Source organism: Sphingomonas floccifaciens, from assembly GCF_042681125.1.
Classification (GTDB): Bacteria; Pseudomonadota; Alphaproteobacteria; order Sphingomonadales; family Sphingomonadaceae; genus Sphingomonas; species Sphingomonas floccifaciens.
In genome coordinates, this window is sequence record NZ_JBHUFC010000001.1 from 130,389 (window position 1) to 186,377 (window position 55,989).

Here is a 55,989-nt window from a genome sequence, read left to right on the forward strand (position 1 = left end):
GCGTCGTTCAGGTCGTCCTGCATAGCCAGGCCCCACTGGCCCTGGCCCTTCACCGTGAATTGCGTGCCGTATCCGGACGATCCGCGATAATTGGGCTGGACGACGGCATAGCCGCGCTCGGCCAGAAATTGCGTCCACCAGTCCCATTCCTCGGCGTCGCGGGCGAACGGACCGCCGTGGGGCAGGACGATCAATGGCAGATTGTTCGACTTGCCCTTGGGCAGCGTCAGGATGGCGGCGATTTCCAGCCCGTCGCGCGCCTTGTAACGGATGGTGCGAATGGGGTTCAGGCGCGCGCTGCGGATCGCGGCGTTGCCATAAGCGAGCAGGCGCATGTCCTTGGTCGGCCGGTCGTAGAGATAGAAGGCGCCAGGCGAGTTGGTCGCGCCGACGTCCACGATCGCGCGAGAATGGTCGCGACTGTAGTTCAGGATCGCGACCCGGCCGTTCTTGACGAAGCCCTGCACCTCCGCCTGGAGCGCGACCATGTCGGGGTCGATCCATTCGGTGCGCGATGTGTCGTCGTCGTAGGTGATGCCGGTCAGCCCGTCGCGCGCATCGTTCAGCACATAGCCGCCGAGATCGAAGCCCTTGCTGCCGTAGAGCCGCTTGCCGAGTTCCAGCTTGGTCAGGTCATATTCGTACAGTCCGCCGAAACCGTCGGCATCGTCGGCCATTGCCAGCGCCTTGGTCGGATCGGCGAGGAAGCTGGCGGGCACGACATAATTGTCCTTGTGCGTGCGCGCCTTGACGATGGTCGTGAAATCCTGCCCCGCGTCGTGGCGGTACAGCACGCGACGCTGGCGGCCGTCGAGCGAACTGCCGATGCCCATGCGAACGACGCCCCGACCATCGGCCACCCAGGTCATCACCCCTTCGCGCGGGCCGACCACACGCTTCGTCTTGCCGGTCGATACATCGACTTCGTCGACCTGCGGCCAAAAATTCGGATCGTTGCTGTAGATTGACGTCTGATAGGCGATCAGCGCGCGTGGCGTGCCGTCGCGGGCGGTCCAGATGACGTCGTCGGCCGTCTGTGCCGCGTTGCGCGCGACCAGCGGCACGATCTTGCCGTCGCTCGCGCCAACACCGACCGCGCGGCGGATATACCATTCGCCCACGTTGGCGACCGGCACCTTGTCGCCGATTCCGACCACCAGCCAATCGTCGTTGACCCAGCGCCACCAGTTCAGGTCGCCCTTGCCCGTGCCGATCAGCCGCGGCGGCGTCTGGCCCTCGACTGACAAGATCGCGAAATACTGCTTCCCCTTGATCGCGACCTGCGCGGCGATGCGCTTGCCGTCCGGTGAGAGCTTGGGGCCGACAAGCGCGGGCAGCTCGGCGAAATGCTCGATCGGGCGGGGGCCGGTGGGTTTTGCGGGCGGCGTCTGGGCGGTCGAGCCGACGGTCAGGCTACCGGCCGCGATGGCCAGGACGAACAAAGACATGCGACGCATGGTGCAATCCCCCAAATGCACGATCACGTGGGAGGCTAACGGTCCCGTTGCGTCAGATCAACAGGTTACGACCGATCCGCACAGGAACGGCTGCGCACCAGATTCGTTATTCGAATCAGTGTGTTGATGGAGATCAGTGATGGCCGAACGCGAACTCATCCAGCCGCATGAGAAACGCTATCAGCGCCGCAACGACGACGGCACCTTCGGCAAGAGCGACGACCAGCATAAGTCGCTCAGCCAGGACGCGCGGCAGCATGCGAAGACCAAGAAGCCGCATAACCAGGGCGACCGCGGGGATTGATCGGTCGCTGCGGACGGTTCAGGCGACCGTCCCGCGGATCTGCCCCGTCCCACGGCCGACCCATTTATAGGTCGTCAGCCCCTCCAGCGCGACGGGACCGCGCGCATGGAGACGGCCGGTCGCGATGCCGATCTCCGCGCCCAGGCCGAACTCGCCACCATCGGCGAATTGCGTCGAGGCGTTCCACAGCACGATCGCCGAATCGACGCGGGCGAGGAAGTCTTCCGCGGTCGCCACATCGTCGGTGACGATAGCATCGGTGTGATGCGACCCGTGGGCGGCGATGAACGCGGCGGCGTCGTCCACTCCGTCGACCAGCGCGACCGAGGCGATGGCATCGAGATATTCGGTATCCCAATCGTCGGCGCTGGCGGCGGCATAGCCGAGCGTCGCGACATCGGCATCGCCGCGCACCTCGCACCCGGCGGCATCGAGCGCCGCGATCAGCGCGTCGCGGTGCGGCCAGCCGCGGTGGATCAGCAGCGTCTCCATCGCACCGCACACGCCGGTCCGGCGCAGCTTGGCGTCGATGACGATGCGGCGGGCCATGTCGTAATCGGCGGCGACGTCGACATAGACGTGATTGATCCCGTCGAGATGCGCGAGCACCGGCACCCTCGCCTCCGCCTGCACGCGGGCGACCAGCCCCTTGCCGCCGCGCGGGATGACCAGGTCGATCAGCCCTTCGGCCCGCAGCATCGCGCCGACCGCGGCACGGTCGGTGGTCGGAACCAGCTGGACCGCATCCTCGGGCATGCCGCCGGCGGTCAGCCCGGCGACAAGCGCGCTGTGGATCGCGGCGTTGCTCCTGGCCGCCTCCGACCCGCCGCGCAGGATCGCCGCATTGCCCGCCATCGCCGCCAGCGCGCCGGCATCGGCGGTGACGTTGGGCCGGCTTTCGTAGATGATGCCGATGATGCCGATCGGCACGCGCACCCGTGACAGGGCCAGGCCGTTGGGCCGGACGTCCTCGGATATGATCGTCCCGACCGGGTCGGCGAGGCCTGCGACCGCCGCAACGCCGTCCGCAATGGCCGCAACGCGGTCGGCATCGAGGCGCAACCGATCGAGCATCGCGCCGCTCAGCCCGCGTGCGAGGCCCGAAGCCATATCCTCCGCATTCGCAGCGACGATCGTCGCGCTCGCGTCGCGGATCGCGTCGGCCGCCTCGCGCAGCGCTGCCGATTTCGCCGCTGCCGGCATCGCGGCCAGCGTCGTGGCGGCCGCGCGCGCGCGCGTGCCCATCCGGGCGATCAGGGCTTCGGGCGGCAGGTCGGCGTCAATCATGGCGGCGGGCGGTAGCATGGCGCGCCGCAAGCTGGTAGCACCTGGGCTCATGGGGGAATTCGACGCAGCCGCAGACGTCGTGACCGGTGGCCTGATGAGCCGCGCGGTCGAGCCGACCGCCGGCGAACATCATGGGGTGGGGCATGGCGCGTGCGCCAATTGCGGCACGGCGCTGATCGGGTCGCACTGTCACGCCTGTGGCCAGGCCGCGCATGTCCATCGCACGCTGGGCGCGATCGGCCACGACCTGCTGCACGGCGTATTCCATTTCGAAGGCAAGATCTGGCACACGCTGCCGATGCTGGCGACGAAGCCGGGCGAGCTGACCCGGCGCTACATCGCCGGCGAGCGCGCGAAATTCGTCTCGCCGATCGCGCTGTTCCTGTTCTCCGTCTTCCTGATGTTCGCGATCGTCGCCAACTTGCCGGGCTGGCATTTCGGCGGCGACGAATGGCTGAAGCCGGGGCTGACCGGCGGCATGGCGCAGGCGCGCGAGAAGCTGGTCGAACAGCGTCGCGCGGCCGACAAGGCGGTCGTCACTTTGTCGAACGAGATCAAGGCCGAACGCGCCGATGCCGAGCCCGATGCGGCCAAGATCGCGAAGCTGCAGAAGCGGCTGGCCGAGACGATCGATAGCCGCGCCGGCCTGAAGCAGGCCGAAGCGATCCTGCCGGCAGCTACGCCCGGGGACGACGGTCTGCCGACGGTCAAGGCGGCGCCCGGATCGCCCGGCGGCAGCTGGGTTGAGCAGAAGTGGCAGCATGTGAAGGAAAATCCGAAGCTGACGCTCTACAAGATCAAGACGTCGGCCTATAAGTTCAGCTGGGCGCTGATCCCGCTTTCTCTGCCCTTCCTGTGGCTGTTGTTTCCTTTCCGCCGCGATGTCGGCCTGTACGATCACGCGATCTTTGCGACCTATTCGCTGACCTTCATGTCGCTGCTGGTCATCGTGCTGGCGGTATTGGGCGCGGTCGGCGTGCCGTCGTGGCTGATCGTGCTCGCTGCGATCGGGATTCCGCCGTTCCATATGTATCGCCAGTTGAAGGGCGCCTACGGCCTCGGTCGCCTCGGTGCGCTGTGGCGCCTGGCGTGGCTGTTGTTCTTCGTGACGATCGTGACGACGCTGTTCACGCTGTTGCTGCTGTATCTCGGCGCAGCCGATTGACCGGTCTCAGTCCTGCGCGATCCGGATCGCCGCGCCCGCCACGAACGGCGCGCCGGCGACCAGTAGCAGACTGACCGCCCCGAGCAGCTTCAGCGCGCTGCCTGCGCCGTCGGTCAGGTCGCCTGCGCCGAAGATGACGACAGGAATCGCGAGCGGCAGCATGACCAGCCCCGCGATCGCGCCGCCGCCGCGCAGGCCCGCGACCAGCGCGCCGGTTGCGACCGCCAGTGCGGCGAGGCCCGGCGTGCCGATCAACAGACCCAGTTCGATCCGCAGCAGCGTCTCGCCCGAAATTCCGAGCAGGCCGGCGGCGGCGACGCTGGCGAGCATCAGCGGTGGCGCAAAGCCCAGCCAATGCCCGGCAAGCTTGCCCGCGGCGACCAACGGCATCGGCACGCCGCGAACCGCGAGTTGATCCAGCGTCCCGCTGTCCAGATCGGGCGCGACCAGTCGCTCGACCGGCAGCAGCGCGGCAAGCAGCGCCGCGCTCCACACCACGCCTCCACCGACCCGCGCGAGCAGGGCCGTGTCGGGGCCGATCGCGAAGGGGAACAGGATCGCGACGAGCAGGAAGAAGCCGACCGGCAGCCACAGCCCGCCCGAACTCCACGCGCGGCGCACTTCCCGCCAGGCGATCGCGGCGACGATCACAGCGTCACCTCGACAGCGCCGTCCAGCCCGAGCGGCTGATGCGTCGCGACAATTACGATGCCGCCACCGGCGCGGTGCCGCGCGATCAGCTGTTCGAGCAGGCCGACCGAAGCTGCGTCCAGCCCGTTGGCGGGCTCGTCGAGCAGCCAGATGGGTGCACCGCCGGCGATCGTGCGGGCGATCTGGGCGCGGCGGCGTTGGCCGGTCGACAGCAAGCGTACCGGTATGTCGGCAAGGTCGGCGATGCCGACATCGGCCATCGCCGCTTCGATGGCATCGCGCCGTCCGTCGATCCGTGCCCACCAGCCGAGCGCCTCGCGCAGTGGACGCTCCGGATCGAGTCCTGCGGCTTCCGCCATCAGCGCGGCGTCGCCATCGCGGACGACGCTGCCGGCAGCGGGCGTCAGCAAGCCGGCGGCGATCCGCAGCAGGCTCGACTTGCCGGTGCCGTTGGGGCCGGTGACCAGTGCCCCAGCCCCCTCGTTCAGGTCCAGCGACAATCCCTCGAACAATATCCGTCCGCCGCGCATACAGGCGATGCGGTCGAGCGCCAGCCGGTTCACGCCGCGGCTTCGAGTGCGTGCATGTCCTCGTCGCTCAGACCGAAATGATGGCCGACCTCGTGCACGACGATATGATGGATCAGCACGCCCAGGTCGACGCCGGTCGCGACCCACTCGTCCAGGATCGCCCGGCGATAGAGGTGGATTCGGTCGGGCAGGGCAATGCCGTCGAACGCCGATTTCTCGCCCACCGGCCGGCCGTGGTACAGGCCGGTCAGGTCGTACGGATCCTCGATCCCTAGCGCGTCCAGCGTCTCGTCGTCGGCCCATTCCTCGACCAGCAGGACGACGTCGGCCAAATGCCCGGCGAACGGCGCGGGGATGCGCGCCAGGCTCGCACGCGCCATCACTTCCAGTTCATCCGCCCCCGGCGCGATCCGCTCTTGCCCGTTCATGGGCTCCGACATAGGCATGACGGCAAGCCGAGGGCAAGAACGAGGGACGGGATGATCGAGCAGTTGAGCGAAGCCGAACGCGCGGACGCGCTCGATGGTCTGCCCGAATGGGATTATGATGAGGGCCGCGATGCGATCGGCCGCAGCTTCTCGTTCAACAGCTTTTCGGAGGCCTTTGCCTTCATGACCCAGGTCGCGCTGCTGGCCGAAAAGGCCGATCATCATCCCGAATGGTCGAATGTCTACAACCGGGTCGACATCGTGCTGACCACCCATGACGCGGGCGGGCTGTCGACGCGGGATATCGAGCTGGCGGGGCAGATCGACGATCTGGTGGATTGAGGCGGCTCAGGCACGCGCTCACCCGCCGTCATCCCCGCGAAGGCGGGGATAAATTGATGGAGAGTGGGCGCCTCTTTCCCAATAGATCAGTCAGAATTTATCCCCGCCTTCGCGGGGATTACGGTCGTGGGGGGTGATCAGTCCACGAACCGCGCCGCGCGCTTCTGCATGTTTGCCATCACCGCTTCCATCTGGTTGGGCGAGCGGAGCAGGGCAGCCTGTTCGACGCTCTCCTCCATCAAGATGTCGGCGGCGTCGGCCTCGACCGCGTCGTTCGCCAGCCGCTTGATCGCGCGGATCGCGTGCGGGTTACGGCCGGCGATGGATCGGGCGAGGGCCGTCGCCTCGGCATGCGGATCGTCCGCGGTGCGCAGCGCAAAGCCCAGCGCTACGGCTTCCGCGCCCGAAAACTCGCGCGCAGTGTAGGCAAGTTCGCGCAAGGCATCGTCGCGCACGCGGCCGCGCCACAGCGCGAAGCCGGCCATGTCGGGAACGATGCCCCATTTGACCTCCATGACCGACAGCCGGGCGTCGGGATGGACCAGCATCATGTCCGCGCCACTGGCAACCTGCAGCCCGCCGCCGAACGCGATGCCGTGCACGGCCGCGATCACCGGCACGGCCAGCGTCCGCCAGCCCCAGGCGACCTGCTGGAAATCATTGGCCAGACCGTGGGTTCGCGCGGTCAGGTCGACGCCGTCGCCGGCCGACGCCATGCTCGCCATGTCCAGCCCGGCGCAGAAGGTCGCGCCTTCGCTCGACAGCACGACCGCCCGGACGCTCCGGTCCGCGCCGATGCGGTCGATCGCGTCGATCAGGCCGGCAAACATCGCCGGGTCGAGCGCGTTCATCTTGGCCGGGCGGTTCAGGCGGACGTCGGCGATGCCGGCGTCGATGGCGATGGTCACGCGGGCAGGCTCGGTCATGACCCCAAGCTACGATGCGGCGAGGATTTGTAAACGGTCGATAGCCGCGATACGGCCGATGCCATGCAGCCGATCCCGTTCGATCCATCGCGTTTCTTCGAACGCTTCACCTGGGAACATCATGGATCGACGCTGGGGATCGTCTATCATGCGCACGGCACCGACTGGACCGAGCTTGCGCTACCCTATGGCGAGCATCTGGTCGGCGATCCGGCATCGGGCGTCATCGCGTCCGGGCCGATCGTGACATTGCTCGATCAGGCGACAAGTTCGGCGGTATGGCTGAAGCGCGGCGGGTTCCTGCCGCATGCGACGCTCGATCTCAGGATCGATTATCTGCGGGCGGCGACGCCGGGCCGGACGGTCATCGGGCGCGGCGAATGCTATCGGCTGACCAAAAGCGTCGCCTTCGTCCGGGGCAGCGCGCATGACGGCGATCCCGACGACCCGCTGGCGCATGTCGCCGGCACGTTCATGGTGACGCGGATGACGGCGGGAGTCGGCGCATGACGCTGCCACCCTATGCCGAACTGCTGGGCATGGCGGTCGAGGCCGACGACGACGGCACGCGGCGGCTGATGATGCCCTACGCCGGCAGGGTCAGCGGGCGACCGGGCTTCCTGCACGGCGGCGCGATCGGCGGGCTGCTGGAGATGGCGGCGATCCTGCGCCTGCGCGACGCGCTGGGCGACTCGGCGGCGGTGGCGAAGCCGGTGACGCTGACCGTCGATTATATGCGTGGCGGGCGCGAGAAGCCGACCTATGCCGCCGGTATCGTCCGCCGGCTGGGGTCGCGGGTCGCCAATCTGGATGCGATCGCCTGGCAGGACGACCGCGCCCAGCCGATCGCGGCGGCGCGGGTGACGTTCCTGCTGCGGCGATAATCTCACCCCCGTTCGTCCTGAGCTTGTCGAAGGGCCTTTCTTCGGGCGGCGGGCCGGCGGCCCGGAAGAAAGGGTAGCGCTTCGACAGGCTCGGCACGAACGGGGAGGAGTGGGGCGTTACCTACTTCCCGAACGAACTCGTGCGATAGAGCAGGGTGATCGCGACGCGGCGGTTGCGGGGGTCGGACGGGTTCTTCTCGATCATCGGCTCGCGGTCGGCGACGCCTTCGATGCGGTAGAAGCGCGCCTCGGGGACGCCACCCATGGCGAGGCGGCGGCGGGTGGCTTCGGCGCGGCCTGACGACAGCGTCCAGTTGTTCATCGATCGCGGATCGCCGAAGGCCAGGCTGTCGGTATGGCCGCGGATCATGATCGGATTGGCCGTGCCCTTGATCGCGTCGGCGACCAGTCCGACCAGGGTCGATGCCTCGGGCACCAGCGCGGTCGTGCCGAGCGCGAACATCGAATAGTCGGCGTCGTCGATCAGGTCGATCCGCATGCCGTCGCGCGTCATGATGAAGCGGACGTGCTTGCCAAGCCTGGCGAGCTTGGAATCTGCGCGGATCTGTGCCTCGACACGGGCGCGCAACTTGGCGAAGTTCGCCTTGTCCTCGCTTGCGGCGGCCGTATTGCGCAGCGAACCCTTGTCGCCCGACCCTTCCTTGTTCCCGCCGCTCGCGCCGGCCGGGATCGTCAGCGCGCGCGTGCCGGTCTGTTGCGCCTTGTGCGGGTAATTGTCCTTGTCGGTGATCGACGATCCGCCGAACAGGCCGTTCGACCCGGCCGAATTGTCCTTCAGGTCGACCATCGTCGGCGTGAAATAATCGGCGATCGACTTGCGCTGTTTCTCTGTCGTCGCGCCGAGAATCCACAGCAGGAGGAAGAACGCCATCATCGCCGTCACGAAGTCGGCATAGGCGACCTTCCACGCGCCGCCATGATGACCGCCGTGTCCGTCGGCGATGATCTTCTTGACGATGACGATCTTGGGCGGCTGGTTGTTGCCGTGAGGAGCGCGAGCGGCGGCCACCGTTTATCTCCCGCGCAGGCCGTCGAAGACTTCGCCGAAGCCGGGCTGGTTGTGATGCGCGATGCCCGAGCGGGCGGCTTCGATGACCAGAGGCTGCGGGTGGCCGTGGAGCGAGGCGATGATGATCTGCTTCACGACGTGATAGATCGCCGAATCGGCGTCGATCACCTGCTGCAAGCGGTTGGCGAGCGGAGCGACGATCCCATAGGCGAGCAACACGCCGAGGAAGGTGCCGACCAGCGCCGAACCGATCATACCACCGAGGATCGACGGCGGCTTGTCGATCGAACCCATCGTCTTCACGACGCCGAGCACTGCCGCGACGATGCCCAGCGCGGGGAGCGCGTCGCCGAGCGACGTCAGCGTGCCCTGCGGGCCCTGCACCTCATGGTGGTGGGTCTTGATCGCGTTATCCATCACCTCCTCTACCGCATGCACGTCGAGCGTGCCTGACGAGACGACGACCAGGCGCAGCGTGTCGGCGATCAGGTTGACCAATGTGTGGTCGGCCAGCAGGCGGGGATATTCGGCGAAAACGCTGGAGGACTTGGGGTCCTCAACATGCGGCTCGAGCGCGATCGGACCGTCGACGCGCAGCATCTTCATCAGCTTGCTGACGAGGAAGATGGTGTCGAGATAGTCCTGCTTCTTGTACTTCGGACCCTTAAAGACCTTGGCCATGCCGCCGCCGATCGCCTTCAATTCCTTGCCCGAATTGCCGATGATCAACGCGCCCATCGCGGCGCCGCCGATGATGAGCATCTCGTGCGGGATCGCCTCCAGCACCGGGCCGAGGGCACCGCCGGTGATGACGAAGCCGCCGAACACCATCCCGAGCAGGACGACGAGGCCGATCGCAGGAAACATGGTCTAGGATAACCCCCATCTTGCCGCCGCCCTATTCAGGCGAGGCAGGTCGTTCATTCGATCCTGTCTGCCAGCGGGAAATGGGGATTTGGTTAACCCCGCAGGCCGTGGCGACCATGGACAAGAAAATACGGCGGATCAGCGCAGATAGTCGAACAGGTTGAGCGACGTGAGCTTGCTGAAACTCGCCTGCGTCGCCTGAAGCACCGTCATCGTCTTCTGCAATTCGGTGATGGTCGCGGTGACGTCGGTATCCTCGATCGCGGAGCGTGCCGCTTCGCGCGTCAGCCCCAGGTCCTCGAGCCGCGTCTGCTCCAGCTCCAGCCGCGCGCCGCGAGCGCCGATCGACGTGCGTGCGTTGGTGACCGAACTGAGCGCGGTCTGCACGTCGACGCTGGCGTCGCCCACGCTGGTATTCGCCTTCAGATTGTCCGACAGCGCCTTCACGATCGCGAACATGTCGCTGGTCGTGCCGTCCTTCTTGGTCAGCCCGCCGAAGACCTTCTCGCCGCTGGTCGTCGCGGCGATGGTGCGACCGTCGCCGATGGGGATTTCCCCCGCTTCGCCGCCGCCGTTGAAGACCACGGTCCCGTTGGCGGGCTTCGCGCCGGCCGGCGTGACGGTGTAAGGCGTCGCGGTGCTGTCGCCGCCGAACAGGGGGCTACCGCGCGAATCGGTCGTGTTGGCGACGCGCAGCAGATCGTCCAGGATGACGTCGAGCTCGGCGGCGAGCGCCTTCTTCTGATCAGCGCTGAGCGTCGCGCTGCCGGCGCTGACGGAGATTTCACGGACGCGCGTCAGCTGCGCCTCGATCGTGCCGAGCGCGGTCGACGATGCATCGAGCAGCGAGGTCGCGAGGTCGATGTTGCCAAGTTCGGCATTCGAGTCCGCGCCAGCGCGCTTCAAGGCGGTCAGCGCGCGATATCCCGATGCGTCGTCGGACGGCGTCTGGATACGCTTCGTCGTCGACAGCTGCGTGTTGAGCAGGTCGGCCTTGGCACTGAGCGTGCCCATCCGGTCGCGGAGGCGATCGAATTGCAGGGACGTGGCGACGCGGGTGACGGACATAGGGCTGGGCCTCAGCGGATGTCGATGATGGTCTGCAGGATGTCGCGCGCGACCTGGATCACGCGGCTCGACGCCTGATAGGCCTGTTGAAAGCGGATGAGGTTCACGGCCTCTTCGTCCAGATCCACGCCGACGACGCCGTCGCGTGCGGCGAGTGCCGTGCTGTGGATCGCTCCCTGTGCCGTCGCGACGGTCTTGCGCGTCACGAGCAGGGCGGCGTTCGACGTCGTCATGTCGTCGAAATCATTTTCCCACCCCGCCGACACGCGCAGTGCGGTCAGGCGTGTCATGTTGCCGTTGCCGCGCGGACCCTCGGACGCGCCATAGGCGGCCGCGATGCCGGACGGATCGGTAAGCTTGACCGAGATTTCGGTCGCGGGCGCGCCGGTGGCGACCTCGAACATCGCCGTACCTGGCGTTCCGGCCAGCGTCTTGCCGCCCGCCTGCCAGTCATTCATCTCCTTGACGAAGCTCTTGGCGATCTTGTCGAGGTCCTCGCGCGCACCGGCGATTCGCAGCGCGCCGTCCGACAGTCCGGCCAGCGCACCGCCGTTGGGGCTGATGGTGTCCATCGATCCGCCGCGGCTGACGCTGACGACGACGGTCCCCGAAGTGTTCGATGCAAAGGAAATGAGCGACCCGTTCTCGACGTCGGCGATGATCGGTCCGTTCGCCCCGCCCGCCCGCACGGTCGCGCGACCGGCTTCGTCGAGCTTGACGTTCACGTCGACCAGCGCGCTCATCGATTCGAGCGTGCGGTCGCGTTCATCGAGCAGCTGGGCCTGGGCGGCGGAGCCGTCGGCGGCGCGGGTCAGCCCCTGGTTGATTCGTGCGATGCCGCGGCTGAGTTCGGTCAGCTGCGCCGCGATGTCCTTGCCCTTGCCGTCCAGTTCGTCGGCGGCGGCGGTCAGCGCGCGCCCGGTGCTGGCGAAACCGGCGGCGAGCGAGCGCGCATCCTCCAGCATCACCGTGCGCGGGGCGGTTGCAGCGGGATCGGCGGCGACGGTCTTGGCGGTCGCGAAGAAGGTGTTGAGGCGATCGGTCAGCTGGTTGCCGCTGAGCGCGCCTTCGATCCGGTCGATCCAGGCGACGCCGGCCTCGGTCCGCGCGACGTCGGACCCGCTCGATCGCGCTTCGGAGGCGCGGAATTCGTCGCTGGCGCGCGAGACACCGGCGACGCGCGCGCCGAAGCCGTAGAGGACGGCGTTCTGCCCCAGTCCGGCGACACCGGCCTTGGCGACTTCGGTCAGCTGGACGCTGCGGCGCGAATAGCCCGGCGTCGCGGCGTTCGCGATATTCTCCGACGTGGTGGCGAGCGCGGTCTGATAGGCACGGACGCCGGACGTGCCGATGCTCATCAGGTCGCTCATGGCGTCGTCCCTTCGTCACCGACCGGCTTGGTCTTCTGCAGGAATTCGGTCATCGCGCGACCAATGCCGAGCGGCGCATGCTGCGCCATGCTCTCGGCGACCTTGCCGTCGAACATGTCGCGGAACTGCTCACCCGCCTTGTTGTCGAACAGGCCGTCGGCGAGCTTCGCCGACCGCATCGACTTCAGCATCATGCCGGTGAAGATCGCCTCGAACTTCGTCCCCGCCTCGGCAAGATTTTCCTTGCTCTTCAGGCGCGACGTGTCGTTCGACAGCCCGCCCGCGGTGCCGGTGACGCCCGTGATGTCGGGGGTGGTCGAGGCGGGAATGCCCGTCACAGGACGATCAGTTCCGCCTTCAGCGCGCCGGCCTGCTTCAGCGCCTCAAGGATGGCGACCAGGTCGGCCGGCGACGCACCGATGGCGTTCACCGCATTGACCACATCGGCCAGCTTGGGTCCGGGCTGGAACAGGAACATCGGACGCTTCTCTTCCTCCACTTGCACAGCGCTCTTCTGCTCCAGGGCGGTTTCGCCCTTCGAGAAGGGCGCCGGCTGGCTCACGCGCTGGTTTTCCTCGATACGAACAGTTAGTTTACCATGTGTTACCGCGGCGGGACTCACCCGGACGGCACTATTGATAACGACCGTACCGGTGCGGGCATTTACAATTACTTTCGCGGGGGCCTCGGCCGAGGTGACGTCGAGGTTCTCGATCCCGCTCATCAACTGCGCGCGCACGTCGGAACCGGGCGGGGCGGTGACGCTGATCGACACGCCGTCGACCGCGCGCGCGATGCCGGCGCCGTAGCGGGCGTTGATCGCGCTCGCGACATTCTGCGCGGTGGTGAAGTCGGCGCGCGCCAGGTTGAAGGTGAGGGCAGGGGTGCTGGCGAAGCCGGTGTCGACCGCGCGCTCGACGGTTGCCCCTTCGGGGATGCGGCCGGAGGAGGGAACGTTGACCACGACCTTCGACCCGTCGGCGCCGTCCGCGCCCAGGCCGCCGACCGCCAGGTTGCCCTGCGCCATCGCATAGATCGCGCCGTCCGCACCGTACATCGGCGACAGGATCAGCGTACCGCCGCGCAAGCTCTTGGCCTTGCCCAGTGCCGACACGGTGATGTCCAGCTTCTGGCCGGGCTTGGCGAAGGCGGGCAATTCAGCGGTGATCATGACGACCGCCGAGTTCTTGAGACCCGGATTGGCGCCCGGCGGCAGTTGCAGGCCGAAGCGCGAGGCGACGCCCTTCATCGACTGGACGGTATATTCCAGATTGTCGTCGCCCGTGCCCGGCAGGCCGACGACGACGCCATAGCCGGTCAGCTGGTTGGTACGGATACCCTGGAAGGCGCCCAGATCCTTGATGCGGTCGGCGTTGGCCGGGCCGGCGATCAGGATACCGAACAGCGCGGCGAGGAGGAAACGAAGCATGGAAGCGATCCTCAGAACGGGCTGATGGTCTGGAAGAAACGGTTGAGCCAGCCCTGGCGGCTGGCGCGCTGCACGTCGCCGCGGCCGGTGTAGGCGATCTTCGCATCGGCGACGCGGGTCGACAGCACGCGGTTGTTCGCGTCGATGTCGGCGGGCCGCACCAGCCCGCGGATCTGGACGAATTCGTCGCCGCGGTTGAGCGTCAGCGTCTTCTGCCCCTGTACGATCATCGTGCCGTTGGGCAGCACTTCGGCGACCGTCACGCTGATTTCGCCCGACAGCGTGTTCGACTGGTCGGCGGTGCCGGTTCCGCCGAAGTTGCGCTTGCCGCTGATGGTGACGTCGGTCGGCTTGATCGCCGCCAGCGGGCCCGTCGTCGGCGGGGTCAGGCCGAAGCCGCCACCCGAGTCGAGCTTGCTGCCGGCCGACTTCGACGCCTGGGTGCGCTCGGTCAGCACGATCGTCAGCGGGTCGCCGACGGCACGCGCACGCGCGCCTTCGTACAGGCCGCCATAGCTGGCCGAGACCTGGAAGATCGCGCCATTGGCCGGCGGCGGTGGGGCGACCGGTGCGGCATAGGTGGTGCGATATTCGGCCGGCGGAACGACCGGCTTCTTCTTGCCGAACAGCCCGGCATCGGCCGGTGTCGCGACGATCGTGGCAACGATGCCGAGGACGAGGGGGGCGGAGAGGGTGCGCATGATGTCGTCGCCGATTAGATGTTCTGGTTGACGTATTTGAGCATTTCGTCGGTCGCGGAGATCATCTTGGAATTGACCTCGTACGCGCGCTGGGTCTCGATCATGTCGACCAGCTCCTCGACGACGTTGACGTTCGAGCCCTCCAGCATGCCCTGGCGGATCTTGCCGCGGCCGTCCTGCCCGGCGATGCCCAGGTTGACCGCGCCGCTGGCGCCCGTCTCGATCAGGTAATTGCTGCCGATCGAGGTGAGGCCCGCCGGGTTGGCGAAGCTGGCGACCTGGATCTGCCCGACCTGCGTGGCTTCGGTCTGACCGGGGACGGTTGCCGATACGGTGCCGTCCTCGCCGATCGAGATCGACGTGGTGCCTTCGGGGATGGTGATGCCGGGCATCACCTGATAGCCCTCCGACGTGACCAGCAGCCCTTCCGCCGAGCGGTTGAAGTTGCCCGCGCGGGTATAGCCGAGCTGGCCGCCCGGCATCTGGACCTGGAACAGGCCGTCGCCGTCGAGCGCGAGGTCGAGGCTGTTGCCCGTCGTCTGGAGCGAACCCTGCGTCGTGATGCGCGACGTGCCCTGCACGCGCACACCGGTGCCGAGGTTCAGGCCGGTCGCGTATTTCGTCTCTTGCGTGCTGGCGGCACCCGGCGCGGTGACGACCTGATACGCCAGCGTCTCGAACGCGGCGCGGTCCTTCTTGAAGCCGGTCGTGTTGACGTTGGCCAGGTTGTTCGAAATCACCCGCATGCGCGTATCCTGCGCGTCGATGCCGGTGCGGGCGATGTGGAGAGCGGATGAACCCATGGTGTCAGTCCTTCGAAATTAGCTTGGCAGGCGCATCAGCGAGGACGAGGCTTCGTCCATCGACTTGGCTTCCTTCAGCACGCTGGCCTGCACTTCGTAGCTGCGCTGGTTCTCGATCATGTCGACCAGCGACTGGGTCAGGTTGACGTTCGACCCTTCGAGCGCACCGATCTGGACCTTCGCGTCGAGATCGTCGGGCAGCACGCCGCCGCCCTTCACGCGCAGCAGGTTGTCGAGCCCCTTGGCGGTCTGCGTCCCCTGCGGATTGCCGAAGCGGATGCGGTCGACCTCCTGCGGGGGGGTGCCGGGGGCGGCGCCTATCGGCAGGATCGAGATCGTCCCGTCCTCGCCGATCATCACGTCCTGCGCCGGGGGGACGGTGATCGGCCCGCCCGATCCCATGACCGGGAAGCCATCGCCGGTTTGAAGCACGCCACTTTCGGTGATCTGCAGGTCGCCGCGGCGGGTATAGGCCTCGGTCCCGTCGGGCGACTGCACCGCCATCCAGGACGCGCCGGGGATGGCGATGTCGAGCTTGCGGCCGGTCGCTTGGATGGTGCCGGCGCGGCGATCCGCGTCGAGCACTTCCTCCGACATCGGCTGGCGCGACTCGAGGCCCGCGCCGCCCTTCAGCATAAGTTGCTGAAAGGCGGTGCGGTCGGCGCGAAAGCCGGTGGTCGACGCGTTCGCGATATTGTTCGCGATCGACGCCTGGGCAGACATCTGCCCCTTGAGCCCGCTGAGGGCGGTGTAGACCATCCGGTCCATCGCGCGTGTCCCCTAGTCAGCCGTTACGATCAGCTGCGGATGTTGAAGATGGTCTGCGAGATCTGGCTCGACGTCTCGAGGCTCTTCGCATTCGCCTGGAAGTTGCGCTGGGCGGCGATCAGGCCGACCAGTTCCTCGGTGATGTCGACGTTCGAGCGTTCGATGGCGCCGGTGCTCAGGTTGCCGAAGCCGTTGCCGCCCGCCTCGCCCAGCTTCGCCTCGCCCGACACGCCGGTCGCCGACCAATAGCTCTTGCCCAGCTGGCGCAGGCCCGACGGGTTCGAGAAGTTGGCGAGCGCGACCTTGCCCAGTGCCTGGGTGTCGCCGTTCGAAAAGCTGGCGCTGACGACGCCATATTCACTGATCGTGACGCTCTCGATCTGGCCGATCGCGCGGCCGTCCTGCGTCTCGCTGTTCTTGACGAACGGCGAGCTGAGCTGCGTGGTGAGCGAGCCGAAATCGAGCGATACGGTCTGCGACGTCGTCGCGCTGGCCGGCGTGAAGCCGTCGAACGTGACCTTGGTCGCCGGGGTGCCGGTTCCGCCGTTGGCGTTGGCGACGCCGGTCAGCTTGCCCTTGTCGTCGAAGGTCATCGTCATCGGACCCTTGACGCCGCCCGACGACAGCTGGTCGCTGCCGACGAAGGTATAAACCTTCCAGGTGCTGGTCGTGCCTGCGCCGGTCGAGGCGGTATCGCGGACGTAGTAATTGGTCATCGTCTGCGCGTTGCCGAGCGCGTCGAAGATCGTCGTCTGCGACGAGTTGTTGTAGGTCGCGGGATTGAAGCGGTCGAACTTGTACGCCGGACCGCCATTGTTGAAGATCTGGCTGTCCTTCGGGATCGACGCGTTCGCCGACAGGTTCACCGACAATTCGGTCTTAGTCGTCGCGGACGGCGTGCCGCTGGTCGCGGGCAGGCGAAGCGACACGACCGAATCCAGGCCCGTCGCGACGACCGTGCCCGAACCGTCGACCGGATAGACCTGCAGCTTGCCGCCGTTCGCGTCGGTGACATAGCGATCATTGTCGACGAAGAAGGCGCCGTTGCGCGTGAAGGCGACCTTGGCCGAGTTGAGGTCCGGCTTGACCGCGAAGAAACCTTCGCCCGAGATCAGCATGTCGAGCGAGTTGGTCGACTGCTGCGAGCCGCCCTGGCTGAACTGCTGGCGCACCGCCTTCACGACGGTACCCGAGCCGATCATCTGCGTCGGCGAGATCGACACGTTCGACGCCATCACGTCGGCGAACTCGACGCGGCTCTTCTTGAAGCCGTTGGTCGAGACGTTGGCGAGGTTGTGCGAGATCGTCGCCATTTCGGTTTGCGAGGCCTGGAGACCCGAAAGCGAGGTGTAGAAGGTCATGGATCTGCTCCTGGTGAAGTCGTTCTAGATGTTCAGGCGATGGCGCGGACGGCGGTCGTCTTGACCTTGCCGACGCCGGCGATGTCGAGGACGGGGTCCGAGCCCTGCGGCATCGAAACCGATGTGACCGGCGCCCAGACGAGCGTGCGCGCGGTGACCGCGCTGCCGTTGTTGGCGGCCGCCGCGGTGACGGTGAAGGGGCCGCCGGTGACGTCCGTGCCGTCCTCGGCCTTGCCGTCCCAGTCATAGGAGGCGGTGCCGGCGGCCTGTGCGGGCAGGTCGATCGTGCGTACCGTGGTGCCGGACGCATCCTTGATGGTCAGCTTGAGCGAGCTCACCGCATCGTCGAGCTCGATTGCGCCGGCGAAGCCGCCGCCCGACCGCGGATAGGCGGTCTTGCCCTCGGTCAGCACCGTCTTGCCGACATAGGCCGCGGCATCGGATGCGCCGCCCGACAGCTTGGTCGAGATCGACTTCAGCGTTGTGCCCATCTCGCTGATCCCGGCGAGCGACGAGAATTGCGCCATCTGGGCGACCATCTGCGAATTGTCGACCGGCTCGAACGGGTCCTGGTTCTTCATCTGCGCGGTCAACAGCGCGATGAAGTCGCCCGGGCCCATTTCGCTGAGCGACTTGCTCGGCTGCTTGGCCGCGGTGCCGGCGGCGGTGGCCGACGCATTGCGCGCGATGCCGGCGTTCTTCATCGCCGTATCGAAGGAGGAGGGGGTGGTAGCCATCTATCAGCGTCCCAGCTTGAGGGTGTCGATGATCAGCGTCTTGGCGGTCTGCATGACCTCGACGTTGTTCTGGTAACTGCGCGCGCTCTCGAGCATGTCGACCAACTCGCGCGTCTCATCGACGGCGTTCTCGAAGACGTTGCCGTCCTTGTCGGCCAGCGGATTGCCCGGATCGTAGCGCTTGGTCGGCTCCTCGCCGGCGGTCACGACCTTCTCGACGTTGACGGTCGCCATCTGCGACGCCTGGTCGAACTGGGTGCGGAACACGGGCTTCAGCGAGCGATACGCCGCCTGCGGAGTCGTCGCGACGCCGCCGGCGTTCGCCAGGTTCGACGCCGTCGTGTTCATCCGCACCAGCTGTGCGGACATCGCGCGACCGGCGACCTGGAAGATGTTCATGGGATTGTCAGCCATCTAGCTCACTCCCCCTTCAGCGCGCGGGTGATGGTGCCGATGCGACCATTCAGGAACGACAGCGTCGTCTGATAGGCGACGGCGTTTTCGGCGAAGGCGGTCTGTTCGGTCGCAAGCTCGACGGTGTTTCCGTCCATGCTCATCTGGGTCGGCAGCCGGTACTTGGTGTTCGCGACGATGCCGCGGTCGATCGAGGAACCGGTCTCGGCCGATTTCAGCGCGGCGCCGAAATCGATGTCCTTCGCCTTATATCCCGGTGTCGATGCGTTCGCGATGTTCGACGCGAGCAGCGCCATGCGCTGCGATCGCACCGCCAGCGCCGTCCCGTGCACCCCGAAAAGATCGTTCTCCGCCATGATGGTCAGTTCCCGCATTGATGTCGGCGGTCTCTTTGCAACGGCCGTGCCAAATGCCGGATTTGATCGCGATTGCCGGTGGCGGCAGGCGGAAGCGGCAAGGGCTTGCCGCCGGCGGCGAAGGGTTGCCGGGGGATGCGGTTCCTGTCCGGCCAGCGAGGGCGCCTTCCTCGGCCGGTACGAGGGCAATCGTCGATTGCGCGTGACGCCGGCAATTCGGCACGCCCTTTGCAAAGCTTCGCGCGATGACATTTGCGTCCACCCTTGCGCCCTTCCTCGATCCCGTCGCCATCGCCATCGTCGGCGGGGGGACGGTCGTCGCCACCATCCTGCGCACGCCCGCGCGCGACCTCGTACGCGGGGTCGTCGCGCTGAAGGTCGTCGGGCGGACGCCGTTCGGCGCCGGCAGCCTCGTCATGCAGGTAGAGGCGCTCAGCCGGATCACGTCGCGCCACGGCGTCATGCAACTCGACCGCTCGGTCATCGCCGACCCGGACGTCGCCGCGGCGATGGCGCGGATCGTCGATGGGGCGGACGGCGATATCGTCCGGACGCTGGTCGACGAACTGCGCATCGCCCGGTTCGAACGGCAGCGCGCCGCTGCCGAGATGTGGGCGGCCGCCGCCGAATTCGCGCCGGCGATGGGCATGGTGGGTACGCTGATCGGCCTCGTCCGGCTTTTCACCAGCATGACCGACCCGTCGGCGATCGGCAGCGCGATGGCGATCGCGGTGCTGGCGACACTTTATGGTGCGTTGATCGGCAACCTCGTCTGCCTGCCCGTCGCCGCGCGTCTCAAGCGCCTGGCGCGGGCGGAATGCGTGGAGCGGGGTCGGCTGGTCGAGCCGCTCGCGCGCCTGGCGACGCGGGAGGCGCCGCGAGCCGCCGCGACCACGGTGGCGGCGGCATGACGATCGACCACATCCTCGACGACGAGCCGCGCCGCTCGATCTGGCTGGTGACGCTGGCCGACGTGATGATGCTGCTCGTCGGCTTCTTCGTGTTCCTGCAGGTCAATCCGAACGTCGATGCGCGCGCGCTGTCGCAGTCGATGCGCGAAGGCTTCGGTCTGGCCACCGACGTGCCGATCGCGCTGGAGGCGAATGTCGTTCAGGGCTTCGCGCCCGGCTCTGCCGTGCTGCCGCCGCACGATATCGCCGCATGGGTGCGCGCGGTGACGACCGATCCCCGTACGACGGTGCGCGTGACCGGCGGCACCGATGGGACACCTGGCGACGTCGATCCGCGTACCCAATCCGGCGCGATCCTGGCCGTCGACCGCGCTCGCGCCGTCGCCGCGGCGATCGCCGCCGACGTGCCGGCGGGGCGCATCGCGATCGATACCCGACCCGGTGCCGGCCGCGCCGTGCAACTCACCATATCCTATGATGGGGAAACCCGATGATCCGTACCATCCTATCGCTCGCCATCCTCGCCGCGCCGCTGCCGGCGGCGGCCCAGGCGATCAAGTTCCAGGATACCAGTGCGATCGATATCGCGGTCGTCGCCTTCACCGGGCATAAGGTGGGGGAGGAGGGGGGCGCGCGCACCCCGGTCGACGCCCGGCTGAAACTCGCCGCCTGTCCGCTGCCGCAACTCGACTGGCGCGGCAGCTATCAGGACGCGGTCGTCGTCACCTGTGACGCGCCGCGCTGGCGCATCTATGTGCCGATCAAGCTGCCGCCGCAGGCCGCCCGACCGCAGGTCGCCGCCGTTACCGCCGCCGCGGTCGCGCCGGTCGCCAAGCCCGAGCCCGTCATCAAGCGCGGCGACCCGATCACCGTCGAGGCGGGCGGCGCCGGTTTCTCGATCACCCGCGACGGCACCGCGATGGGCGATGCGCCGGCCGGCGGGCGATTGCTGGTCAAGATCGATCCCGCCAAGCCGCCGATCCAGGCGGTGGCGCTGTCCGCCGGTCGCGCAACTCTGCCCAACTGAGTGGTGAACCCGCCGTACACCTTCATTCTTTGAAAAATCTTCTAAAGGTCCCGTGGCATAAGTCGTTCTACCGTGTGACGAAGCATCTCAAGGACGGAAGCCATGGTGGATCCGATCGGTACCATAGGGACGGCGAGCATCGATCGCCGACTTGCGCCTGTCGCACCGGCACCTGCGGTACAGGCGACGCAGCCGACGGTGACGGCGGCGGCGACCCGCGCGCCCTCGACATTGCAGGCCCTGTCGCAGCCCGCTGCGGCCCAGGCGCCGGTCGATGTCGAGCGCGTGACCAAGATCAAGCAGGCCATCGAAGACGGCAAGTTCCCGCTGCTGCCCGCGACGATCGCCGACCGTCTGCTCGCGCTCAAGCTCGAATGGAACCCCAATGAGCCGTCGTGAGGCGCTGATCGAGATGATCGAGGCGCTGCATGGCGAGATCGATGCGTTGAAGACCAGCGATATCGCCGGGCTGGAAGCCGCAACGACGCGCAAGCTGCGCTGCATCGAGACGGTCGCCGCGCACGACCACGAACCGCGCACCGCCGAGATCGACGAACTGGCGCGCGAGGCGCACCGGCTGAATGAAACCTGCCGCATCTACGTCAACCTGATGGCGGCAAACGTCCGCCGTCGCCTGCAGCTTCTTGCCGGTTCGCCGACCCCGGCCTACCGCCGGAGCGGGGCTGCCGCCTACGCATAACCCTTTATTCCTCCCCGCTCGCGGGGAGGGGGGCATGCGCATCATGGTGGAGGGGGCTCTCCACGAGCGACACCCTCCGCGCCCCGCCCCCTCCACCACGCCGCTGCGCGACGCGGTCCCCCTCCCCGTACCGGGGAGGATATTTTCCCTATTTGGCACGGCTCTTGCTGAAACATCCGCAACAGGGGTTTCAGGCAAGATTTCCGTATGACCATTCCGAACCTGACAAGGGTCGCCGCCGGACGGGCCACGGGCGTTCAGAACGCCATCCAGCTCGCTTCGACGCGGACGGGCGTCGATTTCAACTATCTGCTGGGCCAGGCGCAGGTCGAAAGCGGCATGAACGCGTCGGCACGCGCCGGCACGTCGTCGGCGACCGGTCTCTATCAGTTCATCGAACAAAGCTGGCTGGGCGTGGTCAAGAACCACGGTGCCGAACATGGCATGGGCTGGGCCGCCGACAGCATCACCCGCACCGCGTCGGGCAAATACACCGTCAGCGATCCCGGCGTCCGCCGCCAGATCCTGTCGCTGCGCAACGATCCCACCGCATCGTCGCTGATGGCGGCCGAACATGCCGCCGACAACAAGGACAAGCTGGCCGCCTCGCTCGACCGTGACGTCACCGGCACCGACCTGTACATGGCGCATTTCCTGGGACTGGGGGGCGCCAAGAAGTTCCTCACCGCAATGGCCGGCAATGCCGACCGCAGCGCCGCCGCCCTGTTTCCCGCCGCTGCCCGTGCCAATCGCGGCGTGTTCTACGCCGCCGATGGCAGCGCCCGGTCGCTGGGTGAAGTCTACGAGCGCTTCGCTGCCAAGCTCGACAAGGGTGCGGCCGCATCGGGCGCGACCGGCCTCGCCAGCGCGGCGATGAACGCGGTGAAGCTCGATCCCGACATGGAAGTCGTGCTGGGCAACGAAGCGCAGGGCGGCGACCGCGCCTGGCTCGCCTCGACGCTCGAACGCTTCGGCGCCTCGGGTCGGGCGACCGGCGCTGCCGATGCCGCCGCGACGCTGCTCCGTCCCAACCCCGACAATGCGCGGCTGGCCTATATGATGCTTGCCCAGCTGGGAGGTAACGTCTGATGGCGTCGCCTGCTCTTGCGAAGGCTTTGCCCGGACTGAAGGGCGCGGCGCTGCCGGCGGCGATGCTGCTGCTGGTCGTGCTGATGGTCGTGCCGATCCCGGCCTTCATGCTCGACGTGTTCTTCATCATGAACATCGTCATCAGCCTGGCCGTGCTCATGGTCGCGCTGAACGCGCAGAAGCCGCTCGATTTCTCCGCCTTCCCGACCGTACTCCTCTTCGCCACCCTGTTCCGCCTCGCGCTGAACGTCGCTTCCACGCGCGTCGTGCTGGGCAAGGGGCATGAGGGCGAGGCGGCGGCCGGCCACGTCATCGAGGCGTTCGGCACCTTCCTGATCGGCGGCGATTATGTCGTCGGCCTGTTCGTGTTCAGCATCCTCGTCATCATCAACATGATCGTGGTGACCAAGGGTGCGGGCCGCGTGTCCGAAGTGTCGGCGCGCTTCACCCTCGACGCCTTGCCGGGCAAGCAGATGGCGATCGACGCCGACCTGAACGCCGGCCTGATCACCCCGGACGAGGCCCGCGCGCGCCGCGTCGAAGTGTCGACCGAAGCCGATTTCTACGGCTCGATGGACGGTTCGTCGAAGTTCGTGAAGGGCGACGCGGTCGCCGGGCTGCTGATCCTCGCGATCAACATCATCGGCGGCCTGATCCTCGGCACGGTCAGCCATGGGCTAGGCGTCAAGGAAGCCGCGCAGACCTATATCGTGCTCGCGATCGGCGACGCGCTCGTCGCGCAGCTGCCGGGCCTGATGCTGTCGATCGCCGCCGCTGCGATCGTCACCCGCGTCACTTCCAGCCAGGACTTGGCCGGCCAGATCGGCGGCCAGTTCGCCAGCCACCGCACCTGGACCCCGGTCGCCGCCGCTCTCGGCGTGCTCGGCCTGGTCCCCGGCATGCCGCATTTCCTGATCCTGCCGATCGCAGCCGCTGCCGGCTATGCCGCGTGGCGTCTGAAGCAGGCATCGCAGCGCCCGGTCGTCACCGAAGCGCCGGCCGCCGCCGAGCCGCAGGACCTGTCCAAGATCGGCTGGGACGAAGTGACCGATACCTGCCATGTCATGCTCGACATCGGCTATGGGCTGGTGCCGCTGGTCGACGAGCGCAAGGGCAGTCCGCTGATGGGCCGCATCACCGGCGTGCGTCGCCAGCTGTCGAAGGATCTGGGCTTCGTCGTGCCGCAGGTGCGCGTGCGCGACGACATCAATCTGGCGCCGTACACCTATCGTATCATCATCGGCGGCGTCATCGTCGGCGAGGATCAGGTGTCGCCCGACGAGATGCTGGCGCTCGACACCGGCCAGGCGGTCGGCGGCCTGCGCGGCAAGCCGGCCAAGGACCCGACCTTCGGGCTCGATGCGGTGTGGATCGCGTCTTCCGACTCCGATGCGGCAACCGGCGCGGGCTATCTCGTCGTCGATGCCGGAACGGTGGTGGCGACGCACCTTAACCAGCAATTGCTGACCCATGCCTGCGACCTGCTTGGCCCGGACGAGGTCCAGTCGCTGCTCGACGGACTGAAGGAACGCGCGCCCGGCCTGGTCGCAGCACTGTCGCCGAACCCGCTGCCGCTCACGACGCTGACCCAGGTGCTGCGCGCGCTGCTGGCCGAAGGGGTGCCGCTGAAGGAATTCCGCCGCATCGCCGCCGCGCTCGCCAACGCCGCCACCAAGTCGGCGGATGCGGAGGAACTGGTCGAGCTGATCCGCCCCGACCTCGGCGCGCTGATCATCCAGAAGCTGTGCACCGTGCGCGAGCCGCTGCGGGTCATGACGCTGGAGGGACATCTGGAAGCACTGCTGGGGCAGGCGATCCGTTCCGACCCCGCGCGCCGCCACGCGATCGAACCCGACCTCGGCCGACGCATCGCCGATGCGTTGCAGCAGGCCGCCCAACCGCTGATTGCGGAGGCCAAGCCCTTCGCGCTCGTCGTCCAGCCCGCGATTCGCATCGCGATGCGTAAGCTGGTGAAAACCATTTTGCCGGATACTCCCGTCATGAGCTTCTTCGAAGTACCAGAGGACAAGTCGGTCGAAGTCGTCGCCGTGATCGGCGCGCCCGATACACAGGGTGCGATCGGCGGCGGTCAGCAGGCGCTGGCGGCATGAGCTTCATGAGCCGCATCGCGCCCGCCGCGGCCGCCCCGCTGATCTATGGCCCGCGCCCCGTGCCTGGCCCGGACATGAACGCGATGGTGCGCCAGCACATGCCCAAGGTCCGCCGGATCGCCTGGCATGTCCACGGCAGCATGTCCTCTGCAGTCGAGGTCGAGGATCTGGTCCAGATCGGCCTGATCGCGCTGGTCGAGGCGGTCGCGACGTTCGAGGATCGCGGGCAGGTGACGTTCGAGCAATATCTCAACACGCGCGTCCGCGGGTCGATGATCGACGAACTGCGCCGACAGGCCACGCTGACCCGCGGGGCGATGAAGCGTCGCAAGCTCTATCACGAAACGGTCGCCGCGCTGACCGGCCCCGACGGTCGGCGGCCCGCCGATGCCGCGGTCGCGGAAAAGCTGGGCGTGACGGTGGATAAATTGCGAACCGATTATGCGACCGCCGAGCCGGTGCGGTTTGAGAATGTCGACGATGTCCATGCCGATGAGGGACCATGGTTCGTGTCGGACGAGCCATCGCCGTTCGACCTGCTGGCCGACAGCGATCAACGCGACACCCTGATCGAAGCGATCGCGTCCCTGCCGGAGCGCGAGCAGCTGGTGATCCAGCTCTATTACGTCGAGGAATTGAACCTCGACGAAATCGGCATGGTGCTGGACGTCGGCGCAGCGCGGGTCTGCCAGATCAAGAAGTCGGCACACGATCGGCTGAAGAAGGCGCTGACGCGGCGGGTCTAAAGCGGTCCCGACCCCGCTCCGTTTCTCATATCCCGTTCGCCCTGAGCGAAGTCGAAGGGCGTCATGCGGCAAGTCCGATGCTCGCGGGAGAGCTGCCCTTCGACTTCGCTCAGGGCGAACGGACCTTCTGGACGTACAGTTCGGTCAGACCGGCACCGCGGCTCCGACCGGCCCGACGTCCGCCGGCTCGCCACGCGAATAGATGCCGGTCAACAACCCTGCCGCCAGCACCCGCCCGCGCATCGCATCGACGATATCGCTCCGGCTGGGCGTCGCCCCAGGATCGTCCGTCCCGGCAAGCGCGAACAGCTGGAACGCGTAGCGGTGTTCGCCATGCCCGGTCGGCGGGTCGGGCGGCAGCCAGCCTTCGCTCAGATAGGAGTTCCGCCCGACATCGCCCTGCGCGCCGCCGTCGCCATCCGCGACGATCGCACCCTCGGCCAATTGTCCGTCCCCGGCCGGCAGGCCCCAGACGATCGCATGGACCAGCGGGGAGGGGGTAGGGGCGTCGGCATCCTCGACCAGCAGCGCCAGATGCGTCGCCTCTGCCGGGATGCCGGTCCAGAACAGCGGCGGGGAGACCCCGTCGCCGTCCGCAGTAAACCGCTCCGGCAGGCGCCCGCCATCGGCGAAGGCAGGTGAGCGCAGGTCGATCGCCGCGAAACTGCCCAGGCCGTCCTGCACGATCGCCAGCTTGTCAGTGCCCGCGCGCAAACCCTTCAGGGCATGGCCGAGCCAATGGGGAATATGTTCGAGCATGGCGCGACAACGCGCACGGGTGGTTACAGGTCCAGCTTCTCGTAATCGGCCGGCGGGCTGACGATCTCCATCCGCTCGGCCAGCAGCGGGCGGAAGCTCGGGCGGCTCTTCATGCCGACGTACCATCGCTTGGCCTGTTCGTGGCTCTTCCAGTCGATGCCGCCCAGATAGTCGGCGACCGAGATCTGCGCTGCTGCCGCGAGATCGGCCAGGCTCATCGTCGCCCCGGCCAGCCATGTGCGGTGATCGAGCAGATAATCGATGTAATCGAGATGCCCGACCGCCGCGCGCATCGCCTCGCGCAGCAGCGATGCGTCTGGCGCGCTGCGATGGACGACGCGCTTCAACATGCGCTCGTTCAGCAGGGGCGCGGTGATGTCGCGATAGAATTGCGTGTCGAACCACGCGACCAGCCGGCGGATCTCCGCACGGTTGGCGGCGGTGCCGTTGATCATCGCCGCCTTGTCGACGGTTTCCTCGAAATATTCGCAGATCGCCATCGAATCGATCAGCGGGGCGCCGGCCCGCTCCGTGTCGATCATCACCGGGGTCTGCCCGGCCGGGTTCATGTCGAGGAATTCGTCCCGCCGCGCCCACGGCGATTCGCGCACCGGTTCATAGCCGACCCCCTTTTCGGCCAGCAGCAGCCGGACCTTGCGCGAAAAGGGGCACAGCGGGAATTGATAGAGCTGCCACATGCAGCCCTATCTACCGCGGACGGCGAACCCGTCCAGCGGGCGTATCAATAATCGTCGTCGTAATCGGACGCAGCGCTGGCGAGCAGGCCGGACAGCGGCGCGATCGCGGCCTGCAGACGGCTGGCCGTGCGAGCAAGTTCGCCCGACATGGCGAGCGCATCGCCCGCGACCATGCCGGCCCCGGCGACAGCGCGGCGGGCGTCGTCGTGCAGGCGCGCCTCGAAATGCGGATCGCGGCGGCGCTCGACATCGCGCAGCGTGTCGTTCGGGCGGATGCCGTCACGCGGATCGGTGTAGCGCGCCAGCGGCCCGACGCGCGTGTCGAGCACGATACCGGCCAGCGCGCTGACTGCGCCGGCGATACCCTCCTGCACCACCGGATCGTTCAGCCGACGCGCGGCATCGACCTCGGCGCGGGACTGGGCGGCGGCAGGCGCGGCGACGACACACAGGGCCAGGGCGGCGGGGGTGAACAGACGCATGATACTCTCCCGAGTCGAAACAGGAACGGGACGCCTTATAGCACAAAGGCTTAGCCTTGGCTGAACGAGCTTCAACCACGCACTGCCGTTCACCCTGAGCTTGTCGAAGGGTTGTCCTTTCTTCGTGCGACAGACCAGTCGGCGGAAAGAAAGACAGTGCTTCGACAAGCTCAGCACGAACGGAGTTGAGAGATCATTCGGCCGCCTCCAGTGCAGCCTCCGAATCATCCAGCGGATGGTCGAGCCGGCTGACCATTTCCTTGGGACAGACCTGCCAGAACGACCCCCGGATACGGTCCCAGTCCTCGAGCAGGCTCGCGGCGAACTTGCTGTCGGTGGCCTGGACATGACGAGCCACCAGCGCGCGCAGCACCGCTTCCCAATGACCCGACGACAGGCGGCACCAGGTCAGCGTCTCCGGGTTCACGCGGCGCTCGAACGACCCGTCCGGATCGTAGACGAACGCCATGCCCCCGGTCATGCCCGCGCCGAAGTTCGCGCCGACGCTGCCCAGGATCACCGCGGTGCCGCCGGTCATATATTCGCAGCCATTGGCACCGCAGCCCTCGACGACGACTTCTGCGCCCGAGTTGCGCACAGCGAAACGCTCGCCCGCCTGGCCTGCGGCGAACAGCTTGCCCGACGTCGCGCCGTAGAGGACGGTGTTGCCGATGATCGTGTTCTCGTTTGACGCGAGCGGGCTGCTGACCATCGGGCGCACCGCGATGATGCCCCCCGACAGCCCCTTGCCGACATAGTCGTTCGCGTCGCCGAACACTTCCAGCGTCACGCCCTTGCACAGGAACGCGCCGAGCGACTGGCCGGCCGACCCGCGGAGGCGGACGGTGACGTGGCCGTCGTCGAGCGTCGACATGCCGAACGCCCGCGTGACCGCACCCGACAGGCTGGTGCCGACCGCGCGGTGGGTGTTCCGCACGCTGTAGGTCAGCTGCATCTTCTCGCGCCGGCTGAACACGGCAGCCGCATCCTTGATGATCTGCGCATCCAGGCTGTCGGGCACCGCGTTGCGCCAGGTGTCGAGCGAATAGCGGCGCTCGGCATCGGTCGCGTCGACCTTGGCGAGGATCGGGTTGAGGTCGAGGTCGTCGAGATGCTCGGCCCCGCGGCTGACCTGGCGGAGCAGTTCGGTGCGCCCGATCACCTCGTCGAGGCTCGTCACGCCCAGCCGCGCGAGGATCTCGCGAACCTCCTCGGCGATGAAGGTCATCAGGTTGATGACCTTTTCGGGCGTGCCGGTGAACTTCTGGCGCAGCTTCTCGTCCTGCACGCAGACGCCGACCGGACAGGTGTTCGAATGGCACTGGCGCACCATGATACAGCCCATTGCGACGAGGCTGAGCGTGCCGATGCCGAATTCCTCGGCGCCCAGGATCGCGGCGATGACGATGTCGCGCCCGGTCTTCAATCCGCCATCGGTGCGCAGCTTGATGCGACCGCGCAAAGCATTGAGCGTCAGCGTCTGGTTGACCTCGCTCAGCCCCATTTCCCACGGCGTGCCGGCATATTTGATGCTTGTCTGCGGCGACGCGCCGGTGCCGCCGTTGTGGCCGGCGACCAGGATGACGTCAGCATGCGCCTTCGCCACGCCCGCCGCGACGGTGCCGATGCCGGCCGAGCTGACCAGTTTCACGCAGACGCGAGCGCGCGGGTTGATCTGCTTCAGGTCGTAGATCAGCTGCGCCAAGTCTTCGATCGAATAGATGTCGTGATGCGGCGGCGGCGAGATGAGGCCGACGCCCGGCGTCGCGTGCCGCAGCTTGGCGATCAGTTCGGTCACCTTGAAGCCGGGCAGCTGCCCGCCTTCGCCGGGCTTGGCGCCCTGCGCGACCTTGATCTCGATCTCGTCGCAGGCGTTGAGATATTCCGCAGTCACGCCGAAGCGGCCCGACGCGATCTGCTTCACGCCCGAATTGGCGTTGTCGCCGTTTTCGTAGGGCGTGTAGCGTTCCTTCGCTTCGCCGCCTTCGCCCGACACGGCGCGCGCGCCGATGCGGTTCATCGCGATCGCCAGCGTCTCGTGCGCTTCGGGCGACAGCGCGCCCAGCGACATGCCCGGCGTCACGAACCGCTTGCGGATTTCGGTGATGGCCTCGACCGAATCGATCGGCACGCCGTCCTTGGGAAAATTGAATTCCAGCAGGTCGCGCAGGTACACCGGCGGCAGGTCGCGGACCCCGCGCGAGAAGGCGAGGTAGGTCGAATAGCTGTCGGTGCCGACCGCGGTCTGCAGCGTGTGCATCAGCTGCGCGGAGAAGGCGTGGGTCTCCCCACCGTGGCGCTGGCGATAGAAACCGCCGATCGGCAGCGTCGCGACCGCGCTGTCATACGCCGCGTCGTGGCGCAGCGTCGCGTTGAGGTAGAGCGACGCATAGCCTTCGCCCGAAATCTTGGCGGGCATGCCGGGGAACAGGTCGTTGACCAGCGCGCGGCTGAGGCCCACCGCCTCGAAATTATAGCCGCCGCGATAGCTGGAGATCACCGCGATCCCCATCTTCGACATGATCTTCAGCAGCCCTTCGTCGACCGCGGTGCGATGGCGCTTCAGGCAGTCTGCCAGTCCTAGGTCGCCGAACAGCCCGCGGGCGTGGCGGTCCCGGATCGAGGCTTCGGCCAGATAGGCGTTCACCGTCGTCGCACCGACACCGATCAGCACGGCGTAGTAGTGCGTATCGAGACATTCCGACGACCGCACGTTGATCGACGCATAGCTGCGCAGGCCCCGGCGGACGAGGTGGGTGTGGACGGCCGCGGCCGCCAGCACGCCCGCGATCGCCATCCGGTCGGGACCGATCGCCTCGTCGGTCAGGAACAGCTCCGACTTGCCCTGGCGCACCGCCTGCTCGGCCTGAGCGCGGATGTCGGCGATGGCCGCCCGCAGCCCTTCCGGGCCGCTGCCGGCGGGGAAGGTGCAGTCGATATCGGCCGCGCTCATCCCGAAATGCGCCTTCAGCCGGTCCCAGTCGCTGTTGGTCAGCACCGGCGATTCGAGCACCAGCACCTTCGACGGCGCCGCGGACTGGGCGAGGATGTTCGCCAGATTGCCGAACCGCGTCTTGAGCGACATGACATGGCGTTCGCGCAGCGAATCGATCGGCGGGTTGGTGACCTGCGAGAAATTCTGGCGGAAGAACTGGCTGATGAGGCGCGGCTTGTCGGAAATGACGGCGAGCGGCGTGTCGTCGCCCATCGACCCAATCGCTTCCTTGCCGCCCTCGACCATCGGTGACAGGATCAGCTCCATGTCCTCCAGCGTCTGGCCGGCGGCGACCTGGCGGCGCGAAAGCTCGGCGCGGTCCCAGGTCGGGAGCGACGCTTCGGCCTGCGGCAGGTCGTCGATGCCGACGAATTCGCCGATCATCGCGGCATAGTCCGCCTCGCCCGCGATCCGGTCCTTGACCGCGCGGTCGTGGAGCACGCGACCTTCCTCCAGATCGACCGCGATCATCTGGCCGGGGCCCAGGCGCCCCTTCTCGATGACGGTGGTTTCGGGGACGACGACCATGCCGGTTTCCGAACCGACGATCAGCAGCCCGTCGCCGGTCAGCGTGTAGCGGAGCGGGCGCAGCGCGTTGCGGTCCATGCCCGCGACCGCCCAGCGGCCGTCGGTCATCGCCAGTGCCGCAGGGCCGTCCCACGGCTCCATGACGCTGGCGAGATACTTGTACATCTCCAGATGCGGCTTGGGCATGTCGCTCGACCAAGCCTCTGGCACCAGCATCAGCTTGGCGGTCGGCGCATCGCGTCCCGAGCGACAGATCGCTTCGAACACGGCATCGAGTGCGGCGGTGTCGGACGCGCCGGCCGGGATCACCGGCTTGATGTCTTCGCTGCGTTCGCCGAACGCGATGCTCGCCATCTTGATCTCGTGGCTGAGCATCCAGTTCTTGTTGCCGCGGATCGTGTTGATCTCGCCGTTATGCGCCAGGCAGCGGAACGGCTGCGCCAGCCACCATTGCGGGAAGGTGTTGGTTGAATAGCGCTGGTGGAAGATCGCGACGCGGCTCTCGAACCGGTCGTCGGTCAGGTCGGGGTAGAAGACCGACAGGCTCTCGGCCAGGAACAGGCCCTTGTACACGATCGAGCGGCACGACAGCGAACAGGCGTAGAAGCCCTGGATCTGTGCCGCGATCACCCGCTTCTCGATCCGGCGACGGACCAGGTAGAGTTCCTTCTCGAACTCCGCGGCCGAGGCGTCGTCGGGCAGGGGGCCGGCGATCATGATCTGCTCGATCTCGGGCCGCGTCGCCTGCGCCTTCTGGCCGATCACGGTTACGTCGACCGGCACCTGGCGCCAGCCGTAGATGGTCCAGCCGGCGTCGATGATCTCCGATTCGACGATCGTGCGGCAGGCCTCCTGCGCCGACAGGTCGGTGCGCGGCAGGAACATCATGCCGACCGCCAGCCGGTTCGGCATCACGCGGTGGCCGGAGGCGACGACGCAATCGTCGAAGAACTTCGCGGGCAGGTCGACATGGATGCCCGCGCCGTCGCCGGTCTTGCCATCGGCATCGACCGCGCCGCGGTGCCACACCGCCTTCAGCGCATCGATCGCCGCCTGCACGACGCGGCGCGACGGCAGTCCATCGGTCGCCGCGACCATGCCCACGCCGCAGGCGTCGCCCTCGAATTCGGGACGGTACATGCCTTCGGCGGCAAGGCGGGTGCGTTCGGTGTCGAGGGTGGTCATCACTTGGCCTTCCCGGTGGTCGTCGTGGTGCCGCCCTTCTTGGGCGGCGGGGGCAGGTGGGCGGTGGCTTTTTCGACGCGTGCCATCATCGCGGGCATCGCCTGCATCATCTTCGGCATTGCGCCCATCATCTCCTCCATGACTTCGGGGTCCATGAAGGTGGCGAGATAGTCGGCGGCAAACACCTTGCCCGACGGCGTCGCAAAAAAGGCGTTGATGTCGTTCAGTTGATCGAGCGTGAAGCGACGGGCGAAGGCGCGGGACAGACCGGCGCGCATCTCCGGTTCGATGCTCTCGAAGATCTTGCCCATGTCCTCCGACATGACCGTCGTCATGATGCGCATCCGCTCTTCAAAATGCGGATCCTCTGCGGCGGCCATCTCACGCAGCGTCTTTCCGCCCGTGTTCTCCTCGGGCGCGCCCAAATCCTTGGCGGTCATACCCATGGTGCGCGCCATGATCGCGTCCATCATCTTCGGGAACTGGTCCCGCATCATCCGCATGTACGTCCCCGGCGGCACGAGTGCGAGGACTGCCTTCTCGGCTGCGGCCTTGCGCGCCGGATCGACTGTAGCGGTCTGAACGCCGGGAGCCGGCGCCGTGGCAACCGGCGCCGCCTGCACGAGCAGTAGGGCAAGCAGCGCGCTCATGCCGCCACCTTCTGCGCCGAAGCCTGCGCGGTCCGCGCCTTGGCCTTCAAATACCCATGCATCCGCTCGCTGACGTCGCGGCCATCGCGGATCGCCCAGACTACCAGCGAGGCGCCGCGGACGATGTCGCCGGCGGCGAAGACGCCGTCCAGGCTGGTCATCATCGACTTGGCATCGACGCGCAGCGTGCCCCAGCGGGTGACGCCCAGCTCGCCCGCACCGAACAGGGTCGGCAGGTCCTCGGCATCGAAGCCCAGCGCCTTGATGACCAGGTCGGCCTTGACCGAGAAGCCGCCTTCCGGATCGACTTCGGGGGCGCGGCGACCGCTGGCGTCCGGCGCACCGAGCCGCATCGCACTGGCCTTCACGCCGGTCACCACATCGCCGCCCTCGAACGCCTCGGGGGCGGAGAGCCAGACGAATTCGACGCCTTCCTCCTCGGCATTCTTCGTTTCGCGCTGTGACCCCGGCATATTGGCGCGGTCGCGGCGGTAGAGACACTTCACGCTGGCCGCGCCCTGGCGGACGGCGGTGCGGACGCAGTCCATCGCGGTGTCGCCGCCGCCGATCACGACGACATGCTTGCCCTTGGCATCCAGCGATCCGTCGTCGAACGCCGGTACCGCGTCGCCGAAGCCCTTGCGGTTGGATGCCGTCAGATACTCCAGCGCCTCGACCACGCCGGTCGCGCCGACGCCGGGCGCCCTGATCGCGCGCGGCTTGTATACGCCGGTCGCGATCAGGAGCGCATCATGCTTCGCCCGAAGTTCGTCGAGCGTCGCATGCTCTCCAACCGAAAAACCCTCATGGAACATGATGCCGCCCGCCTTCAGCCGGTCGACGCGGCGCATGACGACGTTCTTCTCCAGCTTGAAGCCGGGGATGCCGTAGGTCAGCAGCCCGCCCGCGCGGTCGTGGCGATCGTAGACATGGACCTCATAACCGAAGCCGCGCAGATATTCGGCGGCACTTAGGCCAGCGGGTCCGGCGCCGATCACGCCGACCGACTGGCCGCGGGCAGGGCCAGGGACCAATGGCTCGACCCAGCCTTCTTCCCAGGCGGTGTCGGTAATGAATTTCTCGACCGACCCGATCGTCACCGCACCGTGGCCCGAGAATTCGATGACGCAATTGCCTTCGCACAGCCGGTCCTGCGGGCAGATGCGGCCGCAGATCTCGGGCATGGTCGAGGTGCTGTTCGACAGCTCATAAGCCTCGCGCAGCCGCCCCTCCGCCGTCAGCCGCAGCCAGTCGGGGATGTGGTTGTGCAGCGGGCAGTGGACCGAGCAATAGGGCACGCCGCACTGCGAGCACCGCCCGGCCTGATCCTCGGCTGCGGGCGGATTATAGCGTTCGGCGATCTCACGAAAATCCGCCGCGCGGTCGCCCGCGTCGCGCTTTGCCGGATAGGCCTGCTCGCGGTCGACGAATTTTAGCAGCTGCTCGGTAGCCATGCTCGATCCTTTCGAGCATTCGGCTATGATCAGCAAATAGACCTGTCACGCAATATCGTGACGTAAGGTCAAGTTCGTTGACCTATCTTTTCTGCGTTTTTTCGAACGTTTCGTTGCAGCGCAATAATATTGCGTGAAATTAGTCTTAATCCGGACCTAACGGGTTTTGAGCCAGACCAGAGCTGCCGATCCGGCGACGATCCGATACCAGGCGAACGGGCCGAAACCGTAACGCGTGACGACAGCCATGAATGCCTTCACGACGATCAGCGCGACGACGAATGACACCAACGCCCCGATCGCGATCAATTCCAGATCGCCCGCCGTCACCATGTCGCGATGCTTGTAGAGCTGGAGAACGGTCGCGCCGGACAGCGTCGGGAGCGCGAGAAAGAAGCTGAAATCGGCCGCCGTCCGGCGGTCGATGCCGAACGACATCGCGCCCATGATCGTCGCGCCCGAGCGGCTGACGCCGGGAATCATCGCGATGCACTGGACCAGGCCGATCTTGATCGACTGGCCGATCGAAACGCCCGAGATACCCAGCACATTGTCGGTCTTGGCCAGCCGCTCGACGATCAGGATGGCGATGCCGCCGGCGATCAAGGCCCAGGCGACGACGACGGCATTCTCCAGCAGCGCGTCGATCTGATCTCCGAACGCCAGGCCGAGGATCACCGCCGGAAAGAAGGCGAGCAGTAGGTTACGCACGAAGGCGACCGAATTCGCCTCCCAGCTGAGCAGCCCTTTCGCCACCGCCAGGAAGGTCCGCCAGTACAGCGCGACGATCGCCAGAATCGCACCGGGCTGGATCGCGATGTTGAATATCGCCCAGTCCTCCGCGCGGAACCCGAGCAGTTCGGTCGCTAGGATCAGATGGCCGGTCGACGACACGGGCAGGAATTCGGTGACCCCCTCGACGATCCCGAGGATGATCGCGGTGACGATGTCCATGACGTTCAGGCCGTGACGCGTTTGGCGAAGCGGCCCTGGCGGCGATAGCGCACGAGCCATTCCGGCGCGACCGCTGCCATCGGCGTCGGCGTAACGCCGGCTGCAGCCAGACCATTCTCCCCTGCCACGACATTGTCGCGCTGGAGCATGATCCACTGGTCGCGGGTCAGCGGCGCGCCCGGCAGGAAGCCGAAGGTGGCGAGGCCCGCGCCGACCGCGTCGGGCAGGTCGGGCATCGGCGGATGGCGCAGGACGGCGCCCGCCAGGAACTCGTGGATCTGCCGCATCGTCAGCACGTCGGGTCCGCCGAGCTCCAGCGTCCGGCCCGCAAACGCCTTGGGGTCGGCCAGCGCTGCGACGACCACGCGCGCGACGTCCTTGACGAACACCGGCTGGAACTTCGTCGCGCCCCGCAGCATGGGGACCACCGGCATCCGCGCGATCATCGCGCCGAACCGGTTGGTAAATTCATCTTCGCGCCCGAAGACGAGGGAGGGGCGCAGGATCGTCGCCGAGGGGAAGGCCGCACGAACCGCCGCTTCGCCTTCGCCCTTGCTCCGGCCATATTCGGACGCCGATTCGGGATCCGCACCGACTGCCGAGACATGGACGAGCGCGCCGACCCCCGCGTCATGCGCGGCCTGCGCGATCGTCTCCGAGCCGGTCACATGCAGCGCAGTCATGTCGGCGAAGGCGCCGACCAGGTTCACCACCGCATCGACCCCGGCGATGGCGCGGGCGACCGATTCGGGCTTGCGCACGTCAGCCGCGACAAACTGCGTCTGCCCGAGCTCGCCGAGCGGCTTGAGGAAAAACGCCTGCTTCGGCTCCCGCTGCGCCACGCGGACGCGGGCGCCGGCCGCGAGCAAAGCCTGCGCAACATAGCGCCCGACGAACCCGCCGCCGCCGAACAGTACGACCAACTTGTCCTTCATGCCCGATAACCCTTCGCGCAAATCCCGTTTCCGCCCCCATGCCGCGCACACAAGCCCGCCGCAACCCGCCCAACCGTAAAACGGGTGTTGACAGCCCCACGATCCCTCCCCTAGAGGCGCCGGCCTACCCCGTGCCCAGATGGCGGAATTGGTAGACGCACCAGCTTCAGGTGCTGGCGCTCGCAAGGGCGTGGAGGTTCGAGTCCTCTTCTGGGCACCATTTTCCTGTCGGCGGTTCGCCGCGACAGGTTTGCGCTAATTCGGGACATTTGCGCGACGATCGGCGATCGCCGCTTCGACGTCGGCTTGCGAAAGCTTCCGGCCGATCGCTGCCTGGCTAAAAGCTGGCCACTGAAAAGTTGGCAGGCGCGTTTCACATTCAAACGCGAACCGGCTTTGGATCGCGGCCGGTGGATCCGAAGATGCGCAGGTAGCGGGCGATCTCGTCGGGGTGGCCGGTCGCCTTGGAGGGATTGTCGGACAGCTTCACCGCCGGGCGGCCGTTCGCGCTCGTGACCTTGGCGACCAGGGATATCGGCTCTAGCCCATGCCCGCCGGCCGGATCGCAGCCGCGGAAATCGTTGGTGAGATTGGTGCCCCAGCCAAAGCTCGTCCGCACCCGACCGTGGAAATGGTGGTAGGTCGTCTCGATGCTGTCGATGTCCATGCCATCGGAGAAGATCAGCAGTTTCTCGCGCGGATCGCGTCCATGCGCCTGCCACCAGGCGATGATTTGTTCGCCGCCCTCGATCGGTGGCATCGAATCGGGGCGGAAGCCGGTCCAGTCGGCCAGCCAGTCGGGCGCGGCGCGCAGGAAGGCCGTGGTGCCGAACGCGTCGGGCAGCGCGATCAGCAGGTTGCCGTCATAATGCGCGCGCCATTCGTCCAGCACCGTGTAGGGCGCCGCCGCGACGCCGGCATCGTCCTTGGCCAGCGCGGCGGTGACCATCGGCAGTTCATGGGCGTTGGTGCCGATCGCTTCCAGGTCGTTGTCCATCGCCAGCAGGACGTTCGAAGTACCGATAAAGCGGCTGCCCAGTCCCTCCTTCAACGCCTCGACGCACCAGCGCTGCCAAAGGAACCCGTGCCGTCGCCGCGTGCCGAAGTCTGAGATGACGAGGTCCGGGAGGTCTTGGAGCCGTTCGACCTTTTCCCACAATCTGGCCTTGGCGCGGGCGTAGAGCACATCGAGTTCGAACCGTCCCTTGCCCCGCAACGCCGCGCGCGAGCGCAGCTCGTTGACGATCGTCAGTGCCGGGATCTCCCACATCGTCGTATGGGTCCACGGGCCATCGAAATGCAGCTCGAACTGGCCGTCCACGGCGCGAAGCTCGTAATCGGGCAGCTGGAAGTCAGCGAGCCACGCGATGAAATCCGGCGCGAACATGCGCTGCTTGCCGTAGAAGCTGTTGCCAGCGAGCCAGATCAGTTCCTTCTTCGAAAAGCGCAGGGTGCGGGCATGGTCCAGCTGGGCACGCAGTTCGGCTTCGTCGATCACGTCCGCCAACCGCACCGACTTGGAGCGATTGATCAGCGAGAAGGTCGCCTGCACGTCAGAATGCAGGTGGCGGATCATCTGCAGCATCAACAGCTTGTAGAAATCGGTGTCGAGCAGGCTGCGCACGATGGGGTCCAGCCGCCAGTTATGGTCGTAGGTGCGCGTGGCGATGTCGGTAACGGGCATGATGATCCTCAACCATTGACGAGGTGAAGGGCATTGGCGGCGGGCGCCACAGATACGCGGCGTCCCCAGTCGAACGCCAGAAAGTCCTGCTCCATGCCGTCGGCGAAGATTACGCCGCCGTCGTTCATGCGCGAGGTAACGGTGAGCGGCGCGCCGGCCAGCTTGCCGGCGCGCAGCGCAGTGCGGGTCGCGATGCTGGGGAAGGGTTCGCGAACGAAATAGGCGACCGCGCGCTCGTCGAGGCCGAGCGGCAGATGCGTCCCGGTCGCTTCCATGATCGAGCGCGCCCAGCCGGTCGCGCCGGTGCCTGATGCGACGATCAGGCCGCTGGAGCTGTGGTCTTCACGGGCATCGCCGGCAGCGATGGTATAGCGTGCCGACTGGTGACTGCGATGGCCGACGAACACTTCGTTGAGCGCGAGCAGGCGTTCGCCGGTATCGAGGCTGGCCTCGACCATCGTCCGGTGCTCGGCCGGCGCGCGGCCGGCGACGCTGGCGCGAAGCAGTTCGGGCAGCTGCCGCAACGCCAGCCGTACCAACACGCCGTCATAGAGGTCAGGCGACGGGTTGACCCCCAGCACTGGCTGGCCGGTCAGATATTTGGCGACATTGGCGACCAGCCCGTCCTGCCCGACCGGCACCACCACATCCTCCGGCCCGAACAGGAAGCGGTCGAGATCGGGCCGGTGTACCTGCGCCTGCCGCCAGTCGCCGGGCACGGCCAGCCGTGCTTGCCTGAGCGTATCGTGCAACTGGCGATGACGGTCTTCAAGCAACGCGATGCGCTGCCCGCGCGTCTCAAGGAAGAAGCGGGCCTGCTCGCGCGTGGCATGGCGCGCGAGCAGCAGTTCGTAATCGCTCTCGCGGGTGACGAAGACTGCCCGGGGGGTATTGGTCGCCATGTTAGCGGGCCGGCAGCGCCGGTGCCGCGCGGCGGAACTCGCCGACCAGGCTCGCCAACAGGTCGGGCGTGACGTTGAGATGCTCGATCGTGTCGAGTTTACCCGCCAGATCGCGCGCGGCGAGGCCGAGCAGGACAGCGGGCGGCAGGTCGCGGTAAATGGCGATGTGGGCCTGCTCGGCCTCCGCCTTCGCGCTCTCGACGGTGCGGATGCGCTCGGCCTCTGCCGCAGCCTCGACCTGCTGCGCCTCGGCTACGCCGGCCGCGCGGGTGCGGGCATTCCCCGCCTCCTCGGCGATCAGCAGCTTCTCACGACGGGCGAGCTCGGTCTTGTTGGCCAGTTCGTTCTCGGCGATCGCACGCTCCTTTTCGACCGCCAGCGCACGGCGCTCGAAGGTCGCTTCGTCGGCCTTTTGCTGGAGCGCTTCGAACGTCGGGGTCTGCAGCGCGCGCTCGAGTTCGCTGCTGGGGGCGAGGTTGGTCAGCCGGATCGCGACCACCTCGATGCCGATCTCTGCCAGCGCCGGATCGTGCGCCAACGCCGCCTGCAAGGCGCCCCGCAGCGGATCTGGCCCGGCATCGAGCAGCCCGCGCACCGGCGCCTGCGCCAGATATTGCAGAGCCGCCTGGTTGACCAGGCCGGCCAGTCGCGTCTCGATCCGCTGGATCGGCTCGGCGGTCCAGACGCCGGTGGACAGCCCGATGGTGAAGTCGACGCGCGCGGCGAGCAGTTCGGGATCGGCAACGCGCCAGGTCAGCGTGCCCTGCACCGCCACGCTCTGGAAATCCTGGCTGCGGCCCTTGACGAAGATCGCCATCTCGCGGTCGTCCATCGGCAGTTCGGCGATGCTCGCGGTCTCCGGCCGGAACCAGAATACCAGCCCGCGCCCGCTCTGGCGCACACGACCCTTGCGATAGCGGATGACGTGATTGCTGGCATCGGCACGCAATTGCGCCGCGAAACCGAAATTGCGGACATGCGCCATCATTTGTCTCCCTGGGGTGCAAGATACCGGTAGAGCTCGGCCGGACGGAACGACGCGCCGGTCTCACGTTCGCCGGTCGCCTCCAGCCAGCTGCGATCGATCATGCGGCGGCGGAATGCCGACTTGTTGAGCTTGGTGTCGAGGATCGCTTCATAGACGTCCTGCAGCGCGCGCAGCGTGAAGCGTTCGGGCAACAGGGCAAAGGCGACGGTCGAGTAATCGAGCTTGCCGCGTAACCGGCGCATCGCGAGGCTGACGATGTCGCCATGGTCGAAGGCGAGGTCGAGCGGATCGCTATCGTCGATCCGCACTTCGACCGGCCCGCCGGTCTCGCCTTTCCATGGCACCGCAATCTCGGCGAGCGCCAGGTCCGGCATCGCCTTCAACGCAGCGGCGAAGCGATCGGCTGGCAGCAGGGCGAAATAGGCGACGCTGATGATCCGGGTGCGCGGATCGCGATCGATCGCGCCGAACGTGTAGAGCTGTTCGACATAGGCATCGGCCATGCCGGCTTTCTCGACCAACACGCGGTGCGCCGCCTCGTCCAGACTCTCGCCCATTCCGACGAATCCGCCCGGCAATGCCCAGGCGCCCTCGAAGGGATGCTGACTGCGCCGCGTGAGGAGAACCGCCGGTGCGCCGTCGATGACGCTCATCAGGATCAGGTCGACCGTGACCGACAGCCGATCGAACGCGTCGGCGTCGTAGCTCTCGAGAAATGCGGCTTCGTCCATGGCTGCTGCCTTATGTTCGTTCTGCACTTTACTTATGTGCGATTCGCGTATATGTCAAATGCCGAGGAGACTAAAGATGCGACGCTTTGTCATCGTGGTGGATATGCAGCGGGATTTTGTAGCGGCCGATGGCGCGCTGCCGGTCGCGGGGGCCGAGGCGATCGTTGCGCCGATGCAGGCCTGGCTGGGCGGACTGCGGCATGAAGAGGTCGAAGGGGTGCTATTCACCTTCGATACGCATGTGCCGGCAATCTATGCGGACTCGGAAGAGGCTCGGCAATTTCCGCCGCATTGCGTGAAGGGGTCTGCCGGATGGGAGTTGGTGGTCGGTCCCGACGCTGTCGATCCGGCGATCCCCGTCTATGCGCTGGAGAAGGGCGTGTTCGACATGTGGGCCGAGCCAGGACTGTCCGTTCAGCGGATCGGCGGTACTGTGTGCGAGCGCGAGTCGTTCTTCGCCGGACTGCGACGCCGCGGTGTCGAGGAGGTGACCGTCGTCGGCGTTGCGGCGGACTATTGCGTTCGCTGGGCGGTCGAGGGGCTGATCAAGCGTGGCTTCCAGGTCGCCGTTCCCTCGGCGCTGACCCGCGGTATTTCCCGTGAGATCGAGGCGGTCGCGGAAGAGGAGTGGTCTGACGCCGCTGTCAGCGTTGAACAGTGGGCATGATACGCGACGAGAAATACCGGCGTTTGGTCCCTGAAAGGACCAAACCCCTTCCCGAGCACCTGATTTCAAAAACCCTTATCACGCGTGATGGTGGAGGGCGATGTTCGTGACGGCTGGACAGCGGCTACCGCATCACACGCAGCCGTTGCTCGATTCGAAACTTCTGAAAAGTCGAGCGTATATGTTGGATAATAAAACGGGAAAGATTCGGCGCCTTTGAAATTTTGTCGGAATGTTTGCCCGAACGTGGCCGATCTTTCCCAACAACAACAGCAAATGCGATCACGGCTGATGTTTCACTGCGTCTTGACAGTTGGGTGCGCGAGGTAGCTTTTGAGTCGATCAAGCAGACTTCGTCGACCGACATCAGCCTGCGTATTCTCGGGAGGGGCTGTCTGAAAGGCCGGACTGATTGTCGGGGGCAATCGGCCCGGTCTGTTGCGTAGAACAGCGCATCGGGCCGGGACGGACCTTCCCAGGAAAGGTGCGCATGCGACTGAGGCAGATCGAGGTCTTTCATGCCGTCTATGTCAACGGGTCGATCAGTGCGGCGGCGCGGGCGCTGAACGTGTCGCAGCCTGCGGTCAGCAAGGTGCTGCATCACACGCAGGATCAGCTCGGCTTCCGCCTGTTCCATCTCGTGCGCGGCAGGCTGATCCCGACCGAAGAAGGCCATGCCCTCGCGCGCGAGGTGAGCGACGTCTACAACCGCGTGTCGTCGCTCCGCCAAGCGATCCGCAACATCAAGGGCGCGGGCGGCGGTGGGCATCTTAGGGTCGCCGTGGTGCCGTCGCTGGGGCTCGCCGTGGCGCCGCTCGCCGTGTCGCGCTTTCGCCAGAAATATCCCGACGTCACGTTCGACGTGCAGACCGTGCATCACGCCGACGTCTTCAAGGCCTTGTACGAGCGCGAGTGCGACATCGTCTTCGCCTATGACCCGCCGCCGCATCCTCGCATGCAGCATGTGACCCTTGCGAAGGGGCGGCCGATGCTGCTGCTGCACGAACAGCGATTTGCGCATTTTCCCGATCCGGTCGCGCTGAAGCTGCTGGAATCGGAAGATCTGATCGGGCTCGGTATCACCGGCCCGGTGGGTGACCTGCTGGCGGCGGAAATCAACCGCCAGAACCTGGCGATCCGCGAAGTGGTGTCCGCCCAGACCTTCTACATCGCCGCGGCGATCGCGCGTTACGCGCAGGGAATCACCATCATCGACGAGTTCACCGCTCGAGCCTGTGCCGGCGACGGGATGGTCGTCCGGGCGATCGACCCGAAGCTGGAGTTTGCCGTCCAATGCGTGTTTCTGGAGGACAAGCCGCCGTCGTCCATGGCCAAGAAGTTCATAGATAAGTTTCGCAAGGCATTGGTAGAGCAACAAGTCCAGTCATAGATTGGTGAGAAGTTAACCGTATTGGCGATCGTGTAAAAAAGGTCGACAGGTATAACTCTGAGTTAAGTGGCCCAAAAAAAATCTTGGGTTTGCGTCGGGCTCTTTCGGATCGATCATCGCCCCACGGCCGCACTTTACCTAAACCGGGTTTTTCGGGGGGAATAGTGCGATCGCAAGGGGGTGGACTTATCTATGATCATTCGGGTCAGGCTGCGACGCGCTGTGTTGTGCAGCACTTTCCTATTCTCATTCGCTACCGGACAGGCGCAGGCGCAGGATATCGCATGGGCAAGACCCGTGCATGCGCAACAGGGGACGCGCTGGGCATCTGGTCTGACCCTGCCCACGGCCCGATCCGCTGCAGGCCGCGCTGCTTGAAGTGCGGTGCTCGGGTATGACCGGTTCGACCTTCGCGACAGACGGGTATCGCAGTCGCTTCATTCGCAAGCCGTTTCGGGCGCACACCGCGATGACGCACGACCTTCGTAAATCGGCGATCCGCACGTCGCCGACGATCGGCGACAGAACCCTGCGCAGGGGGCGCGGGCATTGGAGCGATCGCCATGCGAACGGCGGGCGCGGCCTCGTCACGTCGCGCCGGGCATTGCCCGCAACCGCCGCGATCGACGCGGAAACGAGCCGGGAACGCCGACGCCAAGCCTGACCCGATCTCGCACCGGAGGATCGCCGACATCCTGCCGGCGCCATCGACATATTTCGTTTCAAGGGGGAACTACATGCCAGCCGTCACCAAAACGTCCTCGCCGATGCGTCGCCGCAGCCTGCGGCCGATCCTGCTCGCGACCGTGTTCACGGCAGGGGCGATACCCTCGCTTGCGCAGGCGCAGACCGTCGTGAGCGCGAACACCTCGCCCAGCAGTTCCACCAGCGTCGGTGGCGAGGCGACAGTGACGGTGTCACCCGGCGTCACGGTGACCTTCACCGGGACATCGCGGTGGATATCCTACAACAGCGCACCGACGAGTGCAGGTCCGGTGATCACCAACAATGGTACGATCCTTGCCACTGCAACCACGACAACTTCCGGTGCGCGGGCGATCGATACGACCGGAAATTACACCTCGCGCTCCCTGACGCTCAACAATAACGCCGGCGCGGAGATCCGTTCGGCTCAAGACGTTCTTCGAATCTACAATCTCGAAAACAACGTCGCGGAAAATGGCACCACGATCACGGTCAACAATGCCGGCACGATGAGGTCGCTGATCGGCGACGGCATCGATCTCTTCTATGTGCCCAATGCCAATCTGCTGTTGACGAACACGGGCGTCATTAACGCCGGGGCGAACGGTATGACGTTCGGGAACGGTACGATCGAGCAGAGGGGGCAGATCGTCGCGGCGGGCACGGCGATCAACTCGAGCAGCTCCATCTCGACCCTTTCGCGCACAATCACCCTGGGCAGCGGAAGCACGACGCAGGGCGGCAGCAACGGCATTTACGTGGCCAGTGGCAACAATACCATCACCGTCGAGGGCGGCGCGAGTCTGAGCGGCGTGGCGACCGGCATCTACATGTTGTCCTCCGGCACCAACGTGGTCAATGTGCTCGCGGGCGGGAGCGTTACCGGCGCAGGAAAGCTGAAGGCTGACGGCTCGCCCGACAGCGACGGCATGTATGTAAGCGCCCTGACGCTCAACAACTACGGGACGATCAGCGGTACGGACTACGGCATTTCCGGCCAGTCCTCGACCGCGCATGTCCGGAACATCACGCTGTACGCGGGCAGCACCACCAGCGGTGGGAGCGGGGCGATCGATTTCTACGGCGGCATGAACACGATTTCGATCGAGACGGGCGCGACCGTCGTCGGCGAGGTCAGCGGCGGTGTCGCGAGCACGAACGGCTATGACACGCTGAAGCTGTTCGGCAGCGGTACCGCCGTGCTGCCGGCCATCTCGAACTTCGAGGAACTGCAGGTCAACGGCGGCGACTGGACGGCACCCGGCACGCTCAACGTGGCCACGGCCGGCGCGACGATCGCGAACGGTGCGACGCTTCGCCTCGGCAACGGCGGCACGCTGGGCAGCGTCAATGGCGCGATCGTGAACAACGGGTCGCTGTTCTTCAACCGCAGCGATAGCTACACCCAGGTCGCGGCGCAGACGATCAGCGGCAGCGGCACGCTGGAGATCGTCAGCGGCACCTATTCGCTGGCGAACGCCAACAGCTATAGCGGTGCGACGATGATCACGGGCGGCGCGTTGCGGGCCAGCGCCGACAACGCCTTCTCCTCCGCGTCGGCGATCACTATCGGGGCGAACGGCACGCTGAACCTCAACGGGTTCAGCCAGACCGCGCGGGGCGTCACCGGCGCCGGCGCCGTCCAACTCGGCACGGCGAATGCGACGCTGACCTTCGGCGCGGACAATGCCGATGCGACGCTGTCGGGTGAAATCTCCGGCACCGGCAACCTCGTCAAGACCGGAAGCGGCCTGCTGACGCTGAGCGGGACCAACAGCTTCCTCGGCACGACGACGGTCGACGGTGGTAGCCTGACCGTAACCGGCGCGCTGGCCGGCGGAGTCGCGATGAACACCGGCGTGCTGAGCGGTGGCGGCACCATAGCCGGAGCCGTGACGATGGCCGCGAACACCGGTATCGCACCCGGCACGGCGGGAACTGCCGGCACATTGCGTACCGGTTCGCTCGTGCTGAACGCCGACACCACGCTGGCCTTCGACCTGGGCGCACCCGGCGTCGCCAATGCGGCTCAGAGCGATCGCGTCATCGTGACCGGCGACCTGACGCTGGACGGCACGCTGAACGTGAACAACGTCGGCGGCTTCGGCATGGGCGTCTATCGCCTGATCGACTACACCGGGGCGCTGACTGACAACGGCCTGCTCATCGGCTCGATGCCGGCGGGCACCGACCTCAACCTCGTCTCGGTCCAGACCTCGATGGGGCAGCAGGTCAACCTCGTCTACGGCAACAGCAGCACGCTGGTGCCCGCGGTCCAGTTCTGGGACGGGTCGGGCAGTTCGGGCGACGCGGTGATCAGCGGCGGTGCGGGCAGTTGGGTCCGGGCGCTCGATTCCTGGGCGCGCAGCGACGGCGTCCGCAACGACGCATGGGGTGAGCAGTTCGCCGTGTTCGGCACGACCGGCGGCAGGGTCACGATCGACGATTCGATCCGCTTCGGCGGCATGCAGTTCATGGTCGACGGCTATGAGATCGCCAGCGGCACCGGTTCACTCGAAGCGATCGAGGCGGTCACCTCGATCCGCGTCGACCCGAACATCTCGGCGACGATTTCGACCGGCATCAGTGGCACCGGCGGCCTCGCCAAGCTGGACAGCGGCGTGCTGACGCTGACCGGCGCCAACAGCTATACCGGCGGCACCGTGGTGAACGGCGGGCGGCTGCGCTTTGCAGGAGCCGGCGCTCTGCCAGGCAACTTCACCGTGGCGTCCGCCGGCGTGGTCGAAATCGCGTTGGATCAGAGCGTGCCGACGCTGGCTGGCGACGGTCTGGTCGAGCTCGGCGCTACGCTGACGATCGGCGCGGGCGATGCCGACAGCAGCTTCGCAGGTCGGCTGACCGGCACCGGCGGTATCGTCAAGACGGGCACCGGTACGCTGCTGCTGAGCGGCGACAACAGCTTCGGCGGCGGTACCAGCCTGACCGGCGGTACTATCCGTCTGGCGGCCGGCGGTGCGATCGGTTCGGGGGCCATTTCGATCGACGCGGGCACCACGCTGGACCTGGCCGGCGTGCCGACGCAGATCGGTCAGCTGTCCGGCGCGGGCACGCTCCTGATCGGCACCGACGGGTCGCTGACCACCGGCGGCAGCGGCGACAGCAGCTTCACCGGGTCGATCACCGGCACGCGCGGCGCGCTGATCAAGACGGGCACGGGTACGCTGACGCTCAGCGGCGCGAACAGCTTCAGCGGCGGCACGACGATCTCGAACGGCACCCTGTCGATCGCCGCGGCCAATTCGCTGGCGAACGGCGGTGCGGTCCAGATCGATGCGGCGGGAACGCTGCAAATCGGCGTCAACAAGACCATCGCCGGCCTGACCGGCAGCGGCGCGATCGCGCTGGGGGGGAATACGCTGACGGTCAGCACCAGCCGGACGGTCGAATTCTCGGGCGTCGCCAGCGGTACCGGCGGCATCACCAAGAGCGGATCCGGCAGCCTCACCCTCGGCGGCGCCAACAGCTACACGGGCAGGACGGCGGTGACCGCGGGCACCGTGCTGGTCAACGGCAGTGTCGCCGGCGAAGCGACGGTCGCGAGCGGCGCGACGCTGGGCGGTACCGGCACGGTCGCCGGCGCCGTGACCGTCGCGAGCGGCGGCACGCTGGCGGTCGGTACGGCGGGGTCGGCCGGCGTGTTGACGCTCGGCAGCCTCGTGCTCAACAGCGGGTCAAACCTGAACTATGATCTGGGCGCCCCGGGCAATGTGTCGGCCAGCGATCGTCTGGTCGTCACCGGCGACGTCACGCTTGCCGGTGCCCTCAACATCACCGACATCGGCCAGTTCGGTGCCGGTGTGTACCGGCTGATCGACTATGGCGGCGCGCTGACCAACACGGGCATCACATTCGGCACGCTGCCGAATGGGGTGTCGAGCGCGCAGCTCGATCTGCAGACCAATGTGGCAAATCAGGTCAACCTCGTCGTGTCGGGGGCATTGCCCGAAATCCAGTTCTGGGATGGCGCGGGGACGGGCGGGGACGGCACCATCGCCGGCGGCAACGGCAGCTGGACGAACCAGACCTATAACTGGACCAATTCCGACGGCACGCAGAACAACCGCTGGGGCGCCCGGATGGCGATCTTCCAGGGAACGGGCGGCACCGTGACGACGGATGCGAACCTGTCGTTCACCGGCATGCAGTTCACGACCAATGGTTATGTGATCGCCCCGGGCACGGGCGCGCTGACCTCCGTGACGGCCGAGGGCAATATCCGTGTCGACGCCGGCGTGACCGCGCGCATCGACGCCGCGATCGGCGGATCGGGCGGCCTGACCAAGCTGGACAGCGGCACGCTGATCCTGGGCGGGCAGAATGGCTATTCCGGTGCGACGACCGTCAGCGGCGGGACGCTGCGTCTCGCTTCGACCAATGCGATCGCGTCCAGTTCGGGCGTGGCGCTGGAAAGCGGCGCGACGCTGGATGTCGCGGCCGATAACACGCTGGCGACGCTGTCCGGCACCGGTAGCGTGCAGTTGACCGGCACCCTGTCGGTCGGTGCGAACAATGCGGCGGGCGCGTTCGGCGGTACCTTCTCGGGGACGGGGGCGCTGGAGAAGGTCGGCAGCGGCGTCTTCTCGATCAGCGGCAGCCAGAGTCACGGCGGCGGCACGCGCGTTACGGCCGGCACGCTGCGTCTCGATGGCGCGACCGGACTCGGCACGGGGGCGGTGACGGTCGCGTCCGGCGCCACCCTCGACCTGAACGGCGCCGCGCTGTCGGTCAGCCGCCTCGCCGGCACCGGTGCGGTGACGCTCGGCACGGGTGGCGTCCTGACCGTCGCGGAGGCCGGCGCCGATGGCAGCTTCGACGGCGTCATCTCGGGTGCGGGCAAGCTGGTGAAGGCCGGCTCAGGCACGCTGACCCTGTCCGGCGCCAACACCCATAGCGGTGGCACGCGCATCGACGGGGGCACGCTCGTGCTGGCGTCGAGCAACGCGATTCCCACGTCCGGCGCGGTCGAGATCGCGTCGGCGGGTACGCTGTCGATCACCACCGCCAAGACGATCGGCGCGCTGAGCGGTGCGGGCAATGTCGCGCTCGGTAGCAATACGCTGACCGTCGGCAGCGGCAATGGCAGCAGCAGCTATTCGGGCAGCATCTCGGGGACCGGCGCGCTGACGAAGACCGGTACCGGCACCCTGACCCTGACCGGTGCCAACAGCTACACCGGCGGCACGACCATCTCGAGCGGGACGCTGGCGCTCGCGTCGGGCAGCAGCATTGTCGGACGCGTCAATGTTTCCGGGTCGACCGGTGTGCTCGACCTGACGTCCGGCAGCCGGACGCTCGAAGGGCTGCGCGGTGTCTCGGGGGCCAAGGTGCTGCTCGACCGCTCCACGCTGACGATCGCGGGCTCCGCGACCGAGACCTGGGCCGGCGTGATCAGCGGCAGCGGCGGTGTCGAGAAGGCGGGTACCGGCACGCTCACTTTCTCCGGGGCCAATACCTACACCGGCGCGACGACGATCAGCGGAGGCGTCCTCCGGGCCGGCGCGACGAACGTGATCGCGCGTAGTGCGGTGATCATGGGCGCGGGCCAGTTCGATCTGGCGAACTTTGACCAGACGATCGCCGGGCTCAGCGGGACGGGCACGGTGACGCTGGGCAGCGCGACGCTGACCGTTGGCGGGAACAATGCCAGCACCAGCTATGACGGCGTCATCAGCGGCACCGGCAATCTGGTGAAGACCGGCTCGGGAACGCTGACGCTGACCGGCGCGAACAGCTATTCGGGCTTCAGTCGCATCGACGGCGGGCAGTTGGTGATCAACGGCAGCCTGGCCAACGCCACGACGATTATCGGCAGCGGTGGTCGCCTGGGCGGCAACGGCAGCTTCGGCAGCCTCGACGTGGCGGGCCGGATCGCACCTGGCAATTCGATCGGCACGATCACGACCACCGGCAACATCGTGTTCCGCGCCGGTTCGCTCTACGAAGTCGAAACCTCCGCAACGGCGGGCAGCGACAAGGTCGTCGTCGGCGGCAATGTCCTGATCGAAGGCGGCAGCGTGCGTGTCATGCCGCTCGGAGCGGGCTACAAGGCACAGACGACCTATCAGATCGTGGCCGCGTCCGGTTCGATCACCGGCAAGTTCGCCGACGTGACCAGCGACCTGGCGTTCCTGGCGCCGACCTTGGTCTACACCGATTCGTCGGTGAACCTTCTCCTGCGCCGCACCGACATCTCCTTCGAACGGACGGCCAAGACGCCGAATCAGAAGGCCGTGGCCGCCGCCGTGCAGGCCGGGCAGTCGGGCATCGTGCTGGATCAGATCCTGGGTCAGGATACCGCAGGTGCGCGGCAGGGCTTTACCCAGCTGTCGGGCGAGCTCTACGCGGCGTTGCCGGCACTGGCGCTGCACCACGCCCGCCTTGGCCGCGATGCCGCGTTCGATCGCCTCGCCGAACCGGTCCGGCGCGGCGCGTGGATGCAGTATAATTCGAGCGACATGGAGATCGAGGGCAGCGGCACAGCCGCGCTCGATCGTCGGGCCATCGGCGTGCGCGGCGGCATCGACGTCCCGGTCGGCGACGTGCGGCTCGGGCTGCTGGCCGGCTACGGCGCCAACGATCTCGATTCACGCGTCCTGGTCAGCCGCGCGACGACCAGCGCCACGACCGTCGGCGTCTATGGCGGGTACCGCGTCGACGCGCTGAGCATAAGGTTCGGCGCCAATTTCGAGAGCAGCACGGCCAAGGTCGATCGATCGGTGGTGATCGGCGACTATGGCGATACGCTGGCCGGACGCGGAACGACCAGCATGTTCCAGTCCTATGGCGAGCTGGCTCACACTTTCTCGATGCGCCGCTGGAAGATCGAACCCTTTGTCGGCCTCGATGTCGGTCGGCTGGTATCCGACCCCATCACCGAAACCGGGGGCGCTGCCGCGCTCGACCTCGGCCGGGTCGATACCGGGGTATGGGGCGGCAAGGCAGGCGTGCGCTTCGATGGACGGCCGCCCGTCCTCGTCGGCAGCATGTTCCGTCTTACCGGTTCGATCGCGGTGCAGAGCCAGAATTTCGACGCGGTCGCGACGCGGAGCGCTCGATTCCTGGCGACCGGGCAGGGCTTCTCGATCACCGGCAACCATCCGTCGAACCTCAGTGCGACGACCGATCTCGGTCTTTCGCTGAATGCGGGCGGGGGCACGCTTTCGGTCCGGTATGTCGGCGAATTCGCGCGCAACGCGCAGGATCACGGCGTCCGCGCCACCTTCGGTTGGCGCTTGTAATCACTCACGATGGGAGATGTATCATGCTGAAGTCGTTCGCCCTGACGCTGTCGCTGCTGCCTTTGGCTGCGACAGGCAGTACGCCAACCTTCGCCAAACCCAATGCTGTCCAGGACGACGCGCCGGCACCGCGATCGATCTGGGGACAGAATAAATATATCGAGTATCTGCCGGGCACCGGCCCGGTCATCATTACCGCCCCGCACGGCGGCCAACTGATGCCGGAATCGATCCCGGATCGCACGCCGGAGGCCTGCGGCGGCAGCGCGATCACGGTTCGGGATACCAATACGACCGAACTGACCCGAGCCATCCGCGCGGCGTTCTATCGCCGTTATGGCTTCTATCCCCATGTCGTCCTTGCCTATCTTTCCCGCAAGAAAATGGACGCGAACCGTTCGCTGGAGGAGGCTGCGTGTGGCTCTGCGGAGGCGGCGCAGGCTTTCAAGGACTGGCACAACTTCATCGAACAGGCTGAACGCACTGTCATCCGGGATTTCGGCAAGGGCTGGTACATGGACATCCATGGCCACGGGCACCCGAACCAGCGGGTTGAAATCGGCTATCTGCTGAAGACCTCAGAGATCAATTACTCGGACGCCAAGCTCGATGCCGATCCCAAACTGCGCGACCGCGTGTCGGTGCGCAATCTGCTTTCGGATAAGATCCCGCTTTCCGAGATGCTCCGCGGGCCGAAGGCTCTGGGGTCGTTGTTCGAGCGGGAAGGCATTCCGGCGGTTCCCAGCGACGCCGATCCGAGGCCGGGCGACGAGAAGTATTTCTCGGCAGGCTACAACACGTTGCGGCACACCTGCTCCACGGGTGCAGCGGCGGCAGGCAGCATCGCGGACGGCAAGATCTGCGGCTTGCAATTCGAAACCCACTGGAAGGGGTTGCGCGATATCGCCGAGAGCCGCCGCCGGTTCGGTGACGTGCTTGCGCTGACTTTAGGGGAGTACCTGAAGCACTATTACGATCTGGATCTCAGCGCGAAGAAGCGGTGACGTGTACACGGGGCGATGCGAGTTCTGCATAGCCCAAAGGAGTGGCACGACATTGACGCCGGGAGAGGCGGTATGGGGGTAACTCCGTGCCGCCTTGGCCCGAAGATAGGGTCGAAGATCGCCTCGAGCAGCCTTTCCGGCAGGCGAGGTCGCCGACGAGGTGGCGGATGGCGATGGCGCGGCGGACAGCTGTCGTGCGTAATGCACGACTCCTCAAGTTATTGTAGACTTTGGAATATCGTCGGAAACGGCGGTCCCCTCCTGCAGATCAGATTGGAAGGATCAGGCTGGCCGCTAGACCCGGCGCGGCGTCCTGAAGGTCGAGCTCGCCCTCGTGCAGCGAGGCGACCGCGGCGATCAGGGAGAAGCCGAGGCCGGCGCCTTCGCGGGTGCGGGCGGTGTCCAGGCGGCCGAAGCGTTGGAGCGCGGCGGCGCGGTCTTCGGGGCGGATTCCGGGGCCTTCGTCGCGGACGGTCAGCGTGACGCCGATCGCGTCGCGGCGGGCCGACAGGGTGATGCGGCCTTCGCCGTATTTCAGTGCGTTGTCGATCAGATTGCCGATCGCCTGGCCGAGTAGTTCGCGATGCGCGGTGAGGATCAGGGGGCCGGGTGCGTCGGCCACGATCTCGCGACCGGCGTCCTCGGCGACGGGGCCGTAGATTTCGGCCAAGTCCTCCAGCATCGCGGCGACGTCGACGGGGGTGAAGGCGTCGCGACCGACGCCGCTTTCGGCGCGGCGGATGCTGAGCGCGGTGGTGACGATGGCCAGGATGCGCGTCGCTTCGTCCTGCGCGCGGGCGATGCCCTGCGCCATCGCGTCGGTGTCGTGGGCAAGTGCTGCCCGGTCGAGGGCGGCGGACAGTCGGGTGAGCGGGGATTTCAGGTCGTGCGCCATCGCATCGGTCGCGAAGGTCAGGTCGCCGACCAAGGCCTGCAACCGTTCCAAGGTCGCGTTGACGACGCGGGCGAGGGCGGCGAAGGAGTCGCCGCCGGCCGTATCGGCGACACGGCGCGACAGGTCGCCGTAGCGGGCCGCCTCCAGCGCCGCGACCGGTTCGGCCAGCCGCGCGGCGAACATCCGGGCCGACGCCCAGGCGGCCGCTGCGGCCAGCAGGATGGCGAGCGCCAGGGCGGCAAGGCTGGCTTCCTCCACCACCGCGATCGCGCGCTGTTCGCCGCGCAAGATCATGCCGGTCAGCAGGTGCGTGCCGTCGGGCAGGCGGGTCGCGCGCAGGCGCATCGGCTCGGGGGCGGTATCGCCGATGCGCGTAAGCGTCCGGTCGGCCAGGCCCGGGCCGCTTCCCAACCCGTCGGGCCAGGCCGCGAGGTTGCCGGCGACCGGGCGATAGGCGCGGTCGGTCAGCAGGACCACCGCCCCGCCGGCGTGCCGGTGCGATCTTGTGGAGACGACACGCGCCAGCGCCGCCGCGCCGTCACGGCCGTAGACCGCCAGCAGATCCTCGCGCAGTTCCTCCGATCGGGTGCGGACGTCGATCGCCGACTGCCAGCGGATGTAGCCGCCGATGCCGCCGAGCAGCACCGCTGCGGCGACGATCTGGCAGGCGAAGACGAGCAGGGCCAGCTGGACGGTGGCGCTGCCGCGTTTCACCCCTCCGTCCCCAGCCGATAGCCGACGCCGCGCACCGTCTGGAGCAGGGCGGTGTCGAAGGGGTCGTCGATCTTGCGCCGCAGCCGGCTGACATGGACGTCGATGACGTTGGTGCCGGGGTCGAAGTGATAGTCCCACACGCCTTCGAGCAGCATCGTGCGGGTCACCACCTGATCGGCATGACGCAGCAGGAATTCGAGCAGGCGGAACTCGCGCGGTTGCAGGTCGATCGCCTGGCCGGCGCGCCTCACCCGGCGTCCGAGCAGATCCATTTCCAGATCGCCATAACCCAGCGTCGTCGTCGGCGCCGTGCCCGACGCGCCGCCGCGACGGATCAGCAGACCGATCCGCGCTTCCAGTTCGGCGAAGGTGAAGGGTTTGGTCAGATAATCGTCAGCGCCCTTCGTCAGGCCGGCGACGCGATCCTCCGGCGCGCCCAGCGCGGACAGCACGATGACCGGCGTCGCGATGCCGGCCCCACGCAGCCCGGCGAGCACGCCCATGCCGTCGATCCCCGGCAGCATGCGGTCGAGCACGATACAGTCGTAGCTGCCGTCGGTCGCGAGGAACAGGCCGTCACGGCCGTTCGGCGCGTGGTCGACCGTATAACCGGCCTCTTCCAATCCCTTGCGCACGAACGCCGCAGTCGATGCGTCGTCCTCGATCACCAGAATCTTCATGCAGCCGCCTTACCCACGTCGATGCCGGGCGGAGGTATTACCGATCGGTCATGTTTCGGCCAGCCCCGCGAAGGACGCGCGGCGTTAGCCAGACGGCCATGATGCGCCAGCACCACCACCGCAGCCCTCGCCGCAGCGTTATGCTGGACGAGCGGACCTGTGCCATGATTTGCCCGGTGTCGGCGGGGCTGGTCGGTGCCTGCATGACCGCCATCGGCATCATCCAGGTCCTCGTACGCCGCCAGCGGATCGGCACGATCGCCGACGATCTGCTGTCGTTCGACGCGCTGCTGTTCCTGGCCGCCAGCCTGTCCGCCTATTTCGCGCTGCGCGTCCAGTCGCAGACGCGGCTGCACTGGCTCGAACGCCTCGCCGACGCGGCGTTCATCGCCGCGATGCTGCTGCTGACGGTGTCGTGTTTCGTGCTGACCTATTGGATGGAGCGATGAGGCGCGGGCGCGTCCTGTCGGTGCTGGTCGCGGTCATCGTCGCCGTGATCGCCGGATCGACCGCCTATGTCTGGCATCTGGGGTATCTCGGCGGGCCGGTCTATACCGTGGTCGAGGCGCGCGGGGCCGATCGCGACGGGACGGTCGCGGTGTTCTTCTCGGGCGACATGGGATTCAACGCCGGCATGGGGCCGACCATCGCCGGGCATATCGCCGACGCGGGCATCCCCGTGCTCGCGGTCAATTCGCTGACGGCGTTTGCACATCGACGCAGCGTCGTCGCATCGAACACGCTGGTCGCCGATGCGGTCGCGCGGGCGGAGGCGATGCCGGGGGCGAAGCGGGTGATGCTGATCGGCCAGTCGTTCGGCGCGAACATCGTGCTGGCCGGTGCCGCCGCGCTGCCGCCGGCGCTGAAGCGTAACGTCGCGATCGTCGAATTGATCGTGCCGAGCGACAGCATGTTGTTCCGCGCGACCCCGGGCGGCGCGTTCGACATCACCCACGATGGCCCCGCGCTGCCCTATGCGCAGCAATTGACGGGGCCGAACGTGCTGTGCCTGCATGGCGAAAGCGAGACAGGCAGCCTGTGCCCGGAATGGCACCAGCGCAACGTGACGTCGGTCGCGCTGCCCGGCGGGCATTTCCTGCACGAGGATTCGGCGCTGGTCACCGCCACGCTGCTTCGCGCGCTCGGCGGGCCGGACGCATGACCGCCCGCACCATCATCTCTGATCGACGCGACCCGCCGCGAGACGGCCTTGTGTCGGACCACTCACGAAAGGATTCTCCGATGCGCAAGCTCGTCGGCATCATCGCGCTCGCCATCGCCACGCCGGCCGCCGCCGGAGCCGCGGCGGCGCCGTCGCCAGACGGCCTGTGGTTGAACCCGCATCACAGCGTCGCGGTGGAGACCGCGGCTTGCGGCGACAGATTGTGCGGCCGGATCGTCTGGGCGAATGGAGAGGCGGAAAGCGACGCGCGCGAGGCGGGCGTGACCAACCTGGTCGGCACCACGCTGATGCAGGACTATCGCCCCGATGGCACCGGCCGCTGGGAGGGCACGGTGTTTGTTCCCGACATGCACCACAGCTTCGCCTCGATCATCGACCAGGTGACGCCGGTGTCGCTGCGCGTGCGCGGTTGTATCCTGGGCGGGCTGGTCTGCAGTCGCAGACGTGGACGCGGATCGCGGCGGTGCCCCGTGGCTGAGCGCTGGCAGGGGCGGATCGCCAGCCTGCGCCGGATCGCGGAGCGATACCGCGGGTGGATCCTGGGCGGCGTCGCGGTACTGCTGCTCGCGGTCGCGCTCGCCGCGCTCGACCGGCTGACGCATGAGGTGCGGCTGGCGGATGTGAAGGCCGCCGTCGCCGCACTGCCGCCGGAGCGGATCGCGCTCGCGGTCGGTTTCACCGCACTCAGCTATCTCGCGTTGACCTTCTACGACGTGATCGCGCTCACCATCATCGGCCGGCCGCTGCCGTGGCGGACGGCGGCGACCGCATCGTTCACCAGCTATACGCTCAGCCACAATCTGGGCCTTGCGTTGCTGACCGGCGGGTCGGCGCGCTACCGCGTCTATACCGCCGCCGGGCTGGACGGTCCGGACGTCGCGCGGATCGTTGGGCTGGCGGGCGCGACCTTTTGGATCGGCGTATTCGCGGTGACCGGCGTCGCGCTCGCCACGCACGAAGGCGCCTTGGTCGTGCCGGGGCTCGCGCTTGGCGAAGGCATGACTCACGCGCTGGGCGTCGTCATCGTCGTCGCGATCGCCGCGGCCTTCGTCGCGACCCTCATCCACCGCAAGCCGATCCGCCTG

At 67.0% G+C, this 55,989-nt stretch carries 54 protein-coding genes and 1 tRNA gene (2 of these 55 running past the window's edge); 22 read left to right on the forward strand and 33 right to left on the reverse strand.

The window, feature by feature from the left end:
* Nucleotides 1-1,457 carry the 5' portion of an alpha/beta hydrolase family protein gene (locus ACFSC3_RS00655; protein WP_380937706.1) on the reverse strand. 478 nt of this gene lie to the left of the window's left edge, so the window shows 1,457 of its 1,935 coding nt (coding positions 1-1,457); it begins with the start codon at nt 1,455-1,457; its stop codon lies beyond the left edge, outside the window.
* A 139-nt stretch (nt 1,458-1,596) separates the two neighbouring features.
* Here ACFSC3_RS00655 and ACFSC3_RS00660 point away from each other — a divergent pair, with 139 nt between their 5' ends.
* Nucleotides 1,597-1,761: a hypothetical protein gene (locus tag ACFSC3_RS00660; protein ID WP_380937708.1), complete on the forward strand. Its 165-nt coding sequence runs from the start codon at nt 1,597-1,599 to the stop codon at nt 1,759-1,761.
* Nucleotides 1,762-1,779: 18 nt separating this feature from the next.
* On the opposite strand, the gene ACFSC3_RS00665 is transcribed toward ACFSC3_RS00660, so the two are convergent.
* Nucleotides 1,780-3,048 carry a glutamate-5-semialdehyde dehydrogenase gene (locus ACFSC3_RS00665; RefSeq protein ID WP_380937710.1) on the reverse strand — a complete coding sequence of 423 codons (1,269 nt, stop codon included), beginning with the start codon at nt 3,046-3,048 and terminating at the stop codon, nt 1,780-1,782.
* A gap of 16 nt (nt 3,049-3,064) precedes the next feature.
* On the opposite strand from ACFSC3_RS00665, the gene ACFSC3_RS00670 reads away from it, so the two are divergent.
* Nucleotides 3,065-4,213 (forward strand): DUF3667 domain-containing protein, encoded by a 1,149-nt coding sequence (locus tag ACFSC3_RS00670; RefSeq protein WP_380937712.1) that lies wholly within the window; start codon nt 3,065-3,067, stop codon nt 4,211-4,213.
* 6 nt (nt 4,214-4,219) lie between these two features.
* Here the strand turns inward: ACFSC3_RS00670 and ACFSC3_RS00675 are convergent, their stop codons facing one another.
* Genes ACFSC3_RS00675 through ACFSC3_RS00685 form a run of 3 tightly spaced genes read right to left on the reverse strand, consistent with a single transcriptional unit; the run spans nt 4,220 to nt 5,822 of the window.
* On the reverse strand, nt 4,220-4,864 hold the full coding sequence (locus ACFSC3_RS00675) for a heme exporter protein CcmB (protein WP_380937714.1): 645 nt from the start codon (nt 4,862-4,864) through the stop codon (nt 4,220-4,222).
* Nucleotides 4,861-5,427, reverse strand: a complete 567-nt coding sequence (ccmA, locus tag ACFSC3_RS00680) for a heme ABC exporter ATP-binding protein CcmA (RefSeq protein ID WP_380937716.1) — start codon at nt 5,425-5,427, stop codon at nt 4,861-4,863. The genes ACFSC3_RS00675 and ccmA overlap by 4 nt, the downstream gene beginning before the upstream one ends.
* Nucleotides 5,424-5,822, reverse strand: coding sequence for a metallopeptidase family protein (locus tag ACFSC3_RS00685; protein WP_380937718.1), 399 nt, complete (start codon nt 5,820-5,822; stop codon nt 5,424-5,426). The genes ccmA and ACFSC3_RS00685 overlap by 4 nt, the downstream gene beginning before the upstream one ends.
* A gap of 51 nt (nt 5,823-5,873) precedes the next feature.
* On the opposite strand from ACFSC3_RS00685, the gene ACFSC3_RS00690 reads away from it, so the two are divergent.
* Nucleotides 5,874-6,164, forward strand: coding sequence for a 4a-hydroxytetrahydrobiopterin dehydratase (locus ACFSC3_RS00690; RefSeq protein WP_380937720.1), 291 nt, complete (start codon nt 5,874-5,876; stop codon nt 6,162-6,164).
* Between the two features lie 137 nt (nt 6,165-6,301).
* Here the strand turns inward: ACFSC3_RS00690 and ACFSC3_RS00695 are convergent, their stop codons facing one another.
* On the reverse strand, nt 6,302-7,090 hold the full coding sequence (locus ACFSC3_RS00695) for a crotonase/enoyl-CoA hydratase family protein (RefSeq protein WP_380937722.1): 789 nt from the start codon (nt 7,088-7,090) through the stop codon (nt 6,302-6,304).
* A gap of 63 nt (nt 7,091-7,153) precedes the next feature.
* Here ACFSC3_RS00695 and ACFSC3_RS00700 point away from each other — a divergent pair, with 63 nt between their 5' ends.
* On the forward strand, nt 7,154-7,600 hold the full coding sequence (locus ACFSC3_RS00700; protein WP_380937724.1) for a PaaI family thioesterase: 447 nt from the start codon (nt 7,154-7,156) through the stop codon (nt 7,598-7,600).
* The gene (locus ACFSC3_RS00705; RefSeq protein WP_380937726.1) at nt 7,597-7,974 is read left to right on the forward strand and encodes a PaaI family thioesterase; all 378 of its coding nucleotides are present in this window, start codon (nt 7,597-7,599) and stop codon (nt 7,972-7,974) included. Before ACFSC3_RS00700 ends, ACFSC3_RS00705 begins: the two co-directional genes overlap by 4 nt.
* A gap of 121 nt (nt 7,975-8,095) precedes the next feature.
* On the opposite strand, the gene ACFSC3_RS00710 is transcribed toward ACFSC3_RS00705, so the two are convergent.
* From ACFSC3_RS00710 to flgB, 13 genes are all read right to left on the reverse strand, one after another.
* Nucleotides 8,096-9,004: a flagellar motor protein MotB gene (locus ACFSC3_RS00710; RefSeq protein WP_380937728.1), complete on the reverse strand. Its 909-nt coding sequence runs from the start codon at nt 9,002-9,004 to the stop codon at nt 8,096-8,098.
* A 3-nt stretch (nt 9,005-9,007) separates the two neighbouring features.
* Nucleotides 9,008-9,871, reverse strand: coding sequence for a flagellar motor stator protein MotA (motA, locus tag ACFSC3_RS00715; protein WP_380937730.1), 864 nt, complete (start codon nt 9,869-9,871; stop codon nt 9,008-9,010).
* Between the two features lie 138 nt (nt 9,872-10,009).
* Nucleotides 10,010-10,939, reverse strand: a complete 930-nt coding sequence (flgL, locus tag ACFSC3_RS00720; RefSeq protein WP_380937732.1) for a flagellar hook-associated protein FlgL — start codon at nt 10,937-10,939, stop codon at nt 10,010-10,012.
* Nucleotides 10,940-10,950: 11 nt separating this feature from the next.
* Entirely contained in the window at nt 10,951-12,309 is a 1,359-nt protein-coding gene (gene flgK / locus ACFSC3_RS00725) for a flagellar hook-associated protein FlgK (RefSeq protein ID WP_380937734.1), read from the reverse strand.
* Nucleotides 12,306-12,647, reverse strand: a complete 342-nt coding sequence (locus ACFSC3_RS00730) for a rod-binding protein (protein WP_380937736.1) — start codon at nt 12,645-12,647, stop codon at nt 12,306-12,308. The genes flgK and ACFSC3_RS00730 overlap by 4 nt, the downstream gene beginning before the upstream one ends.
* Nucleotides 12,644-13,738, reverse strand: coding sequence for a flagellar basal body P-ring protein FlgI (locus ACFSC3_RS00735; protein WP_380937737.1), 1,095 nt, complete (start codon nt 13,736-13,738; stop codon nt 12,644-12,646). Before ACFSC3_RS00735 ends, ACFSC3_RS00730 begins: the two co-directional genes overlap by 4 nt.
* An 11-nt stretch (nt 13,739-13,749) precedes the next feature.
* Nucleotides 13,750-14,439, reverse strand: a complete 690-nt coding sequence (locus ACFSC3_RS00740; RefSeq protein ID WP_380937739.1) for a flagellar basal body L-ring protein FlgH — start codon at nt 14,437-14,439, stop codon at nt 13,750-13,752.
* Between the two features lie 14 nt (nt 14,440-14,453).
* A complete protein-coding gene (gene flgG, locus ACFSC3_RS00745) occupies nt 14,454-15,242 on the reverse strand; it encodes a flagellar basal-body rod protein FlgG (RefSeq protein ID WP_380937741.1) in 789 nt (262 codons plus the stop codon).
* An 18-nt stretch (nt 15,243-15,260) separates the two neighbouring features.
* Nucleotides 15,261-16,010, reverse strand: a complete 750-nt coding sequence (gene flgF / locus ACFSC3_RS00750; protein ID WP_380937743.1) for a flagellar basal-body rod protein FlgF — start codon at nt 16,008-16,010, stop codon at nt 15,261-15,263.
* Nucleotides 16,011-16,039: 29 nt separating this feature from the next.
* A complete protein-coding gene (locus ACFSC3_RS00755; protein ID WP_380937745.1) occupies nt 16,040-17,371 on the reverse strand; it encodes a flagellar hook protein FlgE in 1,332 nt (443 codons plus the stop codon).
* 32 nt (nt 17,372-17,403) lie between these two features.
* Nucleotides 17,404-18,108 carry a flagellar hook assembly protein FlgD gene (locus ACFSC3_RS00760; RefSeq protein ID WP_380937747.1) on the reverse strand — a complete coding sequence of 235 codons (705 nt, stop codon included), beginning with the start codon at nt 18,106-18,108 and terminating at the stop codon, nt 17,404-17,406.
* Nucleotides 18,109-18,111: 3 nt separating this feature from the next.
* Nucleotides 18,112-18,522: a flagellar basal body rod protein FlgC gene (gene flgC / locus ACFSC3_RS00765; protein WP_380937749.1), complete on the reverse strand. Its 411-nt coding sequence runs from the start codon at nt 18,520-18,522 to the stop codon at nt 18,112-18,114.
* Nucleotides 18,523-18,527: 5 nt separating this feature from the next.
* Nucleotides 18,528-18,878, reverse strand: a complete 351-nt coding sequence (flgB, locus tag ACFSC3_RS00770; RefSeq protein WP_380938528.1) for a flagellar basal body rod protein FlgB — start codon at nt 18,876-18,878, stop codon at nt 18,528-18,530.
* Between the two features lie 245 nt (nt 18,879-19,123).
* On the opposite strand from flgB, the gene ACFSC3_RS00775 reads away from it, so the two are divergent.
* The 8 genes from ACFSC3_RS00775 to ACFSC3_RS00810 all read left to right on the forward strand — a co-directional run bounded on the left by ACFSC3_RS00775 (nt 19,124) and on the right by ACFSC3_RS00810 (nt 25,462).
* Nucleotides 19,124-19,789: a motility protein A gene (locus ACFSC3_RS00775; protein ID WP_380937751.1), complete on the forward strand. Its 666-nt coding sequence runs from the start codon at nt 19,124-19,126 to the stop codon at nt 19,787-19,789.
* Nucleotides 19,786-20,283 (forward strand): flagellar motor protein MotB, encoded by a 498-nt coding sequence (locus ACFSC3_RS00780; RefSeq protein WP_380937753.1) that lies wholly within the window; start codon nt 19,786-19,788, stop codon nt 20,281-20,283. Before ACFSC3_RS00775 ends, ACFSC3_RS00780 begins: the two co-directional genes overlap by 4 nt.
* Nucleotides 20,280-20,816, forward strand: a complete 537-nt coding sequence (locus tag ACFSC3_RS00785; RefSeq protein WP_380937755.1) for a flagella basal body P-ring formation protein FlgA — start codon at nt 20,280-20,282, stop codon at nt 20,814-20,816. The genes ACFSC3_RS00780 and ACFSC3_RS00785 overlap by 4 nt, the downstream gene beginning before the upstream one ends.
* A 102-nt stretch (nt 20,817-20,918) precedes the next feature.
* Nucleotides 20,919-21,215 (forward strand): flagellar biosynthesis anti-sigma factor FlgM, encoded by a 297-nt coding sequence (gene flgM / locus ACFSC3_RS00790; protein ID WP_380937757.1) that lies wholly within the window; start codon nt 20,919-20,921, stop codon nt 21,213-21,215.
* A complete protein-coding gene (locus ACFSC3_RS00795) occupies nt 21,202-21,516 on the forward strand; it encodes a flagellar protein FlgN (protein WP_380937759.1) in 315 nt (104 codons plus the stop codon). Before flgM ends, ACFSC3_RS00795 begins: the two co-directional genes overlap by 14 nt.
* A gap of 207 nt (nt 21,517-21,723) precedes the next feature.
* Nucleotides 21,724-22,605: a lytic transglycosylase domain-containing protein gene (locus tag ACFSC3_RS00800; protein ID WP_380937761.1), complete on the forward strand. Its 882-nt coding sequence runs from the start codon at nt 21,724-21,726 to the stop codon at nt 22,603-22,605.
* Nucleotides 22,605-24,716, forward strand: coding sequence for a flagellar biosynthesis protein FlhA (gene flhA / locus ACFSC3_RS00805; protein ID WP_380937763.1), 2,112 nt, complete (start codon nt 22,605-22,607; stop codon nt 24,714-24,716). The genes ACFSC3_RS00800 and flhA overlap by 1 nt, the downstream gene beginning before the upstream one ends.
* A 5-nt stretch (nt 24,717-24,721) precedes the next feature.
* Nucleotides 24,722-25,462, forward strand: coding sequence for a FliA/WhiG family RNA polymerase sigma factor (locus ACFSC3_RS00810; RefSeq protein WP_380938530.1), 741 nt, complete (start codon nt 24,722-24,724; stop codon nt 25,460-25,462).
* A gap of 144 nt (nt 25,463-25,606) precedes the next feature.
* Here the strand turns inward: ACFSC3_RS00810 and ACFSC3_RS00815 are convergent, their stop codons facing one another.
* The 8 genes from ACFSC3_RS00815 to ACFSC3_RS00850 all read right to left on the reverse strand — a co-directional run bounded on the left by ACFSC3_RS00815 (nt 25,607) and on the right by ACFSC3_RS00850 (nt 36,102).
* Nucleotides 25,607-26,221, reverse strand: a complete 615-nt coding sequence (locus ACFSC3_RS00815) for a YbhB/YbcL family Raf kinase inhibitor-like protein (RefSeq protein ID WP_380937765.1) — start codon at nt 26,219-26,221, stop codon at nt 25,607-25,609.
* 23 nt (nt 26,222-26,244) lie between these two features.
* A complete protein-coding gene (locus ACFSC3_RS00820; protein WP_380937766.1) occupies nt 26,245-26,919 on the reverse strand; it encodes a glutathione S-transferase family protein in 675 nt (224 codons plus the stop codon).
* A 44-nt stretch (nt 26,920-26,963) separates the two neighbouring features.
* Entirely contained in the window at nt 26,964-27,401 is a 438-nt protein-coding gene (locus ACFSC3_RS00825; RefSeq protein WP_380937768.1) for a hypothetical protein, read from the reverse strand.
* A 193-nt stretch (nt 27,402-27,594) separates the two neighbouring features.
* A complete protein-coding gene (gene gltB / locus ACFSC3_RS00830; RefSeq protein ID WP_380937770.1) occupies nt 27,595-32,109 on the reverse strand; it encodes a glutamate synthase large subunit in 4,515 nt (1,504 codons plus the stop codon).
* The gene (locus tag ACFSC3_RS00835; protein ID WP_380937772.1) at nt 32,109-32,759 is read right to left on the reverse strand and encodes a DUF2059 domain-containing protein; all 651 of its coding nucleotides are present in this window, start codon (nt 32,757-32,759) and stop codon (nt 32,109-32,111) included. Before ACFSC3_RS00835 ends, gltB begins: the two co-directional genes overlap by 1 nt.
* On the reverse strand, nt 32,756-34,213 hold the full coding sequence (locus ACFSC3_RS00840) for an NAD(P)-dependent oxidoreductase (RefSeq protein ID WP_380937774.1): 1,458 nt from the start codon (nt 34,211-34,213) through the stop codon (nt 32,756-32,758). The genes ACFSC3_RS00835 and ACFSC3_RS00840 overlap by 4 nt, the downstream gene beginning before the upstream one ends.
* A 156-nt stretch (nt 34,214-34,369) precedes the next feature.
* Nucleotides 34,370-35,167, reverse strand: a complete 798-nt coding sequence (locus tag ACFSC3_RS00845) for an undecaprenyl-diphosphate phosphatase (RefSeq protein ID WP_380937776.1) — start codon at nt 35,165-35,167, stop codon at nt 34,370-34,372.
* 5 nt (nt 35,168-35,172) lie between these two features.
* The gene (locus ACFSC3_RS00850) at nt 35,173-36,102 is read right to left on the reverse strand and encodes a complex I NDUFA9 subunit family protein (protein WP_380937777.1); all 930 of its coding nucleotides are present in this window, start codon (nt 36,100-36,102) and stop codon (nt 35,173-35,175) included.
* A gap of 133 nt (nt 36,103-36,235) precedes the next feature.
* Here ACFSC3_RS00850 and ACFSC3_RS00855 point away from each other — a divergent pair.
* A tRNA-Leu gene (locus ACFSC3_RS00855) sits at nt 36,236-36,322 on the forward strand.
* Between the two features lie 159 nt (nt 36,323-36,481).
* Here ACFSC3_RS00855 and pncB read toward each other — a convergent pair.
* Genes pncB through ACFSC3_RS00875 form a run of 4 tightly spaced genes read right to left on the reverse strand, consistent with a single transcriptional unit; the run spans nt 36,482 to nt 40,407 of the window.
* Nucleotides 36,482-37,786 carry a nicotinate phosphoribosyltransferase gene (gene pncB, locus ACFSC3_RS00860; RefSeq protein ID WP_380937779.1) on the reverse strand — a complete coding sequence of 435 codons (1,305 nt, stop codon included), beginning with the start codon at nt 37,784-37,786 and terminating at the stop codon, nt 36,482-36,484.
* An 8-nt stretch (nt 37,787-37,794) separates the two neighbouring features.
* The gene (locus ACFSC3_RS00865) at nt 37,795-38,688 is read right to left on the reverse strand and encodes a hypothetical protein (protein ID WP_380937781.1); all 894 of its coding nucleotides are present in this window, start codon (nt 38,686-38,688) and stop codon (nt 37,795-37,797) included.
* 1 nt (nt 38,689) lies between these two features.
* Nucleotides 38,690-39,676 (reverse strand): SPFH domain-containing protein, encoded by a 987-nt coding sequence (locus ACFSC3_RS00870; protein WP_380937783.1) that lies wholly within the window; start codon nt 39,674-39,676, stop codon nt 38,690-38,692.
* The gene (locus ACFSC3_RS00875; protein ID WP_380937785.1) at nt 39,673-40,407 is read right to left on the reverse strand and encodes an NUDIX hydrolase; all 735 of its coding nucleotides are present in this window, start codon (nt 40,405-40,407) and stop codon (nt 39,673-39,675) included. The genes ACFSC3_RS00870 and ACFSC3_RS00875 overlap by 4 nt, the downstream gene beginning before the upstream one ends.
* A 76-nt stretch (nt 40,408-40,483) precedes the next feature.
* On the opposite strand from ACFSC3_RS00875, the gene ACFSC3_RS00880 reads away from it, so the two are divergent.
* The 5 genes from ACFSC3_RS00880 (at nt 40,484) to ACFSC3_RS00900 (ending at nt 51,432) form a co-directional block, all read left to right on the forward strand.
* The gene (locus ACFSC3_RS00880; protein ID WP_380937787.1) at nt 40,484-41,074 is read left to right on the forward strand and encodes a cysteine hydrolase family protein; all 591 of its coding nucleotides are present in this window, start codon (nt 40,484-40,486) and stop codon (nt 41,072-41,074) included.
* Between the two features lie 490 nt (nt 41,075-41,564).
* Nucleotides 41,565-42,464, forward strand: coding sequence for a LysR family transcriptional regulator (locus ACFSC3_RS00885; protein WP_380937789.1), 900 nt, complete (start codon nt 41,565-41,567; stop codon nt 42,462-42,464).
* 394 nt (nt 42,465-42,858) lie between these two features.
* The gene (locus ACFSC3_RS00890; protein WP_380937791.1) at nt 42,859-43,128 is read left to right on the forward strand and encodes a hypothetical protein; all 270 of its coding nucleotides are present in this window, start codon (nt 42,859-42,861) and stop codon (nt 43,126-43,128) included.
* A gap of 73 nt (nt 43,129-43,201) precedes the next feature.
* Nucleotides 43,202-50,428: an autotransporter-associated beta strand repeat-containing protein gene (locus tag ACFSC3_RS00895; protein ID WP_380937793.1), complete on the forward strand. Its 7,227-nt coding sequence runs from the start codon at nt 43,202-43,204 to the stop codon at nt 50,426-50,428.
* Between the two features lie 23 nt (nt 50,429-50,451).
* Nucleotides 50,452-51,432, forward strand: coding sequence for a hypothetical protein (locus ACFSC3_RS00900; protein ID WP_380937795.1), 981 nt, complete (start codon nt 50,452-50,454; stop codon nt 51,430-51,432).
* A gap of 268 nt (nt 51,433-51,700) precedes the next feature.
* Here the strand turns inward: ACFSC3_RS00900 and ACFSC3_RS00905 are convergent, their stop codons facing one another.
* Complete coding sequence (locus ACFSC3_RS00905) at nt 51,701-53,041, reverse strand: sensor histidine kinase (RefSeq protein ID WP_380937797.1); 1,341 nt, start codon at nt 53,039-53,041, stop codon at nt 51,701-51,703.
* On the reverse strand, nt 53,038-53,721 hold the full coding sequence (locus tag ACFSC3_RS00910) for a response regulator transcription factor (protein WP_380937799.1): 684 nt from the start codon (nt 53,719-53,721) through the stop codon (nt 53,038-53,040). Before ACFSC3_RS00910 ends, ACFSC3_RS00905 begins: the two co-directional genes overlap by 4 nt.
* A gap of 98 nt (nt 53,722-53,819) precedes the next feature.
* On the opposite strand from ACFSC3_RS00910, the gene ACFSC3_RS00915 reads away from it, so the two are divergent.
* From ACFSC3_RS00915 to mprF, 3 genes are all read left to right on the forward strand, one after another.
* The gene (locus ACFSC3_RS00915; RefSeq protein WP_380937801.1) at nt 53,820-54,170 is read left to right on the forward strand and encodes a hypothetical protein; all 351 of its coding nucleotides are present in this window, start codon (nt 53,820-53,822) and stop codon (nt 54,168-54,170) included.
* Nucleotides 54,167-54,883 carry an AcvB/VirJ family lysyl-phosphatidylglycerol hydrolase gene (locus tag ACFSC3_RS00920; protein ID WP_380937803.1) on the forward strand — a complete coding sequence of 239 codons (717 nt, stop codon included), beginning with the start codon at nt 54,167-54,169 and terminating at the stop codon, nt 54,881-54,883. The genes ACFSC3_RS00915 and ACFSC3_RS00920 overlap by 4 nt, the downstream gene beginning before the upstream one ends.
* A gap of 80 nt (nt 54,884-54,963) precedes the next feature.
* A protein-coding gene (mprF, locus tag ACFSC3_RS00925) for a bifunctional lysylphosphatidylglycerol flippase/synthetase MprF (protein ID WP_380937805.1) crosses the window boundary here: on the forward strand, nt 54,964-55,989 show its 5' end (the start). It continues 2,040 nt past the right edge of the window; only the first 1,026 of its 3,066 coding nucleotides appear in the window; it begins with the start codon at nt 54,964-54,966; the stop codon falls past the right edge of the window.

Coding starts and splice junctions, on each gene's coding strand:
- flgF (WP_380937743.1), bottom strand. CDS start 16,010: ATGGACCGGATGGTCTACACCGCCCTCAGCGGGCTCAAGGGGCAGATG.
- ACFSC3_RS00915 (WP_380937801.1), top strand. CDS start 53,820: ATGATGCGCCAGCACCACCACCGCAGCCCTCGCCGCAGCGTTATGCTG.
- ACFSC3_RS00785 (WP_380937755.1), top strand. CDS start 20,280: ATGATCCGTACCATCCTATCGCTCGCCATCCTCGCCGCGCCGCTGCCG.
- ACFSC3_RS00700 (WP_380937724.1), top strand. CDS start 7,154: ATGCAGCCGATCCCGTTCGATCCATCGCGTTTCTTCGAACGCTTCACC.
- ACFSC3_RS00810 (WP_380938530.1), top strand. CDS start 24,722: ATGAGCCGCATCGCGCCCGCCGCGGCCGCCCCGCTGATCTATGGCCCG.
- ACFSC3_RS00660 (WP_380937708.1), top strand. CDS start 1,597: ATGGCCGAACGCGAACTCATCCAGCCGCATGAGAAACGCTATCAGCGC.
- flgK (WP_380937734.1), bottom strand. CDS start 12,309: ATGAGCGACCTGATGAGCATCGGCACGTCCGGCGTCCGTGCCTATCAG.
- flhA (WP_380937763.1), top strand. CDS start 22,605: ATGGCGTCGCCTGCTCTTGCGAAGGCTTTGCCCGGACTGAAGGGCGCG.
- ACFSC3_RS00755 (WP_380937745.1), bottom strand. CDS start 17,371: ATGACCTTCTACACCTCGCTTTCGGGTCTCCAGGCCTCGCAAACCGAA.
- ACFSC3_RS00695 (WP_380937722.1), bottom strand. CDS start 7,090: ATGACCGAGCCTGCCCGCGTGACCATCGCCATCGACGCCGGCATCGCC.
- ACFSC3_RS00850 (WP_380937777.1), bottom strand. CDS start 36,102: ATGAAGGACAAGTTGGTCGTACTGTTCGGCGGCGGCGGGTTCGTCGGG.
- ACFSC3_RS00865 (WP_380937781.1), bottom strand. CDS start 38,688: ATGGCGACCAATACCCCCCGGGCAGTCTTCGTCACCCGCGAGAGCGAT.
- ACFSC3_RS00820 (WP_380937766.1), bottom strand. CDS start 26,919: ATGTGGCAGCTCTATCAATTCCCGCTGTGCCCCTTTTCGCGCAAGGTC.
- ACFSC3_RS00815 (WP_380937765.1), bottom strand. CDS start 26,221: ATGCTCGAACATATTCCCCATTGGCTCGGCCATGCCCTGAAGGGTTTG.
- ACFSC3_RS00920 (WP_380937803.1), top strand. CDS start 54,167: ATGAGGCGCGGGCGCGTCCTGTCGGTGCTGGTCGCGGTCATCGTCGCC.
- ACFSC3_RS00840 (WP_380937774.1), bottom strand. CDS start 34,213: ATGGCTACCGAGCAGCTGCTAAAATTCGTCGACCGCGAGCAGGCCTAT.
- ACFSC3_RS00870 (WP_380937783.1), bottom strand. CDS start 39,676: ATGATGGCGCATGTCCGCAATTTCGGTTTCGCGGCGCAATTGCGTGCC.
- ACFSC3_RS00740 (WP_380937739.1), bottom strand. CDS start 14,439: ATGCGCACCCTCTCCGCCCCCCTCGTCCTCGGCATCGTTGCCACGATC.
- ACFSC3_RS00885 (WP_380937789.1), top strand. CDS start 41,565: ATGCGACTGAGGCAGATCGAGGTCTTTCATGCCGTCTATGTCAACGGG.
- ACFSC3_RS00800 (WP_380937761.1), top strand. CDS start 21,724: ATGACCATTCCGAACCTGACAAGGGTCGCCGCCGGACGGGCCACGGGC.
- flgG (WP_380937741.1), bottom strand. CDS start 15,242: ATGGGTTCATCCGCTCTCCACATCGCCCGCACCGGCATCGACGCGCAG.
- ACFSC3_RS00835 (WP_380937772.1), bottom strand. CDS start 32,759: ATGAGCGCGCTGCTTGCCCTACTGCTCGTGCAGGCGGCGCCGGTTGCC.
- flgL (WP_380937732.1), bottom strand. CDS start 10,939: ATGTCCGTCACCCGCGTCGCCACGTCCCTGCAATTCGATCGCCTCCGC.
- ACFSC3_RS00705 (WP_380937726.1), top strand. CDS start 7,597: ATGACGCTGCCACCCTATGCCGAACTGCTGGGCATGGCGGTCGAGGCC.
- flgB (WP_380938528.1), bottom strand. CDS start 18,878: ATGGCGGAGAACGATCTTTTCGGGGTGCACGGGACGGCGCTGGCGGTG.
- ACFSC3_RS00900 (WP_380937795.1), top strand. CDS start 50,452: ATGCTGAAGTCGTTCGCCCTGACGCTGTCGCTGCTGCCTTTGGCTGCG.
- ACFSC3_RS00735 (WP_380937737.1), bottom strand. CDS start 13,738: ATGCTTCGTTTCCTCCTCGCCGCGCTGTTCGGTATCCTGATCGCCGGC.
- flgC (WP_380937749.1), bottom strand. CDS start 18,522: ATGGCTGACAATCCCATGAACATCTTCCAGGTCGCCGGTCGCGCGATG.
- ACFSC3_RS00845 (WP_380937776.1), bottom strand. CDS start 35,167: ATGGACATCGTCACCGCGATCATCCTCGGGATCGTCGAGGGGGTCACC.
- ACFSC3_RS00890 (WP_380937791.1), top strand. CDS start 42,859: ATGACCGGTTCGACCTTCGCGACAGACGGGTATCGCAGTCGCTTCATT.
- ACFSC3_RS00910 (WP_380937799.1), bottom strand. CDS start 53,721: ATGAAGATTCTGGTGATCGAGGACGACGCATCGACTGCGGCGTTCGTG.
- ACFSC3_RS00665 (WP_380937710.1), bottom strand. CDS start 3,048: ATGATTGACGCCGACCTGCCGCCCGAAGCCCTGATCGCCCGGATGGGC.
- ACFSC3_RS00895 (WP_380937793.1), top strand. CDS start 43,202: ATGCCAGCCGTCACCAAAACGTCCTCGCCGATGCGTCGCCGCAGCCTG.
- pncB (WP_380937779.1), bottom strand. CDS start 37,786: ATGCCCGTTACCGACATCGCCACGCGCACCTACGACCATAACTGGCGG.
- motA (WP_380937730.1), bottom strand. CDS start 9,871: ATGTTTCCTGCGATCGGCCTCGTCGTCCTGCTCGGGATGGTGTTCGGC.
- ACFSC3_RS00875 (WP_380937785.1), bottom strand. CDS start 40,407: ATGGACGAAGCCGCATTTCTCGAGAGCTACGACGCCGACGCGTTCGAT.
- ACFSC3_RS00690 (WP_380937720.1), top strand. CDS start 5,874: ATGATCGAGCAGTTGAGCGAAGCCGAACGCGCGGACGCGCTCGATGGT.
- ACFSC3_RS00685 (WP_380937718.1), bottom strand. CDS start 5,822: ATGAACGGGCAAGAGCGGATCGCGCCGGGGGCGGATGAACTGGAAGTG.
- ACFSC3_RS00760 (WP_380937747.1), bottom strand. CDS start 18,108: ATGGCTACCACCCCCTCCTCCTTCGATACGGCGATGAAGAACGCCGGC.
- ACFSC3_RS00795 (WP_380937759.1), top strand. CDS start 21,202: ATGAGCCGTCGTGAGGCGCTGATCGAGATGATCGAGGCGCTGCATGGC.
- gltB (WP_380937770.1), bottom strand. CDS start 32,109: ATGACCACCCTCGACACCGAACGCACCCGCCTTGCCGCCGAAGGCATG.
- ACFSC3_RS00670 (WP_380937712.1), top strand. CDS start 3,065: ATGGCGCGCCGCAAGCTGGTAGCACCTGGGCTCATGGGGGAATTCGAC.
- ACFSC3_RS00825 (WP_380937768.1), bottom strand. CDS start 27,401: ATGCGTCTGTTCACCCCCGCCGCCCTGGCCCTGTGTGTCGTCGCCGCG.
- ACFSC3_RS00780 (WP_380937753.1), top strand. CDS start 19,786: ATGACGATCGACCACATCCTCGACGACGAGCCGCGCCGCTCGATCTGG.
- flgM (WP_380937757.1), top strand. CDS start 20,919: ATGGTGGATCCGATCGGTACCATAGGGACGGCGAGCATCGATCGCCGA.
- ACFSC3_RS00880 (WP_380937787.1), top strand. CDS start 40,484: ATGCGACGCTTTGTCATCGTGGTGGATATGCAGCGGGATTTTGTAGCG.
- ACFSC3_RS00775 (WP_380937751.1), top strand. CDS start 19,124: ATGACATTTGCGTCCACCCTTGCGCCCTTCCTCGATCCCGTCGCCATC.